The sequence below is a fragment of the Cedecea sp. P7760 genome (assembly GCF_013386425.1).
Taxonomy (GTDB): Bacteria; Pseudomonadota; Gammaproteobacteria; order Enterobacterales; family Enterobacteriaceae; genus Cedecea; species Cedecea selenatireducens.
Window position 1 is genome coordinate 11,462 of record NZ_JACARU010000050.1, and the last position, 55,654, is coordinate 67,115.

General features: G+C 55.7%; 60 protein-coding genes (1 of these 60 only partly in view). 13 read left to right on the plus strand and 47 right to left on the minus strand.

Annotation, left to right across the window (positions count from 1 at the left end):
- Positions 1–26: 26 nt before the first annotated feature.
- The 20 genes from HX778_RS16675 to HX778_RS16770 form a co-directional block, all read right to left on the minus strand.
- Positions 27–1,256 (minus strand): beta-ketoacyl-ACP synthase, encoded by a 1,230-nt coding sequence (locus tag HX778_RS16675; RefSeq protein WP_176982583.1) that lies wholly within the window; start codon positions 1,254–1,256, stop codon positions 27–29.
- Positions 1,253–1,984, minus strand: coding sequence for a 3-ketoacyl-ACP reductase FabG2 (locus HX778_RS16680; RefSeq protein ID WP_176982584.1), 732 nt, complete (start codon positions 1,982–1,984; stop codon positions 1,253–1,255). Before HX778_RS16680 ends, HX778_RS16675 begins: the two co-directional genes overlap by 4 nt.
- The gene (locus HX778_RS16685) at positions 1,981–2,457 is read right to left on the minus strand and encodes a 3-hydroxy-fatty acyl-ACP dehydratase (protein WP_176982585.1); all 477 of its coding nucleotides are present in this window, start codon (positions 2,455–2,457) and stop codon (positions 1,981–1,983) included. Before HX778_RS16685 ends, HX778_RS16680 begins: the two co-directional genes overlap by 4 nt.
- Positions 2,454–3,623 (minus strand): beta-ketoacyl-[acyl-carrier-protein] synthase family protein, encoded by a 1,170-nt coding sequence (locus tag HX778_RS16690; RefSeq protein WP_176982586.1) that lies wholly within the window; start codon positions 3,621–3,623, stop codon positions 2,454–2,456. Before HX778_RS16690 ends, HX778_RS16685 begins: the two co-directional genes overlap by 4 nt.
- 1 nt (position 3,624) lies before the next feature.
- A complete protein-coding gene (locus HX778_RS16695) occupies positions 3,625–4,209 on the minus strand; it encodes a DUF3261 domain-containing protein (protein WP_176982587.1) in 585 nt (194 codons plus the stop codon).
- Positions 4,196–6,529 carry an MMPL family transporter gene (locus HX778_RS16700; protein ID WP_176982588.1) on the minus strand — a complete coding sequence of 778 codons (2,334 nt, stop codon included), beginning with the start codon at positions 6,527–6,529 and terminating at the stop codon, positions 4,196–4,198. The genes HX778_RS16695 and HX778_RS16700 overlap by 14 nt, the downstream gene beginning before the upstream one ends.
- Positions 6,498–7,103, minus strand: a complete 606-nt coding sequence (locus HX778_RS16705; RefSeq protein WP_038474804.1) for an outer membrane lipoprotein carrier protein LolA — start codon at positions 7,101–7,103, stop codon at positions 6,498–6,500. The genes HX778_RS16700 and HX778_RS16705 overlap by 32 nt, the downstream gene beginning before the upstream one ends.
- Positions 7,100–7,522 carry a thioesterase family protein gene (locus HX778_RS16710; RefSeq protein ID WP_038474802.1) on the minus strand — a complete coding sequence of 141 codons (423 nt, stop codon included), beginning with the start codon at positions 7,520–7,522 and terminating at the stop codon, positions 7,100–7,102. The genes HX778_RS16705 and HX778_RS16710 overlap by 4 nt, the downstream gene beginning before the upstream one ends.
- 3 nt (positions 7,523–7,525) lie before the next feature.
- Positions 7,526–9,217: a glycosyltransferase gene (locus HX778_RS16715; protein WP_176982589.1), complete on the minus strand. Its 1,692-nt coding sequence runs from the start codon at positions 9,215–9,217 to the stop codon at positions 7,526–7,528.
- Positions 9,208–9,561 carry a hydroxymyristoyl-ACP dehydratase gene (locus HX778_RS16720; protein ID WP_038474798.1) on the minus strand — a complete coding sequence of 118 codons (354 nt, stop codon included), beginning with the start codon at positions 9,559–9,561 and terminating at the stop codon, positions 9,208–9,210. The genes HX778_RS16715 and HX778_RS16720 overlap by 10 nt, the downstream gene beginning before the upstream one ends.
- Entirely contained in the window at positions 9,548–10,909 is a 1,362-nt protein-coding gene (locus HX778_RS16725) for an AMP-binding protein (RefSeq protein WP_176982590.1), read from the minus strand. Before HX778_RS16725 ends, HX778_RS16720 begins: the two co-directional genes overlap by 14 nt.
- Complete coding sequence (locus tag HX778_RS16730) at positions 10,906–11,487, minus strand: hypothetical protein (protein WP_038474794.1); 582 nt, start codon at positions 11,485–11,487, stop codon at positions 10,906–10,908. The genes HX778_RS16725 and HX778_RS16730 overlap by 4 nt, the downstream gene beginning before the upstream one ends.
- Positions 11,488–11,493: 6 nt before the next feature.
- Positions 11,494–11,745 (minus strand): acyl carrier protein, encoded by a 252-nt coding sequence (locus HX778_RS16735; RefSeq protein WP_038474792.1) that lies wholly within the window; start codon positions 11,743–11,745, stop codon positions 11,494–11,496.
- A gap of 12 nt (positions 11,746–11,757) precedes the next feature.
- Positions 11,758–12,015, minus strand: coding sequence for a phosphopantetheine-binding protein (locus HX778_RS16740; protein WP_038474790.1), 258 nt, complete (start codon positions 12,013–12,015; stop codon positions 11,758–11,760).
- Positions 11,996–12,829 carry a 1-acyl-sn-glycerol-3-phosphate acyltransferase gene (locus tag HX778_RS16745; RefSeq protein ID WP_071842936.1) on the minus strand — a complete coding sequence of 278 codons (834 nt, stop codon included), beginning with the start codon at positions 12,827–12,829 and terminating at the stop codon, positions 11,996–11,998. Before HX778_RS16745 ends, HX778_RS16740 begins: the two co-directional genes overlap by 20 nt.
- The gene (locus HX778_RS16750) at positions 12,808–13,530 is read right to left on the minus strand and encodes a beta-ketoacyl synthase chain length factor (RefSeq protein ID WP_176982591.1); all 723 of its coding nucleotides are present in this window, start codon (positions 13,528–13,530) and stop codon (positions 12,808–12,810) included. Before HX778_RS16750 ends, HX778_RS16745 begins: the two co-directional genes overlap by 22 nt.
- Before the next feature lie 62 nt (positions 13,531–13,592).
- Positions 13,593–14,654, minus strand: a complete 1,062-nt coding sequence (locus HX778_RS16755) for a methyltransferase (protein WP_176982592.1) — start codon at positions 14,652–14,654, stop codon at positions 13,593–13,595.
- A gap of 71 nt (positions 14,655–14,725) precedes the next feature.
- Positions 14,726–15,112 (minus strand): lipoprotein, encoded by a 387-nt coding sequence (locus HX778_RS16760; protein ID WP_038474779.1) that lies wholly within the window; start codon positions 15,110–15,112, stop codon positions 14,726–14,728.
- Positions 15,113–15,446: 334 nt separating this feature from the next.
- Positions 15,447–15,857, minus strand: a complete 411-nt coding sequence (rnk, locus tag HX778_RS16765; RefSeq protein ID WP_176982593.1) for a nucleoside diphosphate kinase regulator — start codon at positions 15,855–15,857, stop codon at positions 15,447–15,449.
- Between the two features lie 160 nt (positions 15,858–16,017).
- Positions 16,018–17,394, minus strand: coding sequence for a GntP family permease (locus HX778_RS16770; protein ID WP_038474773.1), 1,377 nt, complete (start codon positions 17,392–17,394; stop codon positions 16,018–16,020).
- A 496-nt stretch (positions 17,395–17,890) separates the two neighbouring features.
- On the opposite strand from HX778_RS16770, the gene HX778_RS16775 reads away from it, so the two are divergent.
- Positions 17,891–18,052, plus strand: a complete 162-nt coding sequence (locus tag HX778_RS16775) for a hypothetical protein (protein ID WP_167549831.1) — start codon at positions 17,891–17,893, stop codon at positions 18,050–18,052.
- 95 nt (positions 18,053–18,147) lie between these two features.
- Here HX778_RS16775 and HX778_RS16780 read toward each other — a convergent pair whose 3' ends face one another.
- The 3 genes from HX778_RS16780 to dcuC form a co-directional block, all read right to left on the minus strand.
- Positions 18,148–18,306 carry a hypothetical protein gene (locus tag HX778_RS16780; RefSeq protein WP_158399822.1) on the minus strand — a complete coding sequence of 53 codons (159 nt, stop codon included), beginning with the start codon at positions 18,304–18,306 and terminating at the stop codon, positions 18,148–18,150.
- Between the two features lie 93 nt (positions 18,307–18,399).
- Entirely contained in the window at positions 18,400–19,203 is an 804-nt protein-coding gene (rna, locus tag HX778_RS16785) for a ribonuclease I (RefSeq protein WP_176982594.1), read from the minus strand.
- A 90-nt stretch (positions 19,204–19,293) separates the two neighbouring features.
- Entirely contained in the window at positions 19,294–20,670 is a 1,377-nt protein-coding gene (gene dcuC / locus HX778_RS16790) for an anaerobic C4-dicarboxylate transporter DcuC (RefSeq protein WP_038474767.1), read from the minus strand.
- 145 nt (positions 20,671–20,815) lie between these two features.
- Between dcuC and HX778_RS16795 the strand changes: the two genes are divergently transcribed.
- From HX778_RS16795 to cspE, 8 genes are all read left to right on the plus strand, one after another.
- The gene (locus HX778_RS16795; protein WP_176982595.1) at positions 20,816–20,986 is read left to right on the plus strand and encodes a hypothetical protein; all 171 of its coding nucleotides are present in this window, start codon (positions 20,816–20,818) and stop codon (positions 20,984–20,986) included.
- 91 nt (positions 20,987–21,077) lie between these two features.
- Positions 21,078–21,491 carry a DUF2946 domain-containing protein gene (locus tag HX778_RS16800; RefSeq protein WP_326979644.1) on the plus strand — a complete coding sequence of 138 codons (414 nt, stop codon included), beginning with the start codon at positions 21,078–21,080 and terminating at the stop codon, positions 21,489–21,491.
- 67 nt (positions 21,492–21,558) lie between these two features.
- Positions 21,559–21,936, plus strand: coding sequence for a copper-binding protein (locus HX778_RS16805; protein ID WP_176982596.1), 378 nt, complete (start codon positions 21,559–21,561; stop codon positions 21,934–21,936).
- An 11-nt stretch (positions 21,937–21,947) separates the two neighbouring features.
- Positions 21,948–23,201, plus strand: coding sequence for a TolC family protein (locus HX778_RS16810; protein WP_176982597.1), 1,254 nt, complete (start codon positions 21,948–21,950; stop codon positions 23,199–23,201).
- Complete coding sequence (locus tag HX778_RS16815; protein ID WP_176982598.1) at positions 23,201–24,667, plus strand: efflux RND transporter periplasmic adaptor subunit; 1,467 nt, start codon at positions 23,201–23,203, stop codon at positions 24,665–24,667. Before HX778_RS16810 ends, HX778_RS16815 begins: the two co-directional genes overlap by 1 nt.
- Positions 24,664–27,783, plus strand: a complete 3,120-nt coding sequence (locus HX778_RS16820; protein ID WP_176982599.1) for an efflux RND transporter permease subunit — start codon at positions 24,664–24,666, stop codon at positions 27,781–27,783. The genes HX778_RS16815 and HX778_RS16820 overlap by 4 nt, the downstream gene beginning before the upstream one ends.
- 197 nt (positions 27,784–27,980) lie before the next feature.
- Entirely contained in the window at positions 27,981–28,556 is a 576-nt protein-coding gene (gene pagP, locus HX778_RS16825) for a lipid IV(A) palmitoyltransferase PagP (protein WP_052048975.1), read from the plus strand.
- 196 nt (positions 28,557–28,752) lie between these two features.
- Positions 28,753–28,962: a transcription antiterminator/RNA stability regulator CspE gene (cspE, locus tag HX778_RS16830; RefSeq protein WP_004100146.1), complete on the plus strand. Its 210-nt coding sequence runs from the start codon at positions 28,753–28,755 to the stop codon at positions 28,960–28,962.
- Positions 28,963–29,179: 217 nt separating this feature from the next.
- Here the strand turns inward: cspE and crcB are convergent, their stop codons facing one another.
- On the minus strand, positions 29,180–29,563 hold the full coding sequence (gene crcB, locus HX778_RS16835; RefSeq protein ID WP_038474751.1) for a fluoride efflux transporter CrcB: 384 nt from the start codon (positions 29,561–29,563) through the stop codon (positions 29,180–29,182).
- Between the two features lie 103 nt (positions 29,564–29,666).
- On the opposite strand from crcB, the gene HX778_RS16840 reads away from it, so the two are divergent.
- Positions 29,667–30,455, plus strand: a complete 789-nt coding sequence (locus HX778_RS16840) for a deaminated glutathione amidase (protein WP_176982600.1) — start codon at positions 29,667–29,669, stop codon at positions 30,453–30,455.
- Between the two features lie 129 nt (positions 30,456–30,584).
- A complete protein-coding gene (tatE, locus tag HX778_RS16845) occupies positions 30,585–30,782 on the plus strand; it encodes a twin-arginine translocase subunit TatE (protein ID WP_038474744.1) in 198 nt (65 codons plus the stop codon).
- Positions 30,783–30,884: 102 nt separating this feature from the next.
- Here tatE and lipA read toward each other — a convergent pair whose 3' ends face one another.
- From lipA to leuS, 14 genes are all read right to left on the minus strand, one after another.
- A complete protein-coding gene (gene lipA, locus HX778_RS16850) occupies positions 30,885–31,850 on the minus strand; it encodes a lipoyl synthase (RefSeq protein ID WP_038474741.1) in 966 nt (321 codons plus the stop codon).
- A 239-nt stretch (positions 31,851–32,089) separates the two neighbouring features.
- The gene (locus HX778_RS16855) at positions 32,090–33,046 is read right to left on the minus strand and encodes a YbeF family transcriptional regulator (protein WP_176982601.1); all 957 of its coding nucleotides are present in this window, start codon (positions 33,044–33,046) and stop codon (positions 32,090–32,092) included.
- A 254-nt stretch (positions 33,047–33,300) separates the two neighbouring features.
- Positions 33,301–33,945, minus strand: coding sequence for a lipoyl(octanoyl) transferase LipB (gene lipB, locus HX778_RS16860; RefSeq protein WP_038474735.1), 645 nt, complete (start codon positions 33,943–33,945; stop codon positions 33,301–33,303).
- A 225-nt stretch (positions 33,946–34,170) separates the two neighbouring features.
- Positions 34,171–34,434, minus strand: coding sequence for a DUF493 family protein YbeD (ybeD, locus tag HX778_RS16865; protein WP_008456041.1), 264 nt, complete (start codon positions 34,432–34,434; stop codon positions 34,171–34,173).
- A gap of 109 nt (positions 34,435–34,543) precedes the next feature.
- Positions 34,544–35,755: a D-alanyl-D-alanine carboxypeptidase DacA gene (dacA, locus tag HX778_RS16870; RefSeq protein ID WP_038474732.1), complete on the minus strand. Its 1,212-nt coding sequence runs from the start codon at positions 35,753–35,755 to the stop codon at positions 34,544–34,546.
- A gap of 143 nt (positions 35,756–35,898) precedes the next feature.
- Positions 35,899–37,137, minus strand: a complete 1,239-nt coding sequence (gene rlpA / locus HX778_RS16875; RefSeq protein WP_176982602.1) for an endolytic peptidoglycan transglycosylase RlpA — start codon at positions 37,135–37,137, stop codon at positions 35,899–35,901.
- Between the two features lie 16 nt (positions 37,138–37,153).
- Positions 37,154–38,266, minus strand: a complete 1,113-nt coding sequence (gene mrdB / locus HX778_RS16880) for a peptidoglycan glycosyltransferase MrdB (RefSeq protein WP_038474726.1) — start codon at positions 38,264–38,266, stop codon at positions 37,154–37,156.
- A gap of 2 nt (positions 38,267–38,268) precedes the next feature.
- Entirely contained in the window at positions 38,269–40,170 is a 1,902-nt protein-coding gene (gene mrdA, locus HX778_RS16885) for a peptidoglycan DD-transpeptidase MrdA (RefSeq protein ID WP_038474723.1), read from the minus strand.
- 27 nt (positions 40,171–40,197) lie between these two features.
- The gene (gene rlmH / locus HX778_RS16890) at positions 40,198–40,668 is read right to left on the minus strand and encodes a 23S rRNA (pseudouridine(1915)-N(3))-methyltransferase RlmH (RefSeq protein WP_008456055.1); all 471 of its coding nucleotides are present in this window, start codon (positions 40,666–40,668) and stop codon (positions 40,198–40,200) included.
- Between the two features lie 3 nt (positions 40,669–40,671).
- A complete protein-coding gene (rsfS, locus tag HX778_RS16895; protein ID WP_038474720.1) occupies positions 40,672–40,989 on the minus strand; it encodes a ribosome silencing factor in 318 nt (105 codons plus the stop codon).
- A 317-nt stretch (positions 40,990–41,306) separates the two neighbouring features.
- Entirely contained in the window at positions 41,307–41,954 is a 648-nt protein-coding gene (nadD, locus tag HX778_RS16900; protein ID WP_038474717.1) for a nicotinate-nucleotide adenylyltransferase, read from the minus strand.
- A complete protein-coding gene (gene holA, locus HX778_RS16905) occupies positions 41,947–42,978 on the minus strand; it encodes a DNA polymerase III subunit delta (protein ID WP_176982603.1) in 1,032 nt (343 codons plus the stop codon). The genes nadD and holA overlap by 8 nt, the downstream gene beginning before the upstream one ends.
- On the minus strand, positions 42,975–43,592 hold the full coding sequence (gene lptE, locus HX778_RS16910) for an LPS assembly lipoprotein LptE (protein WP_176982604.1): 618 nt from the start codon (positions 43,590–43,592) through the stop codon (positions 42,975–42,977). The genes holA and lptE overlap by 4 nt, the downstream gene beginning before the upstream one ends.
- Before the next feature lie 14 nt (positions 43,593–43,606).
- On the minus strand, positions 43,607–46,189 hold the full coding sequence (gene leuS, locus HX778_RS16915) for a leucine--tRNA ligase (RefSeq protein ID WP_038474708.1): 2,583 nt from the start codon (positions 46,187–46,189) through the stop codon (positions 43,607–43,609).
- Positions 46,190–46,453: 264 nt separating this feature from the next.
- Between leuS and HX778_RS16920 the strand changes: the two genes are divergently transcribed.
- The gene (locus HX778_RS16920) at positions 46,454–46,936 is read left to right on the plus strand and encodes a zinc ribbon-containing protein (RefSeq protein ID WP_176982605.1); all 483 of its coding nucleotides are present in this window, start codon (positions 46,454–46,456) and stop codon (positions 46,934–46,936) included.
- Between the two features lie 51 nt (positions 46,937–46,987).
- Here HX778_RS16920 and HX778_RS16925 read toward each other — a convergent pair whose 3' ends face one another.
- The 4 genes from HX778_RS16925 to HX778_RS16940 form a co-directional block, all read right to left on the minus strand.
- Positions 46,988–47,713: an amino acid ABC transporter ATP-binding protein gene (locus HX778_RS16925; RefSeq protein WP_038474702.1), complete on the minus strand. Its 726-nt coding sequence runs from the start codon at positions 47,711–47,713 to the stop codon at positions 46,988–46,990.
- Complete coding sequence (gene gltK, locus HX778_RS16930; RefSeq protein WP_038474700.1) at positions 47,713–48,387, minus strand: glutamate/aspartate ABC transporter permease GltK; 675 nt, start codon at positions 48,385–48,387, stop codon at positions 47,713–47,715. The genes HX778_RS16925 and gltK overlap by 1 nt, the downstream gene beginning before the upstream one ends.
- Complete coding sequence (locus HX778_RS16935) at positions 48,387–49,127, minus strand: amino acid ABC transporter permease (RefSeq protein ID WP_038474698.1); 741 nt, start codon at positions 49,125–49,127, stop codon at positions 48,387–48,389. The genes gltK and HX778_RS16935 overlap by 1 nt, the downstream gene beginning before the upstream one ends.
- Before the next feature lie 200 nt (positions 49,128–49,327).
- On the minus strand, positions 49,328–50,233 hold the full coding sequence (locus tag HX778_RS16940; protein ID WP_038474695.1) for an amino acid ABC transporter substrate-binding protein: 906 nt from the start codon (positions 50,231–50,233) through the stop codon (positions 49,328–49,330).
- A gap of 46 nt (positions 50,234–50,279) precedes the next feature.
- Here HX778_RS16940 and HX778_RS16945 point away from each other — a divergent pair, with 46 nt between their 5' ends.
- Positions 50,280–50,531, plus strand: a complete 252-nt coding sequence (locus HX778_RS16945) for a hypothetical protein (protein WP_158399821.1) — start codon at positions 50,280–50,282, stop codon at positions 50,529–50,531.
- An 84-nt stretch (positions 50,532–50,615) separates the two neighbouring features.
- Here HX778_RS16945 and lnt read toward each other — a convergent pair whose 3' ends face one another.
- From lnt to miaB, 5 genes are all read right to left on the minus strand, one after another.
- Entirely contained in the window at positions 50,616–52,157 is a 1,542-nt protein-coding gene (gene lnt / locus HX778_RS16950) for an apolipoprotein N-acyltransferase (RefSeq protein ID WP_038474689.1), read from the minus strand.
- Between the two features lie 7 nt (positions 52,158–52,164).
- Positions 52,165–53,043: a CNNM family magnesium/cobalt transport protein CorC gene (gene corC / locus HX778_RS16955; protein WP_038474686.1), complete on the minus strand. Its 879-nt coding sequence runs from the start codon at positions 53,041–53,043 to the stop codon at positions 52,165–52,167.
- A gap of 99 nt (positions 53,044–53,142) precedes the next feature.
- The gene (gene ybeY, locus HX778_RS16960; RefSeq protein ID WP_176982606.1) at positions 53,143–53,610 is read right to left on the minus strand and encodes an rRNA maturation RNase YbeY; all 468 of its coding nucleotides are present in this window, start codon (positions 53,608–53,610) and stop codon (positions 53,143–53,145) included.
- Positions 53,607–54,668 (minus strand): PhoH family protein, encoded by a 1,062-nt coding sequence (locus HX778_RS16965; RefSeq protein ID WP_038474680.1) that lies wholly within the window; start codon positions 54,666–54,668, stop codon positions 53,607–53,609. Before HX778_RS16965 ends, ybeY begins: the two co-directional genes overlap by 4 nt.
- A gap of 210 nt (positions 54,669–54,878) precedes the next feature.
- On the minus strand, positions 54,879–55,654 hold the 3' portion of the coding sequence (gene miaB, locus HX778_RS16970; RefSeq protein ID WP_038474677.1) for a tRNA (N6-isopentenyl adenosine(37)-C2)-methylthiotransferase MiaB. The gene runs 649 nt beyond the window's last position; 776 of the gene's 1,425 nt are visible here — the last part of the coding sequence; its start codon lies beyond the right edge, outside the window — the gene reads right to left on this strand; its stop codon occupies positions 54,879–54,881.

Consider the following 55,654-nt stretch of genomic DNA (forward strand, 5'->3'; position numbering starts at 1 on the left):
GAGAGGGTTAGGGTGAGGGAAAAATATTAAGCCCAGCGCTTAATGATAATAGAGGTATTGATCCCCCCGAAGGCGAAGTTATTGCTCTGCAAATACTCGCAGTCAATCTGGCGTGCTTCACCCATGATGTAGTCCAGCGCGCCGCAGTGCTCGTCCGGTTTGCTCAGGTTGAGGGTAGGGGCGAACCAGCCTTCACGCATCATCTGCAGGCTCATCCAGGCCTCAAGCGCGCCGCAGGCACCCAGCGTGTGGCCGAAATAGCTTTTCAGCGAAGAAATCGGCACGTTGTCCCCATAGATTGCCGCCGTAGCCAGGCTCTCAGCAATATCGCCCCGGTCGGTCGCCGTGCCGTGAGCCGAGATATAACCCATATCCAGCGCGCTCAGCCCGGCCATTTTCAACGACTGTTCCATGCAGATTTGCATGGTTTCGCGCTGTGGCTGGGTGATGTGCGCGGCATCGCAGTTGGTGACAAAGCCGACGATTTCACCGTAGATGGTCGCGCCGCGTGCTTTCGCATGCTCCAGCTCTTCCAGAATCAGCGTACCCGCGCCTTCGCCGATCACCAGGCCGTCGCGCTGCTGGTCGAAAGGTGAAGGTGTGGTTTTGGGCCGATCGTTGCGCTGGCTGGTGGCAAACAGGGTATCGAATACCGCTGCCTCGGAAGGGCAAAGCTCTTCTGCCCCGCCGGCAACCATCACCGTCTGATAGCCGTGACGAATTGCTTCCCACGCGTAGCCAATGGCCTGGCTGCCGGAGGTACAGGCGCTGGAGGTCGGGATCACTCGCCCACGCAGGCCAAAGAACAGCCCGGTATTCACGGCGGTGGTATGCGGCATCATCTGCACATAGGTGGTGCCGGTAATATTATTGGTGTGTTTTTCCGTCAGCATGGTGGCGAACTCGCTCACCGGGCCGGTACTGCCCGTCGACGATCCGTAGGCGATCCCAGTTTCGCCGTTGGTCAGCACGGCTTCACCGATTAACCCCGCCTGCTCCAGCGCCAGCTCGGTCGCGCGGGTGGACATCAGCGAAACCCGGCCCATGGCGCGAATGCGCTTGCGGGTGTAGTGTTCCGGCAGCGTAAAGTTGTCGATCGGCGCGCCGAGCAACGTATGCAGCCCGTCGTAAACCTGCCACTCGGGCATTTTGCGTACCGCATTTTCGTACGCCAGCAGCCTGGCGGAGACGCTCTGCCAGTCTTCACCAAAGGCGGTAACGCCGCCCATGCCCGTAATTACGACACGACGTGTCATAGCATCCCTCCGTTGATGGAAATAACCTGTCGGGTCACGTAGCCCGCAATATCAGACAGTAAATAACTGGCCAGCCCGGCGACTTCCTCTGCCTGGCCGGTGCGCTTCATGGGGATTATAGCCATCGCCTCTTTCAGCGCGGCCTCTTCCATTTCGATCATGCCGGTATCGATAAGTCCCGGCGCGATGCAGTTGACGGTGATTTTACGTTTCGCCAGCTCAATGGCCAGCGCTTTAGTGGCACCGATAATGCCCGCTTTCGCCGCGCTGTAGTTGACCTGGCCACGGTTGCCCATCACGCCTGACACGGAAGATAGCGTGACGATTCGGCCACCTTTTCGCGCGGAGATCATCGGCATAATGCACGGCTGGATAACGTTATAGAAACTGTCCAGGTTGGTGTGGATAACCGAGTCCCAGTCTTCTTCACTGAGCGCAGGAAACGCCGCATCACGCGCGATACCCGCGTTATTCACCACGCCGTACCACGGGCCATGGGCCTCCATGTCCTGCTCCAGCACTTCGCGGCATTGCTCGCGGTTACCCACGTCAAAACAAAGCAGGCGTCCGGCTCCCCCGGCGGCGAGGATGTCGTCCAGGGTTTGCTGCGCCCCTGCGGCATCGCGATGGTAATGGACGCCGATAATAAACCCGTCGGCGGCAAGTTTGCGGGCAATGGCGCGGCCAATGCCTTTGCTGGCACCGGTAACCAGAACTGAACGGCTCATGCTGTAGATCCCTGATGAAAAAGCGTGGTTAATTCTTCTTTGGTGGGCTGGAAGGTGTTCACCCGGCCGGTTGCCAGCGTTTCCTCGCCCACGTTAATCGCGCATTCGAAGCTGCCGAAGCGCTCGTCCTGCATGAGTAGTTTGACCGTGACGATGAGTCTGGCATTGGCGGGCAGCAGGCCCGCCTGGCAGATGAGTTCACGCGCGCCTAACACCATGCCCAGGCTGATGCTGTCTTGCCCGCATTGTTTGCGGTGCCAGCCGGACCAGACACCGACGGTCTGCGCCATCAGCTCCAGCGCATACCAGCCCGGCAGGTTTCCCTGCGCATCAACAAACGGCCCCAGCACGCCGGTTTCAGTCACCGTGACTTCGCAGGCTGCGGCGTCATCCGTCACGCTGATAACCTTTTCAAGCAGCAGCATCGGCGCGTCATGCGGCAGGTATTCCGTGGGGGATAAGTAGTGGCTCATGGCATTCTCCCTAGCAGAATACTGGCGTTGTTTCCGCCAAAGGCGAAAGAGTTTGAGAGGATAACCGGGCGCTCAAGCGGCCTCGTGCTGTCAATAATGCCGCAGGGCGGCAGGGCCGGATCGCGTGGGGAACGGCTGAAATCCTGCGGAGGCAGGGGCAAATCACGCTGCAAAATCAGCATCGCAATGGCCGCTTCGGTAATGCCCGCCGCCCCTAAAGTATGTCCCGTCAGGTGCTTGGTGGAGCTGCAGGGGATCTCCTCGCCAAACAGCGTGTGCATGACTTTGGATTCAACCTGATCGTTGAGCTGCGTGGCGGTGCCGTGCAGGTTGACGTAGCCGACGTCGCCCGGCGCCATTCCCGCGTCGGCAAGCGCCTGTCGAATGGCGCGAATAGCCCCTTCACCTTCCGGATGTGGGGCCGAAATATGGTGGGCATCGCTGGACTCACCGACGCCAAGCAGCGCGATAGGCTGCGGCGCTTTGGTCAGCAGCATTAACGCGGCGCCTTCGCCAATCGTGATGCCGTGGCGATTCCTGGCAAAGGGTTCACACAGCTCGGCAGAGAGCGACTCAAGGCTGTGGAAGCCGTTAACCGGCATGCGGCTTAGCGTGTCGGCGCCGCCAACGATAGCCACATCGGCAAGCCCGGCCTCAATCAAACGGCGGCCGCTGATAATTGCCCTGGCGCTGGAGGAGCAGGCCGTAGAGAGCGTAAACGCCGGGCCGTCCAGCCCCAGCCAGTGGCTCAGGAAGCGGGAAGGATCGCCCAGCTCCTGCTGCGGGTATTGCCAGCTGTGGTTCTCTCTATCGTTAAGCGTTTGGTTGACGTAAATATCGCCTTCATCGAGCCCGGAGGTGCTGGTGCCGAGGACCACGGCCACGCGGTCGTGACCAAACTTCTCTATCGCTTCATCGACCTGCGGCTGAATTTGCGCCAGCGCGGCCAGCAGCAGCTGGTTGTTGCGGGAACGGTGGGCGGCGAAGGTCTCCGGAATGGCCGGTAGCTCGCCGTCAACGCCACCCAAAACGGCCTCTGCCTGCCCCTGCAGCCAGCCGCTGCGTGACCGCATACCGGGCGCGTAGCCCTGAGCCAGATTGGCGGCGATGTCATCGAGGTTATTGCCCAGCGCGTTTATCATCCCGACGGCGGAAATATAAATCATCTCAGTCACCCAGATATTGAATGGTGATGTGGTACTTAAAGACATGCTGCTGAATGCTTATCGGCTCGCGCTGGCCCTTACGCATCAGGTAGGTGATTTCGGTCACTAGCTTGCCGCTGGCATTGCGTAGCTCGCGCTTATCGCCTTTGTCGGTGAGCGTCCAGCCTTTCGGCAACTGCGGCTGCCAGGCGGAAATCGGCCAGTGGCTGAGCATAACGTCGGCCAGGACCTGGCTTGCCGGGGGCAGCTGCGGGACGACGATAGACTGCTCGGTATGCAACCCTTTCTCGTCGTAGGTGACAAGGAACAGGCGGATCCCTACCGAGGACAAACCGGCCAGCGTCAGCTTTTTATCGTCGGCGTTGAGCATCACCAAAAGCGATTGGGTTTTACCGTTAAAGCTGCCGGTTAGCAGCTGCTGCGAGTTCACCGTCGGAGAAATCCCCGGCGCCGGGAGCGTGACGCGGGCGCCAGGTTCCAGCCAGGCCTGTGGGCGACCTTGCTGGTCTTTTGGCGAGTGGCTACAGCCGGTCAGCACCAGCGTGGCGACAAGCGGCACGGCGTGCCAAAAGTTAAGCTTTATCATTTCTTCTTTTCCCTTTTTTAGCGGGCATAGCCAGCGGCGACAGCAGGAAGGCGGTAAAAATCCCGCTGACCAGTACGATGCCAAAACTGCTGATTGCCTGCGTGGCGCTAAAGACCAGCATGCCGAGCGTCAGTAAGGTGGTGACCATGGCCAGCGTGATGGCGAGCAGCGAGGTCAGCGGCGTGCCGCGCGGGTTGCTGAAAAACAGCGTGTAGTTAATGCCGATGCCGAGCACAAGGACCAGAGCCAGCAGCGAAAACAGGTTCACGGCGTGACCGCTCAGCGATAACACGGCCAGGCCGCAGCCCAGCGACAGAACGGATGGCACCAGGCTGATGATGCCTTTACGCCAGCCAAGACGGAGCATGGCCCCGCAGGCGATGACGGCTAATGCGACCAGCAGCAGGCCGGTCAGAATATGCCGGTAAAGCGCAAACAGTTCGTCGAAGGTGTCTTTCCGATCGACCCAGGCCACGCCCGGCTGTTGTGCCGCCAGTTCGCTCAAGGCTGCCGATTGCTTAACGCCATCAACCGGCACCAGCACGCCGCTTTCCCCTTTGTCCAGGGTTACCCACAGCAGGCGCCATCCTTCACTTGCCGGGCTTTTTAGCCAGTCGGCGACCGTAACTGACATGGGGCTAAGATCTGGCTTAACCACCTGTAGCCCGGCCTGCTGCAGAGCCAGCGCAACGGCTGGTGTAGCGCGCTGTAAAAGCGCTAAATCCTGCTGCTGACGAGCGAGCGAGTTGACGGGCAGGGTTCGATAACCGCTAATCAGGCCGCGACTTTTGGCCTGCTCCAGCGCAGGAGTAAACGCTTCAAGGCGTTCCAGCGTTTGCTGTGGCGTGCTGCCGTAGACCACAAACCATTTCTGGTCGACGCTTTGCCCGGTCAGCGCGGTAATGGTTTTCTCCTGAGCCAGCAGGTGCTGCGGCAGCGCCTGTAGCTGGGAGATATCGTCGTTGACTTTGAGCGTAGCGATACCGACGAGCGAGAAGAGCGCCAATGCAACCGGCAGCCCGACTGAGAGCTTTTTATTCCGACGCCAGGCCGCAAGCCAGCGCAGCAGCAGCACCATGGCCGGCACCGGGCGAACCGGCAGGCCACGGCAGAGCCACGGGTGCCAGAAAATGACCGTAAAGCAGGAGGCGCTTAGCCCCACGGCGGCGAAGACCGCCATCTGGCGAATGCCGGGGAACGGGGCGAGCATCATGATCAGATAGGCTGCGACGGTGGTGAGCAGCGCCAGAAGCAGCGCGTGACGCACTTTCGCCAGGCTTTGCCAGGGCGTGACTTCGCCGCCGTGCACCATGCGCTCCGTCAGGTAGTAAAGCGTATAGTCGGCGGAGATACCGATGATGCTCATGCTCATCACCAGCGTCATCAGGTGCAGTTCGCCGAAGATAAGCAGGGTGACAACGGTGCCCGCAAGCGCGCCAATAGCGATGGAAATGACGCACAGCAGAAGCGGGCGCAGGGAACGGAAGACCGCCACAATCAGCAGCACCACGCCGAGCAGGGTGGCGACGCCAAGCGTGGAGATGTCTTTCTTCGCCTGCTGGCTGGCGTAATCGCTGTAAAACACCGTGCCGCGAGAGAGGACCTGCGCCTGCGGATAACGCTCGCTCAGCTGCTGTTTAAGCGAGTCGAGCGTGGTGACCAGGCCGTGCGTTTGCTGCATGTCAAAGGAGGAGCCCGCCAGCTCACCGTGCAGCAAATACCAATAATTACCCTGCTCGTCCTGAGTGACCAGCCAGCCGTCCATCAGCCGGAGGCGTTGGCCGTTTTTGGCCATCGCCAGCTGTGAGCCGCGCATCAGCATCAGCGGATCGTTTTGCAGCTCTTTCCCGCTGACGCCGGAAAAAGCGGAATAAAGCTGGGAGAGGATCCACTGCGCCTGGGCATCACCGCCGTTTTGCAGGCGTGCCCGCGTGTCGGCGTCAAGCATGCCGTTGCGGTGTTGCCAGAAAAACGCGCCCCATTGCTGCTGGGCGGCGGCGTCCATCGGGCCTTTGACTTCGGCCAGCGCGTGCGAACCCTGGAGCAGACTGAGCCAGGCCTGTGCCACGCTCGGATCGGCTTTTTTACCCGGACTGACCAGCCAGACCAGCTGCTTGTCCAGGCGCTGCATAAAGCCGTCGTTCAGGGCTGGTGGAATTGCGCCCAGCGCCTGTTTTGGCAGCATGGCCAGCACGCTGCTGTTCATCCGTGAGCCGGGCAGCAGCGTAAGCAAAGCAGCCAGCATTATCAGGCAGACGATTCCCCACAGCACCGCGGGGGCTTTACGGTTACTGCGCGGCAAAGCGTTGGCGTTCGTCATCGGTGAGCTGAGCCGGAGTGAGTTTATGTTGAGAGAGCGCGATATCCGTGCGATCTCCCTGTTTATCATTGAGCTGGATGCTGTCCAGATACTGGCCGCCGGCCAGGTCGATGCTGGCGAAAATCTTGTCCAGCGGCGTGACGATCGGCGTCAGGCGCAGCGTCCAGCGGCCTTCGCCTTTGTCGACAAACGCCACGCGGAAGTTCTGCTCCAGCACTTTGCGGTCGGCCTGGAACAGCGCCCGCAGCAGGTGGTTAAACTGGAACATCTGCGGGTTATTTTCCGCGGTGATCGTCTGAGGCGGCTGGCCGTTAATGGCCTGAACCATGCGGGTATCGTCCAGCAGCAGCTTCATGGAGAAAGGGGTTGTCTGGTCCCACAGCAGGCCTTTATCTCTGGCAATCAGCATCTCGCCGGAGGATTTCAGCGGCTGTGGCAGATCTTTTATGGTACGCGTTTGCTCGAAGTGCGCGCGGACCACCGGCTGTTCGGTGAAGCGTTGTTGCAGGGCATCAAGCGTCAGGGCGTTGACGACGGGGCTGAGCAGCAGCGCCAGCACTGGCCAATATTTCATGGTTTGACTCCCATACGTTCAAATAAAATGTCCGGGCTGACGAAGCACAGTTCATGACTTTTTTCTTCAACCGCGACCTGAATGGTGTAGCCGCTGGTGGCGCGTTTTCCGGTTTCGGCATCGAAAATTTCATAGCCGATACGCAGGCGGTTTTCGTATTCCTCAATGCTTGCCCGAACGCGAATACGCTGCTCAAACGTCAGCGGATTACGGTACTTCACGCGGGTATCTACCACCGGCCATAAATAGCCGGACTCTTTCATCTGGCGGTAGCCGTAGTTGAACTGGTTCAGCAACGCCTCACGGGCAATTTCGAAGTAGCGAAAATAGTTGCCGTGCCAGGCGACGCCCATCATGTCGACGTCATGAAAAGGGATAGTCAGTTCGACTTCTGCGGTAAAACGGGGATCGTTATTCACCCTTTACTCCTTGTCTTTGACGTCCGGCAGTTGCCAGAAATCGAAAAAATTAAACCAGTCGAGCGGCGACCGCAGAGCGTGGTGTTCAAGGCGCTCTGCGTAGCGGTCGATGGTGCGTTGCAGTGCGGCCTGGCGCTCCGCGCGCGGCAGCAGCAGCGGGTCGGCAAAGGGCTCGCAGTGAATGCGAAGCTTGCCGTCCTCGCGCAGGGCAAAAATCAGCTCTACCGGGCAGCGCAGAATAGAAGCCAGGATAAACGGCCCCTGCGGGAACGGCGCGGGCTGGCCCATAAACTGACTCCAGCAGACGCGCCATTCGTTGCCGCGTTGAGGATTTACCGCCACGCGATCGCCGACAATGGCAATCCACTCGCCGCGATCCAGCTTCTCTTTGAGCAGCATGGCGGTATCGGGCCCGATGTCGGTGACCGGCATCAGGTTCAGCCCGGCCTGAGGCGCCATCTCCTGCATAATTTGCTTAAAGCGCTGGGCATTATCGTTAAACACCAGCGCATTGATGGTTTTACTGCCTTCCAACTGTGCCAGCGCGCGGCAGGCCTCGACGTCGCCCAAATGGGAGGCGAGCAGCAGCTTGCCCGTGGTGCCGCTGGCGTTGAGCGTTTGCTCCGCGCCGGGCGCGAACAGAACGTCACGGCCCAGCCGCAGTTCACCGCGCCAGCCGGCGATTTTATCCAGCATGGCGTCGCCAAAACGCAGGAAGTGGCGGAAGCTGGTCAGGTTGGCCGGTACTGGCATATTGCGGCCCGCAAGCTGCGTGCGTACGCGTGAAATCCAGCTTTGCGAGGCTTTACGTGCGCGGTGAGCGGTGAGCCAGTAAACGCCCACCACCGGATAAAGCAGCAGCGAAAATGCCCTTCGCCCCAACAGACGCCAGACCAGCAGCATCAGGCGCATTCCCCACAGGCCTTTAACCTCTTTCTGTTCTGCCCAGTGTTGTTTTTTACGGCGGAACAGCAGGGCAGGGATGCGCGGCAGCATGCCGAAGAACAGGCGGGTGTGCATCAGCGAGATGCGGCAGTTATCTTTCAGCGCGTCGAAGTGCGACAGGCCGTCCAGCGGATAGGTCACGCGAGTCGGCACGAAATAGCTGGTGATGCCCTGCCAGTAAAGGCGCACCATGACTTCGGTATCGAAGTCCATGCGTTTGCCCAGGGGAACCCGCCCGGCCAGCTGCAATGTAGGGGCGACCGGGTAAACCCGGAACCCGCACATGCTGTCTTTCAGCTGCAGCGACAGCGTTTCTATCCACACCCACACGTGGGTTACCCAGCGGCCATACAGGCGCGAGCGAGGAATGGAGTCGTCATAAATGGGTTGCCCGGAAATCAGCGCCTCCGGGTGCTGCTGCGCCAGCGCAAGCAGCTTCGGGATATCCTCCACGGCGTGCTGGCCGTCGGCATCCACCTGCACGGCGTGGCTATAGCCTTTTTCTGCGGCGGCCTTCAGCCCCTGAATGACGGCTTCGCCTTTTCCGGCATTCGACGGCAGGCGAATCAGCGTCAGGTTCGCGTGTTGGGCATCCAGTTGCTCAAGCACCCGGCGCGTAGTTTCATCGCTACCGTCGTCGACAACGATGCAGGCCAGGTCAAAGGGCGCAAGGCGCGTGAGAACGCCCGGCATCATGGCGCCGTGGTTATAGCAGGGGATAAGCACGCAGGGGCGGAAAGTCAGCGACATAGGCGAATCTTCCCGCTGCTGGCGGTATGGCGCTCCTCGCCGGCATGACGTTTGAAGCTAAAGCTTAAGATCTGCCTGTCTGCCTGCCATTCCAGCGCTAAGGTGACGGTGGTTTCCGGCAGCAGCGGAGCCTGGAACTTCACGTTCTGAATGCTGTGGAAACGGTAATCCGGCGCCAGGACCTCGCGGGCATACAGCATCACCCAGTCCAGCTGAGCAACGCCCGGCAGCAGAGCTTGTACGGCGAAATGGCCCTGGAACCAAAACAGGGAAGGGTCGAGATAAAGCACGACTTCCAGCCTGTCTGGCTGTGCCTGATGGCGCTCAATTTCATGAGGTTTCATGAAATAACTCCTGTAATTGCGCATAGACACGCTTGTTCATGTTATTGACCGGGATTTCGTCCACGACGCGCCAGTAGCGCGGCATAGCGACCGGTTCAAGCCACGGCTGAAGCGACCTTCGCCAGGCCATTTCCTGAGCCTTGCCGCTGCGCTGTAGCCAGCGCTGGCGTGCAGATTCATTGAGCACCAGCAGAACGCCAATCCCCTGACGCCCGCCGCGAGAAACCGGCAGCGCCGCCGCCTCGGAAATACCTTCCAGCTCCAGCAGACGCTGCTCAATTTCCGTCAGCGAAATACGTTTTTCTTCAATTTTCACCACGCGCCCGCGACGGCCCATCAGGCGAAATCTGCCGTCTTCCTCAATATGAAGGACGTCGTCAAGCAGCAGCCCTTCTTCGGCGGCAATCAGCGGCGAGCTGGCGCGGAAGGATTCACTTTCTGGAGTGATTTTTACGCCCGGGAACGGCAGCCAGGCAACGTCATCGTGCTCCCGGTAGCGCCACGCGAGCACGCCGGTTTCGGTGCTGCCATAAATCTCATCCGGCAAGACGCCCAGCCATTGCGCTGCCTGCGCCACGTCCTGCCAGGGCAGCAGGCCGCCCGCCGAGAGGATCGTTTTTACCGGCGGGGGAGAAAGCTGTAGATCCAGACGTTTCAAAAAGGCCGGGCTGCTGATAAACGCGTAGCGATGTTCATGGCTCAGCGCGGCAAGCTGTTCGGCGTAATAAAGCATGGCGGCATGAAGCGCCTGGCCTAACGTCATAGGCAAAAAGATGCGGAAGGTCAGCCCATAAAGATGCTGCGGCACGACCGAGGCGACTATCCTGCAGCCTTCCAGGCGTTCGGCAAAATGCGCCGTGAGCAGGGCGGCTTCCCGATCCAAGTGAGCAATGGATTTCACCACGCGTTTAGGCGTGCCGGTCGAGCCTGAGGTGAACAGCTCCACAAAGGCATCGGCAGCAACCTCGGGGAAAAAGACGGCTTCTTCTGCCGTTTGTTGCCCGGATCGCACAATACAAAGCGGCCCCTGCCAGGCAAGATCTTTGTCGCTCAATACGCCGTCGAACAGGCTGCGTTGCTCATTGAGCAGCGCAACCCGGCAGTGCCCTGGGATAACCGGCGTTCTCCCGGCGTGAAGCGTCGCCAGCAGCGCCACAAGAAACAGGTAGCTGTTTTCAAAGCACAGCGCCCAGCGCTGGCCGGGGCGATGGGCCATTTGCTGCATCAGCCGTGCGACGTCGTGGCGCAAATGCCCCAGCGTCCATTCCTGATTGCCAAGCCAGGCAATGAGCGTGGACGAAGAGCGTGGCGCGGTTAGCCACCCGGCCAGAGAAAGCGGTTGCTTCATTGAGATTCTCTTTTAATCACCCGGCGGCGGACCAGCCATTCTCCGGCCATTAACGTGCCCATCAGCAGATAGGCAATCATGCCGTTCCATGCCGTCCACAGCGTCATATCGCCGTACAGCGCGGTAAACAGCGCAATGCTGCCGTTAGCCACAAAAAACAGGCACCAGATCTGCGTGACGCGGCGGGTGTAACGCACCGCCGGTTCAGGAAGATCCGGTTCACGCAGGCGTGCCAGACGTTCGACAATCGGCATCGAGGACCACAGCGAACCGCCGAAGACGGCGAGCATGACGCTGTTCACCACCACCGGATAAAACAGCAGCAGCTGATGCGTTTTCAGCAGGTAGCTGGCCGCGCAGAGGATGATTCCGGCAACGGCAACAACCTGAGTGACGATTCGCAAAGGGCCCGCCTGTCGCCGGGTCTGGCGAAAGCGGAAAAACAGCAGCAGAGCCATGAGCGGCAGCAGCCAGTGCAGGCTGTTATGCGCCAGACCTAGCCAGATAATACCAGGCCAGGCCAGCAGTAGCAGACCGGTCAGCAGCTGTACACCCGGAAAAGCGCGAGCGCACCGCATAGCGCGTTACGCTTCTCGTATCAGACGTTCTACCGCATCGACCACATCTTGTATGGTGCGAACGGCCTTGAACTCTTCCGGTTTGATTTTTTTGCCGGTTTTTTTCTGCAGATGAACGATCATGTCGACAGCATCGATGCTGTCTAACTCCAGATCTTCATACAGGCGAGCCTCTGGCTTGATGTCCTGAGGATCGATTTCAAACAGCTTTACCAACAGCGCGGAGACTTCTTCATAGATAGCGTGTGGGTCGGTCATAACGGACTCTCCTCAGGCTCGTTGCGCGTGAATGAAAGATGCCAGCGTGGCAACGGAAAAGAAGTGCTGACGCATTTCTTCGCTTTCGGCAGAAAGCACCACGCCATACTGGTTTTTCACCGCCAGCCCCAGTTCCAGAGCATCGATAGAGTCCAGGCCTAAACCCTCGCCAAAAAGTGCGGCATCGGTGTCAATGTCGTCGCTCGACATTTCATCCAGATTGAGTGTGTTTATGATGAGATTTTTAATTTCAAGATAGAGCGCTTGCATCATTAATACCCGAAAGAGGTTTCGTCCCCTGTTGTAATTGAAGCAAAAGGTGCCGGTTTAACTGCCTTGCGGACAGCGCCGGTTCTTGTGAATTTGCCTGATGAAACTGGTCAATGCTTATCCGCTCGCGCACCCTGACGGTAAACAAGGGTTTCGCGGGGGGCACATTGTACCATTTGCTTTGCTTGTCCAGCAGGTTCTCACTGCAGTGGATCGTCGCAACGCGTAAGTCGCTGTTGCAGCGCACGGCGATGTTGGCCGCCCCGCGCTGAAGCGTCATTTTACCGCCGGGCTGCGTTCGCGTGCCCTCGGGAAAGATCAAAATTGTGTCACCTTGCTGTAGCCGCTGGCGGCTTGCCGGCAGCAGGGCATCGGCCTGGCTGTTCACCAGGTAGTCCGCTGCGCGAATAACGCCGCTGACAAACGGGTTTCTCAGCAGAGCATCTTTAACCAGGCAGTCGGTTTCTGGCATTACGGAGGCGAGCAGCACGTAGTCGATGAGCGTTGGGTGGTTGGCAACCACCAGGCATCCGCGCTCGGCTTGCAGAATGCTCTGGCCTTCGATGCGGTAGTCGAGCACCTTAATGGCTCTGGCAACCGTCAGGAAAAGGCGAAAGCTGGCGGCGATACTGCGGCGTGCAATGCGGCGACGCTTCGCATTATCCCGGATAAACACCAACAGTAAGTTAAACCAGACGGTAGAAAGCAGCAGGCCACCGAGGCCAAAAAGCGCAAAGCAGAAGCCCGTCATGACGAGCCGCCATAGCCAGTTTAGCCGTGCCGCAACGCCGCTCACGCGCGACTCCAGAGCCATGCAACGCGCTCGCCCTGCAGGATAAAGTCCGGGGTGTCATTTAAATAGTGCTGTAAAAACAGCAGGCTTTGCGGCAATGCGGGCTCGCCGGCGGCTTCGCTTTTTTGCGTGCTGCACCGCAGATTGTCTCCGGCCTCAATGACCAGCGCGACCGCATAGGGCCAGGTCGTCATTTCAGGCGCCAGTCGCGGGTGATAGAACGCCGGCAGCAGGCCGTCAAAATCGACCATCAGGACTTTTTTGTAACCCGCCTGTAAGAGGCAGATGACTTCACAAAGCCCCTGCTGGAAGGTGTCTTTACCTGCAGACAGCGACGCGGAGGTAATCGGCTTTTTGGCGGCAATCGTCAGGTTACCGACAGAGGAGTTATGCACCGAAAGCGCAAAATCCGTGGGGGAGAGCGGCTGCTCAGATGCCAGCGCCTGCAGGATCCTGTAGTTACGCTCCAGCTCTCCGTGACGGCTGGTATAGAGTACGGCATCAATCTCGTGGCGACGAAGCATGGCGAGGCCGCAGTCAACGGCCAGTTTGCTGCCTGAGCTCAGGCGGCGGGCCGTCATCATCGGAAGTTCGCTTAGCGCGCCCTGAGGTTGAGTCGGGTCAATAGCCTGCCCATGCTGCGACCAGTGCTGCCACTCTGCCGCGTTGCTGAGACCCGGCGCTTTCGCCTGCCAGTCAATAATGTTGAGTGCAAATTTCATCCGCGTGGTTCTGCGATCAATTCGAGCGTTATTCTAATCGCCAGCGCTGAACGTGCGCCGGGTCAGGAGGTTTTCTGGCATACCAGCAGGGTATGACCAACGCCTAAGTTGTCGTGGCGTTCCGACACCTGGAATCCGGCCATTTCCAGATAACGATAAAACTTCTCTACGCTGTAAAAACGACTGTTGCCGTTGGCCATGCAGGTAAAGTAAAGCGAAGAGGCGTTCAGGCTAAACGAAGCCGCTTCAAATTTTTGTGCGTCCCAAAACAGTTCCATCACGCAGAGCCTTGCGCCGGGTTTCATGACCCGAGCAACGTTGCTGAGGAGCTTAATGATTTGCTCCGGCGAGAAGCAGTCCAGGAACTGGCTCATCCACCAGATATCAGCCTCACCGGGCAGGGGGGAATCGCTCAGCATATCTACGCTGTGGAAATCAATACGCCCGGAAAGCCCAGCATTCTCTATATTTTCACGTGCGAGTGCAATTTGTTGTGGTAAATCCAGCAGCGTGACCGCCACTTCTGCATCATATTTACAGCAGCGTATTGCCCATTTTCCGGTATTCCCGCCAACGTCATAAAGCCGGGCAGGCTGGTGGGCAAAAACATGCGGTAAGGCTGCGTCAAAAGCCGCATCGGAATAGTAATGATCGAAGGCAAACCAGCTCTCTTTGGCGGAAGTCGGTAATTGCGAGAGCGCGGGGTAAATGGTCGGCCAGTCGCCAAACACTTTCAAGCCCGAGGGTTTACCCTCTTTTAACGCTTCTTCCAGGAAAAACAGTCCCTGATAACAAACGTCCTGGGTGAAATCCATATTCACACGCGTCATGGTGTCGTGCACCAGGAAATGGCCGATTTTCGCCAGGAAATAATGCGTATTTTGCCTGAAAATAATGCGTCCACTCAGGCCCATATCCAGTAAAACGCTGGCAGCGTATTCGTTAACGTTGCAGGATTCCGTTATTTCTTCGAGGGTTGCGCCCTGTTTCCCTTGCTTGTCGAGGTATGCGAGCACGCCGGCATTTCGTAGACAGAGCGCCGTTTGAAACAGCATGGGGGCAAAGGCAATTCGCTGGGCTTCCGTAATGGCATCCAATGCGCTAAGACTGTCCTGTTCGTACATGTGCTGCATTACCTGTCAACGTGATAATAAAAGAAGAAACGCCGAACCTTCAGATTCGGCGTTAAGCAAAATTACAGGCCGGAAGAGGCAAGGTTAACCTGGATATCTTTGTCCAGGTTACGAATCCAGCGGTTGTAGTTTTTATGAATTTTGCCGCCGGAGGCGCGCAGGTTCAGGCTATTTTCGTAATTAATAGAATAGCTGTTTGCGGTGTAGTTAATACGCACTTCTGCGGTGAATTCACGAGTCTGCTGGCGTGCTTTGATAACACCTGGGCTAACTTCGTTCATTATCCATTGACGCTGAATACCGGCTTTAAGAATGGCACTTTTAACCTGTGCTTCAGTGTGGCCAGCGCTCACGGTGGTTTGAATGTTCGCGATAGGCGCAGTACGCGCACAGCCTGCAAGAACGCCTAAAATCACAAACATACCGAATAACTTAGCAACCTTTTTCATAACGTCTCCATTTATATAAAACAATCGGAAAAATATCGGCATGGCCGCGTGCAACATTAATCGTTAATTCAAATTAATGGGCGGTAAAATAGAGGGAATACTGTCTTTATGATGGGGAAATAACCTGAAAGCGGGTGTTTTCGTTTTAGGTGAATACAACTCATCAACAAAGGGCAGCAATTTTGTCAATTTTTTTTACAAATGTAAATCTGTGCTTTTAATGCGAAATCTATAAATATTGGTAGTTGTTGATAGCAATTATAAGCTGATATGGGCGGCGGGAAGTTATGCTTTAAGGTAAATTCCCCTCCTTATATCAGAGGGGAAAACAGAATTAGCGGTGGAATTCACCGGCGGCTTCCGGCTGATATTGCAGCGCCAGCACTTCGAGATGGGTCTGGCCGCCGTTTGGCAACGTCCAGTTGATGGTATCACCCACCCGCAGGCCCAGCAGCGCGGCACCGACCGGCGCCATCACGGAAAGCTGATTGTCGCTGTCGGTCAGGTTGGCCGGGTAAACCAGCGTGCGAACGTGGACTTCCTGATTACTCAGGTCGCGGAACTCTACGCGGCTGTTCATGGAAACAACGTCCGGCGGCATCTTTTCCGGGCTGCACATCTCAGCGCGATCCAGTTCGGCGTTCAGCGCCTCTGCCAGCGGTGCTTTGGCGTACTGCGGCTGTTCCAGCAGGCGGTCAAGGCGTTCGGCGTCTAGTTCGTTAATGATGATGGCAGGTCTGGACATTTTTCTCTCCGTGTAAAAAACAGGGCACTCATGTGCTGAAATCGTACAAAGAAAAACCCTCACCGAAACCGGCGAGGGTTGTACATGTAATCCTGATGATACTGAGCTTAGCCTGCAGTTGAAAGCGAGATCGGTCACATTTTGCTTTTACCCGCAGCGCTTACAAAATCACGCTGCCCAATGCCGCCAGCAGGAAGGCGATGGTCCCGATCAGTGTTTCCATCACGGTCCAGGTTTTCAGCGTTGTTTTCTCATCCATTTCCAGGAAGCGGCCCACCAGCCAGAAGCCGGAGTCGTTCACGTGAGACAGCACGGTTGCGCCGCCCGCGATAGCGATAACGATAAAGCACAGGTCAAACTGGCTCAGGCCGGTTGTGGCTTCGACCATCGGTGAGACCAGCGCGGCGGTGGTGGTCAGCGCGACGGTGGCCGACCCCTGAGCGACGCGAAGCGCGGTTGAGATAACGAATGCGGCCACAATAACCGGCATGCCGGTGTCTGAGAGCACGCCGGCCAGCGCATCGCCGATGCCGCTTGCACGCAGTACGCCGCCGAACATACCGCCCGCGCCGGTAACCAGAATAATGCCGCAGATCGGGCCGAGGGCGCCGTCACAGACTTTTTCCAGGTGCTGACGGCCGTGCTTGCCGCTGAAGACCATCAGCGCAAAGAACACGGTGATCAGCAGCGCAATAGGCGTCTTGCCCAGCATGCGTAAGAAGTTAACCAGCGTGTTGTCCGCGCTGACCCAGCCGAGCACCGTGGCGGTATTGAGGCCGGTATCCAGGAAGATAAGCCCCAGCGGCAGCAGTAAAATTGTCATCACCATGCCGAAAGACGGCGGCTGATGATTCTCGTCTGCCTCAATTTTGCCCAGGAAGGAGCTCGGCAGCGGAATGTCGAATTTCTTCCCGGCATACAGCCCGAAGAGATAGGCCCCGATATACCAGGTCGGGATGGCGATAATCAGCCCCACGACGACCAGCAGCCCGATGTTGGCACCCAGCAGTTCACTGGCGGCAACCGGGCCAGGATGGGGAGGCAGGAGCGCATGCATCACGGCAAAGGCACCGGCCGCCGGGAGCGCATATTTCAGGGTTGAGCCGCCAAACTGCTTCGCCACGCTGAAAATAATCGGCAGCATCACCACCAGGCCTGCGTCGAAGAAGATAGGGAAGCCGAACAGCAGGGACGCGACGCCAAGCGCGAAAGGCGCCCGGTGCGAACCGAACGTGCCCACCAGGGTATCGGCCAGCACTTTCGCCCCGCCGGAGATTTCCAGCAGGCGGCCGATCATGGCCCCAAGCCCAACCAGTAAGGCGACTCCCGCCAGGGTGCTGCCAAAGCCGCCCAGAATCGTCGGCACGATTTTATCGAAAGGAACGCCGGTGACCAGCGCCACTGCGACGCTAACCAGGGTTAGCGCCAGGAAGGCATGCACGCGAAAGCGCATGATCAAAACGAGCAGGAGCACGACGGAGCAGGCTGCAATGCCCAACAGGGTTCCTGCGCCTAAACTTGTTGTTATTTCGGTCATTTTATTTCCCCAAGGCCGAATTTTTGGATGAATGCACCAGAGGCGTGCCTTCAGGTGGTGCTGATACCGGTAACATGATATCGGTAACATTGGGGCGGCTGTAAACGAACTCCGTCATGTTCGTTTACATTTTGGGATGAAGTTCAAACAATCAAAATAATCAGAGTGAAAGGTGAGCGCGGGAATTGTTTGGTCAGAAAAAATCTGACATGCACCCGTGTCGGGTTTGGCTCGCAGGCAGAGGATATGGGGGATAGAATTTACCCCAGGGGATATCCAGTTGTCGGCAGACAGTAGAACGACTGTGTTTTTATTATGTTTTTCTGGCAGTAATCCTTTATGGGTAATTTATTTCAACGGGGCGGAAAATTCTTGTGTTTATTTTCACGCTGGCTAAAATCCACGCCCGTTGAATATCATTGGGAAATGCAGTTTCTTTGTGTTTTTAATCTAGTTTGTTGATATTGTCAGTATTAATTTCATCATGGATGGTTCTATGCTTAAAGCGGTTTTTTTCTCTACGGCGCTACTGCTAACCGGCTGTACGGCCTCGGATTTTATCAGCGCGACGGGTGAAATATTAAATGCCAAAGACTCGCATGATAAAAATATGAGAAATGAAAGAATTAAGGCTGCTAATAAAGCCGCAGGTTATTAATTCAGGCTTTCAGTTCGGTAATTCCGTAGCCGAAGAGATGTATTTTCGAATTATCGAACGAGCGGGCCAGCGATTTATTCGCTGGCCCGGTGATTTTAACGAACATGGTGTTCTGCAATCGGCAGCAGAAGCTCTTTGAGGATCTCGTAGCGCTGCTGTGGCGAGAGCCAGATGCATCCCAGCAGTTTTTGCTTTTTACCTTCCTGCTCAAACTGCGCTTTTAACTGCAGTAAATACCGTTTTGTTCTGCTCATGGTGACCTCCAGTTCCGATACCTGAAGGCTATAACCAAAAAACCTGAACAAATAGTGATGCGATTAATTTTTGACTTCAGTATTTATCTTTGCTCAGTAGCCAACCGCATCCAGGCGGAAGCTTTTCCCGCAGTTACCGGGATGTTTTTGCGGTGCAAACGAGGCGCTTTGCAGCGGCTGGTTGATCTTATCTGCCAGCAGTGAGATCTGCATTTCCGTGAGAAAGGCCGGATTGCCGTCGCAGGTTAGCTTGAAGGCCTCGACGGCGTCGCTGCCCCAGGTGTTCTTCACGGCTTTGTTGAACGCCTTACGCGTTACCACCTGGCCGTAGTTCTGGGCAAGAAATTTACCAAACTCGCTCTGCTTCACTTCGCCGTTAAGCCGTACCATCGTGCCGAAGTAATCGTCCGGGTTAAAACCAAAGCAAACGCCATGTTTGGCGTATTCGTAGCGCTCAAGGCAGGACTGGCCTCCAGCGCCGGGCATCACACCCGCCAGTTTTGACGCCATTTCAACGGAAAGCCCGGTATCCGGCGCAGCGCATTTGTTTGAGGCTCTGGCTTCGGCCATATTCGGGATGGGGCGAGTCGCACAGCCGTAACGCATCCAGCGTTTTTCATCCACGCCGCGCGAGGAGATGGACTTGGGTAACCCTGGCCACAGGCCATGAACGGTAAGGTATGCGCTTTTATCCGCCTGTTCCTGCTGAGCTTTACACTCGGCGGGCTCGTTGCGGTTGCGATCGTGCATGCTCTGGCAGAAGCCGGTTTGCCAGGAAAGCGCCAGCACGTAACGGTTAAAATCCCCGTACTGGCTGGGCTGCAGCGAGTCGGCGAAAGCGAGCGGGCTGAGGAAAAGCGGGGCGCAAAGCAGTAAATGACGCGGGGTGAAATTCATCGTTATTCTCTTATCTGTCCTGGAGGCGGGCTTATTATAGGCATAAAAAAAGCGCCTTACGCAGGCGCTTTTAGCGAAGGCGAGCGCCTTTTAGTGAACGATCGCCGCAGCAGGAACCAGAATCTCCGTGGCGATAATCACCACGATGAGGCCGACGGCAACCGGAACAGATGTGCGTTTTACCACCTCAAAAGGTGAGATTTTTGCCATCCCTGCGACGGCAACCACGACGCCGGACACCGGGGAAATGGTGCGCCCAAGGTTGGAGGCCTGCAGCATCGGAATGGTCAGGTAAGCCGGATTAATGCCGGAAGAGTGGGCCAGTTTCGGGATCATTTCAACGAAGGCGTAGAACGGTGCGTTACCGGAGCCGGTGGTCATGGCCGCCAGCATGGTCAGCACGACCAGCACCAGCATCAAAATAATACTCGCCGAGCCAAACGAGGTGGCAATTGAGATCAGGCTTTGAATAAAGCCGATGGTGCTCAGCCCCTGGGCAAATACGCCGGCGGCAACCAACAGCATCACCACGTTGGCGAAAGCATCCGCCATGCCGCGGTAGCACACTTCCATACCGGAGAAGACGTGCTGGGTATTGAAGCTGCGGAAAAACTCAATCAGGGCGGCAATCAGAATACAAATCACCAGGATGGTAATGATATGCAGCTGCGGGCCCCATTTGCCGTCGAAAATCAGCACGCCGATGATCGGCGTAAACGGCAGCAGGGCGTAGAAAGAGGGCGCGGTGGTCTGAATTTCAGTCACGTCCAGCATTTCGTGGGTGATGTGCTCTTTTTTATCGAGATAGCGCTGCCAGAAGAAGTGCGCAATCGCCATGCTGATGATGGCCGCAATGGAGATAGGAATCGTTGTTTTAAACGCGAAATCGACCAGCGACATTTCTGAAGCCTGCGCCGCCAGCACGACGTCGCCGGAGGTCGGGGCCAGAATAATGGCCGCCGGAGAGGCACAGATGGCCGCCGCAGCGCCGCGGCTGATGCCGACGTTGACCATGACCGGGAACAGCGTTGCCATTAACAGTACGCCAAGGCCGGTTGCGGATGAGACCGCCAGCGACATCAGGCAGGCGACGAAGTAGGCGGCAATCATCAGTAAATAAGGCGAGTTGATGAACTTCAGGGGCTTAGACGCCAGCTTGACCACCACATCGTTGGCGCCGATGTGGGTCATGTAGGCGGCAAAACCGCAGAGCATCATGATCATCATGCCGAGGTCGCCGCCGCGGCTCATCAGCAGGATTTTGACGTATTCAAAAATGTCCGTAGCGGTGTAGCCGGTGCCTTCTGCGCTGGCTGGCAACACTTTATGCCCCATCAGCGCGCTGGCGATAAGCAGCAATAAGCCGCCGACAAACAGTACGCCGGTGGCCGAGTAGCCTTTGATGATGTAGCGGGCGACGCCCACAATCACCACCACTCCAATAATCAGTTCCAGAATTGTAAGCATGATATCCCCAGGTGCGTTAAGGCGCTCTTCGGCGTCCTTACGCTTGCCGCTAAAAAAGGTTTTCTTTCAGAAAATTAAAAAGTGTTTTTTTACAGCCGACTGTAAAGGGCTAAGAATTTGCCTCAGAACCCGTTTAGAGTTTCTGATGAACATCAATTTTGATTGCAACGGATCAACTTTAGATAAAGGTTTTGCAGGCTGCATTACGTTTATTGAAGGTGATGATGAAAAAGAGAGAATAAAAGTTGCACGAAAATTGTGGGTAAAACCGGCAATTCGTTGCGCGGAAGTAATAATTATTTTGCTGATTTGTTAGTGATGGAGTTTTTCGTAAAGCATTTAAAAAACGCTTTAAAACGCGATGTACTGCTGCTTATACTGCCGGTCACTTTCATGTCGGGGTTTTTATGCTGCACACCTCCCTCTGGTCGACAGGCCGCTGGCGCTTTATCAGAAAGCATCTTTTGATGCTGCTGTTGGCGTTGGGCTGGTTTTTTGTCAACAGTCAGGTGGCGATAGCCTCTTACGATTGTCCGGTGGATATGACCGCTGGCCCAATGGTAGCCCAACATGAAGGTTCGATGCAGATGCCTGATAAGGCGATGCAGGCGAAACTCAGCAATCCGCTGTGCGAAAAGCACTGTGTGCCTGATGCGATGCAAAAAGACAACGGGCACAGTTCCCCGGTGGCTTTACCGGTTACCGACTCGCTCGCGCTAATTGCGCCTCAGTGCTCAACGGCCGTTGAATCCACGCCTTACGCTACACCTCCAGCAACAGGACCCCCGGCAACCATTCGTTTTTGCCGTTTTAGAGAATAACTCCAGCACCGTCAATGCTTTGGGGCTTAGCCCTGTTTCCCTTTGACCGTGTTTTTGGAGATAAATTATGTTTAACGCTATTCGTTCTGCTGCGGCCTGTGCGCTGCTTGTTGTTGCCGCTTTCCCTGCTTTTTCCGCTGAAACTTCTCACGATATGTCCTCCATGAAGGGGATGTCCGATATGCCAGGCATGTCGATGTCTTCTGATGCCGTCCCTTCTGCTCAGGTCTACAAAACCGAAGGCGTAGTGAAGAAAATCACCGCCGATACGGTCTCTATTGCCCATCACCCCGTCGCCGGGCTTGGCTGGCCAGCCATGACCATGACGTTCGCTTTGCCGAAAGACGGTTCGCTGCCTGCGTTAGCCTTGGGGGAGAAGATTGCTTTCTCTTTCGCCCGGCATGCAGCCGGGTATCAGCTGGTTTCCGTAACCCCGCTTAAATAACCGAGGTTGCCATGAAACGACACACCCTGAGCCTCTGGCTTAGCGGGGTGCTGTTGACTGCGTCTGTCTCTGCCGCTCAGGCGGCAGAGTTCAGCCTGCAACAGACTCTGCTGGCCGCCGAACACTATTCTGCGGCGCTGTCCGCCAACCGTAACCAGAGCGACGCGCTAAACGCGATGGCCGACTCTGCCCGCCAGTTGCCCGACCCTAAGCTGAAGTTTGGTATTGAAAACGTGCCGGTGCAGGGCAGCAATAATCACCGCTTTAGCCGGGACGGAATGACGATGCAGCGCATCGGCATCATGCAGGATTACGTCAGCGAGGAGAAACGCGACCGCAAGGCGGACACCATTCTGGCGCAGTCGGCCAGCAGCCAGGCAAAAGCCGAAGTTATTCGCGCCAACCTTCAGCGTGATACCGCGCAGGCGTGGCTGGATCTCGCCCTGTCTGAGCGAGTGCTTACTGCCGCTCGCAAGCTGGTAAACGAAACCGAGCGGCAGGTTAGCGTCCAGAAAGCCACCGTTGCCAGCGGCAGTTCGCTTGCCTCCGGCGTGGTGGATATCCGCATGACGCTGCTCACCATGCAGGACAAGGTCACGCTTGCCGAACGTGATGTCACGCTGGCGCAAACGCGGCTGCTGCAGTTGACCGGGCAGACCGTGGACAGCGTGAACGGCGCGCTGCCTCGCTACCAGCGATTACCGGCCTCACCTGAGGTGCTTGAAGAGGGCGTGATGCAGCATCCGGAGGTGGTTGAAGCCGCTCGTGAAGCTGACGTTGCTCGCGCGAAATCAGCGCAGTCTGCGGTGGCTGCCAAACCTGACGTTGGCGTTGAGGTTTATTACGGTCGCCGCGCCGAAGGTTATGACGATATGGCGGGCGTGATGTTTACCGTCGATCTTCCGCTATTTAAGCCTCAACGGCAGGACAAAGACTACTCTGCGGATGTTTCACGGGCGATGGAAGCGAACGATCAGTTAGCACTTGCTCGCCGGGAACGTATTGCGCTGGTTCACTCGCTGGTGGCGAATTACCAGGCCGCGCAAAGCGTCTGGCAGCGTCAGCAGGACCAGGCTTTGCCGCTTCAGCGCCAGCGCCTGTCGCTGCTGGAGTCACAGTATCGCGCCGGGCAGTCTTCTCTGGCTGAACTGCTTGCCGCCCGCCGGGATCTTCTGGACAGCGAACTTACCGCCAGCAGCGCTGAAAAAGCCGTTGCCACCAACTGGGCCGCGATTCGCTACCTTACGCCTCAGGATGTTAACTAATGAAAAAATCACTCACTTTTTCCCTGCTGGCGGTGGCGGTTGTTGCCGCGCTGGCCGCAGGTTATTACGCCGAGAAGCAGCAAACCTCTCACCAACACCCAGAGTCTCAGGCCCGGCAGGAGAGCGGGCGTAAAGTGCTTTACTGGTACGATCCTATGGTGCCGGGGCAGCGGTTCGACAAGCCTGGCAAATCGCCGTTTATGGATATGGCGCTGGTGCCTCGTTATGCAGATGAAGTAGCCAGCGACGGCGGCGTGACGGTCAGTAATCGCCAGCAACAGAACCTGGGTATTAAGACGGCTGCCGTTGAACGTAGGGCGCTGAGCGTGCCGTTTGCGGCCTTCGCGACCGTTACGCTTGATGAACGCAGCGTGCAGATAATCCCGGCCAGCGCCAACGGTATTGTTGAGACGCTGTATGTCAAAGCGCCGCAGCAGTATGTGAAAGCCGGGGAGCCGCTGGCACAGCTGTGGTTCCCGGAGTGGACCGCCGCGCAGCAGGAGTATCTGGCCGTGCGCAAGTTGGGAGACAGCGCTTTAACCGCGGCGGCGAGAGAACGATTACAGCTGCAGTTTATGCCCGCAGAGGTGATTCGCCAGGTTGAACGCAGTGGTAAATCACAAACTCGCGTTACCGTTCGCGCGAAGCTCGCCGGTTATGTGAATAAGCTTGAGGCGCGGGAGGGGCAGCAGGTTACCGCGAATGCGCCGCTGTTCGAAGTAGCAAGCCTCGAGTCGGTGTGGATCGTGGTGGATTACCCTCAGTCGCAGGCTCAGGCCCTGCAGCCGGGGAGCGAGATTATGGCTACCGCCGATAGCTGGCCTGGCGAGATGTTCCATGGGCGGGTAAGCGAGCTGCTGCCGAACCTTGAAACAACCACCCGCACGCTGAAGGCTCGTATCGTCCTCGATAATCCCAAAATGAAACTTAAGCCGGGCATGTACCTTAGCGTTCGTCTGGCGAACCAGCAGCCGCGCGCCGCCGTGCTGGCCGTGCCGGAGGAGTCGCTGATTGAAACCGGGAGCCAAAGCCGCGTGCTGGTTGCCGAAGAGGGCGGCCATTTCCGCCCGGTGAACGTGGTGCCCGGCATCAGCGATAAAGGCTGGGTGGAAATTCGTTCCGGGCTGAATGAGGGGGAGAAAGTGGTCACTTCCGCCCAGTTCCTTATCGACTCAGAGGCAAGCCTGCGCAGCGCTTTGCCGGAGTCGGACGCGCGGCCCAAAGCTCAGCCAGCGGTGAAAACCTACGACGGAGAAGGTGTGGTAAAAGCGGTGAGCGCGGATGCCATTACCATTTCTCATCATCCTATTCCCGCGCTGAACTGGGGGGCGATGGTGATGCCGTTTGCGCTGCAATCGCCGACTAACCTGAAGCCGGGGGACGCGGTGATGTTCAGCTTCACGATGGATGATGAACAGGGCGCCGTGATTACTCATCTTATGCCGATGGCGGAGGCGCACAAATGATTGCCGCCGTTATCCGCTGGTCGCTTAAGAACCGCCTGCTGGTGGTGCTGGCTGCTATTATTATGGCGGCGTGGGGGCTGTGGTCGCTACAGCGTGCGCCGCTTGATGCACTCCCGGATCTCTCCGATGTGCAGGTCATTGTGCGGGTCAGCTATCCGGGCAAAGCGCCGCAAATCGTTGAGGATCAGGTCACGTACCCGCTGACCACTACCATGCTGTCCGTCCCGGGCGCTAAAACGGTGCGTGGGTTCTCGATGTTTGGCGATTCCTATGTCTACATTCTGTTCGACGACGGGACCGATCCTTACTGGGCACGATCCAGGGTACTGGAATACCTCAGTCAGGTGCAGTCGCAGCTGCCGCCTGAAGCCAAAGCCTCGCTGGGGCCGGATGCTACCGGGGTAGGCTGGGTGTATGAGTATGCGCTGGTGGACAGAACCGGGAAACACAGCCTGGCCGATCTGCGAGCCCTGCAGGACTGGACGCTGAAATTTGAGCTGAAAACCGTGCCTAACGTTTCCGAAGTGGCGAGCGTGGGCGGCATGGTGCGTCAGTACCAGATTGTGCTCGACCCGCAGCGCATGAAGGCGCTGAATATAACCCATGAGCAGGTCATCAATGCGGTAAAAAGTGCCAATCAGGAAGGGGGCGGTTCGGTGCTCGAGATGGGGGAGGCTGAGTATATGGTTCGCACCTCCGGCTATCTCAAAAGTCTGGATGATTTTAAGCAGGTGGTGATCGTCAGCCGCGACGGCGTGCCGGTGCTGCTTTCTGACGTCGCTTCCGTCAGGCTGGGGCCGGAAATCCGTCGGGGCGTCGCCGAGTTTAACGGGGAAGGCGAGGTTGCAGGCGGCATTATCGTCATGCGCTATGGCAAAAATGCCCTTGAAACCATCAATGCGGTAAAAGACAAGCTGACGCAGCTGCAGAAGAGCCTGCCCGCCGGCGTTGAAATTGTTCCGGTTTATGACCGCTCTCATCTGATTGAAAATGCGATAGAAACGCTCTCCCACAAGCTGCTGGAAGAGTTTATCGTGGTGGCCATTATTTGTTCGCTGTTCCTGTTTCACTTCCGCTCCGCGCTGGTGGCGATTATCACCTTGCCGCTCGGTATTCTCGGGGCGTTTATCGTCATGCATTACCAGGGCGTGAACGCCAATATTATGTCGCTGGGCGGGATAGCGATTGCCATTGGCGCGATGGTCGATGCGGCGATAGTGATGATTGAGAATATGCACAAGGTGCTTGAGCAGTGGCGACACGAGCATCCGGGAGAGCAGCCACGCAGTGCGGATTACTGGCAGATATCCCAGCAGGCCGCCGTCGAAGTGGGGCCGGCGCTGTTCTGTAGCCTGCTGATCATTACCCTGTCGTTTATCCCCGTGTTCTCTCTTGAGGCGCAGGAGGGCAGGATGTTTTCGCCGCTGGCTTTCACCAAGACCTATTCTATGGCGGTGGCCGCAGGGCTGGGGATAACGCTGGTGCCGGTGCTGATGGGCTGGTTTATTCGCGGCAAGATCCCTGATGAAAAAGCCAATCCCATCAACCGCTGGCTGATTGCGGCCTACGAGCCCGTGCTGGAAAAGGTGCTCGACAGGCCGAAAACCACGCTGGCGGTGGCCGGGGTGCTGCTGGTGGCAACGCTTTGGCCGCTAAGCAAGCTGGGGAGCGAGTTTATGCCGCCGCTGGACGAAGGGGATTTGCTGTATATGCCTTCAACGCTGCCGGGTATTTCCACGCGTGAGGCAGGGCGATTGCTGCAGCAGACCGATCGCCTGATAAAAACCGTGCCGGAAGTGGAAACCGTCTTTGGCAAAGCCGGGCGCGCCGAAACGGCCACCGATCCTGCGCCGTTGACGATGATTGAAACCACCATTCGCTTTAAGCCGCGTGACCAGTGGCGGCCGGGAATGACCATGGACAAGCTGGTGAACGAACTGGACAGCGTGGTCAAAGTGCCGGGAATTGCCAACGTGTGGGTGCCGCCTATTCGTAACCGCCTTGATATGCTGGCTACCGGGATCAAAAGTCCGGTCGGAATAAAGGTGAACGGCAATAATATTGCCGCCATCGAGTCAGTTGCGGAACAGATTGAGCGCGTGGTGAAGCAGGTGCCCGGCGTCACGTCGGCGCTGGCCGAACGTTTGGGCGGCGGGCGCTATGTGGACATCGACATCGATCGTCGCAAAGCGGCGCGCTACGGCGTTTCAGTGAAGGAATTGCAGTCGCTGGTGTCCACGGTTATCGGGGGCGAGAACATAGGTGAAACCATTGAGGGGCGTGAACGTTTCCCCATCAACGTGCGTTACCCGCGTGAGCTGCGTGATAACCTGCAAAAACTGCGTGATTTACCCGTTATCACCGCTAACGGCAGCCAGCTGGCGCTTTCTGAACTGGCTAATATTTCCATCACCGAAGGGCCGCCGATGCTGAAAAGCGAAAATGCTCGCCTTTCAAACTGGATCTATGTCGATCTTCGTGGGCGTGATTTGAAGTCGGCCGTGGAGGATATGCAGCGCGCAGTTGCGGAGCAGGTTAAGCTGCCTGAGGGCGTTTCGCTTTCGTGGTCAGGGCAGTTTGAATACCTTGAACGCGCGACCGCGAAATTAAAAATTGTGTTGCCCTTTACCTTATTAATCATATTCGTACTGTTATATGTCACCTTCTCGCGAGTGACCGATGCATTATTAATTATGGGGACTTTACCTTTCTCATTAATTGGCGGCGTATGGCTGCTTTATCTGCTGGGATATAACCTGTCCGTTGCCGGTGCCGTTGGCTTTATTGCCCTGGCCGGGGTTGCTGCTGAATTTGGCGTGATCATGGTGCTTTATTTAAATCAGGCGCTTATTAAACATCAGAAAACCGATGAGGTGCAGGATGGCGGCATGCTGCGACGTGCTATTCATGAAGGGGCGGTCTTGCGCGTCAGGCCAAAGGTGATGACCGTGGCCACCATCATGGCGGGTTTACTGCCGATTATGTGGGGCGATGGCACCGGGTCGGAGGTGATGAGGCGTATTGCCGCGCCGATGATTGGGGGAATGGTGACGGCGCCGCTGCTGTCGATGCTGGTTATCCCTGCGGTATATATGCTTATTAAAAAGCGGAAATAAGGTGTATGAGCCGGAGTGTTTATAATTATGCGCTCCGGCTTGCAAGTTTATTCATCATTGTCTGATAGTTATTTGGGAATTCAGCGTATTGACAGCAGATGCTGGACAATTTTCTTTACAACTCATGTGCTGATTTAGCTTTCATTGAGATATAATTCAGTAAGGTACCAGTCGAATTTTAATATGGTAATAACGACGTGACTTACACGAATAAACTGTTCTCAATTTTGATTTTTGTTTGCACACTTGGGGTGAGTACCTCTGCTGCAGCCGCTGCGGAAGGCGGCTTTTTCAGCAACGCCTGGGAGACCTTCTCCGACCAGGTATCTAAAACCTGGCACGAGCCAGAGCATTACGATCTTTACGTGCCGGCAATTACCTGGCACGCCCGCTTTGCCTATGACAAAGACAAAACGGATCGCTATAACGAGCGGCCCTGGGGCGCTGGTTTTGGCCAGTCTCGCTGGGATGAGGACGGTAACTGGAACGGCATCTATTTGATGGCGTTTAAAGATTCCTTTAACAAATGGGAACCTATCGGTGGTTATGGCTGGGAAAAAACCTGGCGACCGTTGAGTGACGATAACTTCCATATGGGGCTGGGTTATACCGTCGGCGTGACCGCGCGGGACAACTGGAAATACATCCCCGTGCCTCTGGTGCTGCCGCTGGCTTCTATCGGCTATGGCCCGGCAACTTTCCAGATGACCTATATTCCCGGCACCTATAATAACGGTAACGTCTACTTTGCCTGGCTGCGCTTCCAGTTCTGATTTTGTACGACCAAAAGCAGGCGAAAACTGAGGATTTCTATACCCCTTAAAAAACAAGGTGTAATCCGCAAGCTAGTAAAAAGTTAGCGACTTTTATCACTTTTTAGCAATTCTGGACTGGACAAAAGCCACCACAATTGTTGTACTGATGCCCGACACAGCATTTGTGTCGTTTTTTCATGTAAAGGTAATTTTGATGTCTAAGATTAAAGGTAACGTTAAGTGGTTTAATGAATCCAAAGGCTTCGGCTTCATTACTCCGGAAGATGGCAGCAAAGACGTGTTCGTACACTTCTCTGCAATCCAGAGCAATGGTTTCAAAACCCTGGCCGAAGGCCAGCGCGTTGAGTTTGAAATCACTAACGGTGCCAAAGGCCCTTCTGCTGCAAACGTAATGCCTATCTAAGTCATTACCAGTGGAATATAAAAACCCGCCAAGGCGGGTTTTTTTTTGCCTGTCATTGCTCAGGCAAACAGATACGATTTCAAAAACAGTCCCACAATCGCCACGCTTATCAGCACGCTCGCCCAGCCGGTAATTTGCTCTTTCATCGCCTTCTCCCCCAAAGACATGGCCGGGATAGTGACAGAGAAAAATTAAGCTAACATTAACGCCGTGGGGCTTATTGGCTGACGAAGAGAGAAACCAGCCAAAATGCGAGCGCGGTCATAATAAAAGAGCCTGCAAGGTTGAGCAGAACGTTCATACCCGCCCAGGCAAGCCGCCCGTCCTGCAGCAGCAAAACCACTTCCGCAGAAAACGTCGAGAACGTCGTCAGACCGCCGCAGAAGCCGGTGGTAATCAGCAGTTTCCACATCGGGTCGACGTGGCTAAAGCGGCTGAACAGCGCCAGCCCAAGACCGATAATAAATGCCCCGGTCAGGTTGGCGATTAACGTCCCGATGGGGATCCCCATGTGTATGGGATTAAACTTCATACTAAGAAACCAGCGTGCTACGCTGCCTGTCCCGCCGCCGATAAAGACGGCGAATAGCATCTGAATCACGATTAATCCTTATTAAACATCAGCAATCTGAAAAGTGTAGCGTTCAGGCCGGGAGATTTATACCCAATGTGCTGTAATTAATCCTTTGAGCGGCGAGGCGAATATGAAGGTTGCGGTAGGGCAGTTTGTGGTGGGGCCCGTCTGGCAGGAAAATGCGGCAACCTGCGTACGGCTGATGGCGCAAGCGGCACAGAAGGGGGCCGATTTACTGGTGCTGCCGGAGGCGGTGATGGCCAGAGATGACAACGACCCGGATATGTCGGTAAAGTCAGCGCAGCCGCTGGACGGTGGCTATGTACAGCTGCTGCGGGCTGAAAGCCGGAAGAGTGGCATGACAACGGTGCTAACGCTGCATGTGCCTACCCACGACGGGCGGGCGGCGAACACCTTGCTGGCCATCCGCGGCGGTGAGGTTGCGGCGAGCTATCAAAAAGTTCATCTGTATGACGCTTTCAGCGTGCAGGAATCCCGGCTGGTGGATGCCGGAGAGCGCGTCGCCCCCCTGATTAAGGTGGCCGGAATGAACGTCGGGCTGATGACCTGCTATGACCTGCGTTTTCCTGAGATGGCGCTGAGCCTTGCGCTAAACGGAGCCGAGGTTTTGGTGTTACCTGCGGCGTGGCTCAAAGGCCCTCATAAAGAGGCTCACTGGGCGACTCTGCTGGCCGCCAGAGCGCTGGATGCAACCTGCTATGTTGTCGCCTCCGGGGAGTGCGGGGCTAAAAATATCGGCCAGAGTAGGATAGTCGATCCGCTGGGCGTAACCGTTGCCGCCGCAGCCGAGGTACCAGAGCTGATTTTTGCCGAGATTGCCCCAGAACGGGTGGCGGCGGTAAGGCAAATGCTGCCTGTGCTGAGCAACCGACGCTTTGCGGTACCTCAAATGTTATGATGTTTTTTTAAGCAAAACTTGATTCACCTTGTTACAGATTGCTATTGTGTCGCGCGGGCAAATGTCCGTTAATGCAATCAGGTCTTTTATTCGCCGTTGCCACGGCACGCATCACAAAAGAAGGTAGGTATGGGAGAGATTAGTATTACTAAGCTGCTGGTTGTCGGCGCGCTGATCGTATTGCTGTTTGGTACCAAGAAGCTGCGCACGCTGGGCGGCGATCTCGGTTCTGCCATTAAAGGTTTTAAGAAAGCGATGGCTGAAGACGACAACGGCAAGAAGTCCGATACCGAAGCACCTGCAGAACGCATCGTCCACAAAGACTGACCGACGGCTGCAAAATAAAAAACCGGCTCAAGATGGCCGGTTTTTTTATGGACGTCAGTTTAAACGTAACAATGTGTGACGGTTGTTACCGTGTGACGACTGTTACTTCACTTCCATTCCTTTTGCCTGCAGGTCGGCATGGTAAGAGGAACGAACAAACGGACCACAGGCCGCGTGGGTAAAGCCCATCGCCAGCGCTTCCGCTTTCATCTCTTCAAACTCATCAGGGCTGACGTAACGCTGCACCGGCAGGTGGTGACGGCTAGGCTGCAGATACTGGCCCAGCGTCAGCATGGTCACGCCGTGACGACGCAGGTCGCGCATCACCTCAATGATTTCTTCGTTGGTTTCACCGAGGCCCACCATCAGGCCGGACTTGGTTGGGATATCCGGATGCGCTTCTTTGAAGCGCTCAAGCAGCTTCAGCGACCAGTTATAGTCCGCACCCGGACGCACGTTGCGGTAGACGCGCGGCACGTTTTCCAGGTTGTGGTTGAACACGTCTGGCGGCGTCGCTGTCAGGATATCCAGCGCGCGATCCATACGGCCACGGAAGTCCGGAACCAGCGTTTCGATTTTGATGGTTGGGTTTTTTTCGCGAATAGCACGAATACAGTCTGCAAAGTGCTGGGCACCGCCGTCGCGCAGATCGTCGCGATCCACGGAGGTGATAACCACATAGCGCAGGCCCATGTCGGCAATCGTTTGGGCCAGTTTTTCAGGCTCGTTGGCGTCTGGTGCCACCGGGCGGCCATGCGCCACGTCGCAGAATGGGCAACGGCGCGTACAAATGGCGCCCAGAATCATAAAGGTCGCGGTGCCGTGGTTAAAACATTCAGCGAGGTTAGGGCAGGAAGCTTCTTCGCAAACGGAGTGCAGCCCATTTTTGCGCATCGCCGCTTTAATGCCCTGGATACGGGTTGAGTCAGACGGAAGTTTGATTTTCATCCATTCTGGCTTTCTCAACAGCTCCTGGCGCTCTGTTACCACGTTTTTAACCGGGATCAGAGCCATTTTATCGGCGTCGCGGTATTTAACGCCGCGTTCCATCACAATGGGTTTGCTCATAGGGTGCGTATTCCAGTTGCGGATAATGAAATCAGGCTAATTCAAGCTAAGTTAGGATCTATCAACTATTTTTGAATTAATGGCCGGGAGTATATCATCACGGCCAGGGAGAATCAGTATACCCCAACATGAAATGGAGAAAGAATTGTAAATGGGTTGTTGTTTTGTGCTAAATACCAGGTTAACGGGGATGGTGTTCACCTCTGAAACATCCTGCAAGAGGTGAAAACCACTGGTGCTCAGGCAAACTCGTGGTGGATGGCCTTGATTATCTCCTGCAAAACCGTATCCCGAATGCTGAGTTTGTTAAAATGCATGCTGGTTTCCATCGTCTTATCGGCAAACAGGTCGCAGTCGACCGCACGCAGATTCCAGGTTTCTTTGAACATTTCGTACAGCCGCCAGGGCATGAAGCCTAGCAGATCGCTGCTGCCCAGCAGCGAGGACAGCGTGACATAGTTGTAGCTGCTGAACGCTATCTGCCGGTTAGGCAGGCGCTCGCTAATCTGCTGGCGCAAATCGCGCAGCAGGTCATCCTGCATGATCAGGAAGGTGTGCTCCATGTTTTGCAGATCTTCGAGGGTCAGGCGCTGCTCAAGGCACGGGTGGCCTTCCCGACACACCACGGCGATACTTTCCTGGTACAGCGGCACGCTGGTTATCGTGCGGGCGTAATGGCGGCTGGTATCAATAATCAGATCGGTCTGAAACTGGCTTAGCTGGGACTCACCGTCGTTAATCGGCACGTTACGAATAAGCAGGTTTGGGTTAACTTTGCGGATCGCAGAATAGACTTTAGGAATAACTAAAGCCCCAATGGACGGCTGGGTCGCAATTGTGATGGTGCGCTGCTGGTCGTTGCTGCTGTTAAAATCCAGCGCGCCAAGAATGGATTCCAGACCCTGGCTGATATATTCGTGCAGGTGCGCCGCATAGGCCGTGGGCGTGACGCCCTGACCTTTTCGAATGAATAAGGGATCGGGAAAAATATAGCGCAACTTTTGGATAGACTGGCTGATAGCCGAGGGCGTGAGGTTAAGCACTCTGGCTGCATTGACGATGCCTTTATGAATGTAGACGGCCTCAAAAATAGTCAGCAAGTTTAAATCTATGTTACGTAACGTCTTGAATACGGGATAGTTATTTTCGCCATCGCGATCCGCGATTTTTTTCTCAGACAGTGGGTTTTGCCCCATGCCAGGTCTCCGCTAAAAAATAAAGAATATTATATTTATAGATACAAATAGCGCGTTTGGGGGAATTAACGTAGCTATTTTGCCAACCCAAGCACGAATAAAAAAAATTAAGCGACAGAAAAGGTTTCGGGGCTGTCATATTATTTAAATAATGACGTTTCTAAATTATCCAACGAGTGATTATAACTGATGGGCGGTCGGGCTTTTGCGAAGGGTATTATCAGGCCAGCAAAGGAAACCTGCTGGCCAGTTGATTAATCAGCGGACTGATATTCGTAAGGCGGGTGGTTTAGCAGAGCGATAAAGTTTTCTACCAGCCGTGGTTGAACGTCGGCCACGGTAATGCCTTCGACAAAATGGCTGACCTGCGTCATTTCCAGCCCCGCATAGCCGCACGGATTAATACGCAGGAAGGGGGAGAGATCCATATTGATGTTCAGCGCCAGGCCATGGAAAGAGCAGCCCTTGCGAATCCGTAGCCCCAGAGAGCAAATTTTTCGCCCGTCGACATAAACACCAGGCGCGTCCGCACGCGGATAAGCTTCAATGCCGATTTCTGCCAGCGTGTTGACCACGGTTTGTTCCAGCACGGTCACCAGTTCACGAACGCCTAGCTTGCGTCGTTTTAAATTCAGCAGCAGGTACATTACCTGTTGGCCTGGGCCATGAAATGTCACCTGGCCGCCGCGATCGCTTTGGACGACAGGGATATCACCCGGCATCAGCACGTGCTCGGCTTTACCTGCCTGACCCTGTGTGAAGACCTGCGGGTGTTCAACCAGCCAGATTTCGTCGGCCGTGGTTTCATCGCGGGTATCGGTAAAGTCGTGCATTGCCTGCGAGACGGGTTCATAAGGCTGCAGGCCGAGGGGGCGGATCAGGATAGTGTCTTGAGACAAAACTGTGTCTCCAGGAGAAAAAGGTGGTTGGAAGTATATCACAGTAAAAACCCGGCCTGAGCCGGGTCAGAGACGGCAAACAAAGTTAATTGATGTAAATAATCTCGTGCTTTGATCTAATAAAAACAATGAATGCTGCACTCTGGTTTGCCCCAAACGGTCGAAAACCACGTTTTTCGGCTGTTTGTCATCGAGCTAAGACCCGGCCTGAGCCGGGCCGTCGGATTACAGCACCATACGAACGATTTCGATGTTGCCTAATTCTTCGTAAAGGGTTTCAACCTGCTCAATGTGCGTTGCATTGATGGTAATGGAAACGGAGTGGTAGTTTCCTTTGCTGCTTGGTTTAACCTGCGGCGTGTAGTCACCAGGGGCATGGCGCTGCACTACCTCAACGACCAGATCAACCAGCTCCGGTTTCGCCAGGCCCATTACTTTGTAAGTAAAAGAGGTTGGGAATTCGAGCAGTTCGTTCAGTTTGGTTTTCATGGTAGCTCCAGCGTTACGGCAATAAAAATGGTAACTCCCGCCAACGGGCGGGAGTTGCTTTGATACTAAGTATATGGGGTCAACTTCGACACTTTCAAGCGTTCAATAATTAACCGAACCAGTGGTGGAACATCAGTTTGATGTAATCAATGATTCGGCTGAAGAAATTCCCTTCCGGCATCTCTTGCAGCACAACCAGCGGACGCTGCTCGATAGTTTTGCCGTCAAGCTGGAAGTTAATGGTGCCAACAACCTGATTTTTCTGCAGCGGCGCGTGCAGCTCGGAGGTGGTCAGCACGTAGCTGGCTTTCAGATCTTTCATGCGGCCACGAGGAATGGTCAGATAAACGTCTTTATCCACGCCCAGGGACGCGCGATCGTTATCACCAAACCAGGCTGGCTCTGAGGCGAACTCTTTCCCGGCCTTCAGCGGAGAAACGGTTTCAAAGAAGCGAAAGCCCCAGGTCAGCAGCTTTTTGCTCTCGGTTTCACGCCCTTTGTAGGTGTGGCCGCCGAGCACCGCAGAGATCAGGCGCATCTGTCCTTCGGTTGCGGAGGCAACGAGGTTATACCCTGCAGCATCCGTGTGGCCGGTTTTAATGCCGTCTACGTTGAGGCTGGTATCCCACAGCAGGCCGTTACGGTTGGTCTGGCGGATATTGTTGAAGGTGAACTCTTTCTCTTTGTAGATAGAGTATTCGTTCGGAACGTCACGGATCAGCGCCTGGCCGATCAGCGCCATATCACGCGCGGAGCTGTACTGACCTTCTGCATCCAGCCCATGCACGGTCTGGAAGTGGGTGTTTTTCAGGCCCAGGGCAGAAACGTAGCTGTTCATCAGGCTAACGAATGCATCCTGGCTGCCGGCGACGAAGTCGGCCATCGCCACACAGGCATCGTTACCGGACTGCAGGTTAATGCCGCGTACCAGCTTGTTAACCGGCACCTGCATACCCGGCTGCAGGAACATCAGGGAAGAGCCTTTAAACACCGGGTTGCCGGTCGCCCAGGCATCTTTCCCGATGGTGACCATCGCGTTGTCATCGAACTTGCCGGCTTTCATCGCCTGACCGATAACGTAGCTGGTCATCATTTTGGTGAGGCTTGCCGGATCGCGACGCGCGTCGGCGTTGGATTCGGCCAGCACTTTGCCTGAGTTGTAGTCAATCAGGATATACGCTTCTGCATCAATCTGCGGGACGCCCGGGATCATGGTTTTAATATTGAGGTCGTCAGCTTGAGCAGAGGCCATGGCCGCGAAGGCGAGAGCCGAGGTGAGCGCCAGGCGCTTAACAAAACGTGCAGAAAGAGCTGTATTCATGATGAAACTACGACGTCCGTGATGGAATTAAAAAAAGTGCCTTACTATAGCAAAAGCATTTTTGACTGGCATCTGACTTTGCACGTGAGTTTGTTAATGGTCTTTACACAAATTTACGGGCAAGAAACATGCCAGTCACAGCTTTACATAGACGGAGCGTTGGTCACAAAGGATTGCTGTTGCGCTTCCGACATCAGGCGCTGCTGCAGAGCTGTGGCTTCATTTCGGCTGCTGAACGGGCCAAGCTGAACGCGATAAACCGCGCCGTTATGGGACACCGCGCCCGGAACGCCAAACTGCTGGCTCAACTTCTGCTGCCACTGGCTGGCGCGTGCTCCATCGCTGACGGCGCCAACCTGAACAACATAACGCCCGCTGCTGGCAGGGGCGCTGGTTGCCGCCGCGCTACGTTGCACGTGGCCTTGCACAGAACCCGGTGCCGTGACTGGTGCGGCAACGGCGGGGGCAGGTTGTTCAACGATAGGGCCTGGCTGTGGGGCTACCGGCGGAGTGGCCGTCGTCGCTGGCGTAACTGCCGTTGCGGCTGGCTGCTGGGCAGTCGGAGTTGTCGCAGCTGCTGTCGCTGTTGCAGCAGTGTCAGGTGTTTCTATCACCCCCGCCGCAAGCGGCGTTGGTGCACCCAGGAAACCGCTGCTTTGAACCGGTGCACCGGTAGCATCCGCGCTTTGCAGCGTGGAGTTACTGATAGCGCGTACGTCACCTTGTGGGGCTGCTGGCTGTACAGGGGAGGACACGCTCCCCATACCGCCGCTAAGGTCAGGACGGGCCGGCAGCGCATAGGTCTGTTTAGCGATTGTCGTACAGGCGGTGCCCGGGCCGGACATTGTACCGTCCTGCGCGACGATAATTGGGTCGATGCGAACTTTGGTGTTATTCGAGGTATTCAGCCTGTCCGCCGCCGCGCGAGAAAGTGAGATAGCGCGGTCGTTGCCATAAGGGCCACGATCGTTGATGCGTACCACAATCATGCGGCCATTCGCGAGGTTGGTGATTCGCGCGTAGCTTGGGATTGGCAGCGTTGGGTGCGCGGCGGTGAGCGCATTGGCATCAAACGCTTCACCGGAGGCCGTCAGGTTGCTACCCGGCTCGGCGTCATAGATTGCCGCAAAGCCAGACTGGCTGAAGTTGGCCGGATTCTGAACAATTTTGTAGCTTTTGCCGTTGTTCTGGTAATCCTGATTGACCGACGGATTCAGCGGTTCGTAGCGTGGCTCTGCGCCGCTGATTTCGACGACTGGGCCGTTGCACACTACCGGCTGCTGCGGCTGATTAACCGGCTGCTGGCTATCATCATTTGACGAACATGCCGCCAGTAACGCTGCAGCGATGCAGACGCCAGCCCACCGTTTTTGCTTACCCATTGCGCACCTCATCCAGTTACACGCTTTTTGATAACATTTTTCTGTGTGTGTGTATCGACATGACGATACCGAACCCGGCCATCAGAACGATGAGCGCCGACCCCCCGTAACTGACGAGCGGTAACGGCACGCCGACCACCGGTAAGATACCACTAACCATGCCAATATTTACAAATACATAGACGAACAGAATGAGCATCAGTCCGCCGGCCATCACGCGCCCGAAGGTAGTTTGCGCCCGAGCGGCAATAAACAGGCCACGCATGATAAGCAGCAGATAAAGCGCCAGCAGCACCAGAATACCCACTAATCCTAGCTCTTCAGCCAGCACCGCGAAGATAAAGTCCGTGTGGCGTTCGGGCAGGAATTCAAGCTGAGACTGCGTGCCGTGCAGCCAGCCCTTGCCGCGAAGGCCACCGGAGCCGATAGCGATTTTGGACTGAATAATATGATAGCCCGCGCCCAGCGGATCGCTTTCCGGATCCAGCAGCATCATCACGCGAGCGCGCTGGTAGTCGTGCATCAGGAAGAACCACAGGATAGGCACGAAGGCCGCAACCAGCAGCACGGCAACCAGAATAAGCCGCCAGCTCATGCCGGAGAGGAACAGCACGAACAGACCCGAAGCGGCGACCAGAATAGAGGTGCCGAGGTCAGGCTGCGCGGCAACCAGCAGGGTAGGCATGAAGATCAGGATAAGCGCGATGCCGGTGTTTTTCAGCGTGGGCGGGCAAACGTCGCGGTTAATAAAACGGGCGACCATCAGCGGGACGGCAATTTTAGCGATTTCCGAAGGCTGAAAACGGACAAAGCCTAAGTCCAGCCAGCGCTGTGCCCCTTTTGAAATAGCCCCGAAGGCGTCAACCGCAACCAGCAAAATAATACAGAAAATGTAGAGATAGGGCGCCCAGCCTTCATACACGCGGGGCGGGATCTGCGCCATAACGACCATGATAACCAGCCCCATCAGGATCTGGCCGACTTTACGCTCCATCATGCCCATATCCTGACCGCTGGCGCTCCACACCACCAGGGCGCTGAAGACCAACAGGGCGAGGATAGTCACCAGGAAAGTCGGGTCGAGGTGGATCTTATCCCAAATCGTCTTTTTATTAGGATTGTCAGTCATGCTTATTGATCCTCTGCGGCCGAGGTGGCCGGTGCTTCAGACGGCAGTACCGTGTTGTTATCCCCCAACATGACGTGGTCGAGGATCTGGCGCATGATAGTCCCGACGGCCGGACCTGCGCCGCCGTTCTCCAGAATCATGGTCACGGTGAACTGTGGGTTGTCGTACGGTGCGAACGCCGTCATCAGCTTGTGGTCGCGCAGACGCTCAGCAATTTTGTGTGCGTTATATGTTTCGTTGGCCTTCAGGCCGAAGACCTGCGCGGTACCGGATTTCGCCGCCACTTTGTAAGGCGCATTGGCGAAGTATTTGTGCGCGGTGCCGTTAGGCCGGTTGGCTACGCCATACATCCCGTCTTTAGCGATTTCCCAATAGCCTGAGTGAATGTCGCCCACGGGGGCTTCTGTCGGCTGCTGCCACGGAACCTGTTTGCCGTTTTCCGTGGTGCTCATCAGCAGATGCGGCACGCGAACGATACCGTCGTTAATCAGGATCATCATCGCCTTGCTCATCTGGATTGGCGTTGCTGTCCAGTAGCCCTGGCCGATGCCTACCGGAATGGTGTCACCCTGATACCACGGCTTTTTAAAGCGTTTCAGCTTCCACTCGCGCGTTGGCATGTTACCCGCACGTTCTTCGGAGAGGTCGATTCCCGTGAGGTGACCATAGCCGAATTTGCTCATCCATTCACCTATGCGGTCGATCCCCATGTCGTAGGCGACCTGGTAGAAGAAGGTATCGGCGGATTCTTCCAGCGATTTGGTCACGTTCAGGCGGCCGTGGCCCCATTTTTTCCAGTCGCGGTAGCGTTTTTCCGAGCCTGGCAGCTGCCACCAGCCTGGGTCAAACAGCGAAGTGTTACGCGTAATGACGCCCGCGCTCAGCGCCGAAACCGCCATGTAAGGCTTCACGGTAGAGGCCGGAGGGTAAACGCCCTGGGTCGCACGGTTAATCAGCGGGGTATTCGGGTCGCTCAGCAGGCCGGAATAGTCCTTGCTTGAGATCCCATCCACAAACAGGTTCGGGTTGTAGCTTGGCATTGAAACCAGCGCCAGAATGCCGCCGGTGCGCGGGTCTGTGACCACTACCGCAGCACGGCTGCCCGCCAGCAGGGTTTCGATATACGTTTGAAGCTTGAGGTCCAGCGTCAGATAAATATCGTGCCCTGCCTGGGGCGGCACTTCTTTAAGCTGGCGGATAACGCGGCCACGGTTGTTAACTTCAACCTCTTCGTAGCCCGTCTGGCCGTGCAGGACATCTTCGTAATAGCGTTCGATGCCGAGCTTGCCGATGTCGTGGGTCGAAGCGTAGTTGGCCAGCTTGCCTTCTTTATCCAGGCGCTCAACGTCTTTATCGTTGATTTTAGAGACGTAGCCGATGACGTGGGTCAGTGCGGAGCCATAAGGATAGTAGCGGCGCTTGTAGCCTTTAACTTCCACGCCGGGGAAGCGGTACTGGTTTACCGCAAAGCGAGCAACCTGAACTTCGGTCAGGTTGGTTTTTACCGCTATGGAGGTAAAACGGTGCGAGCGTGAACGCTCTTTTTTGAAGTTGGCGATGTCGTCATCGGTCAGGTCAACGACCGGGCGGAGCGCCTCCAGCGTGTCCTGAACGTTATCGACCTTCTCCGGCATCATCTCAATTTGGTAGATGGTGCGGTTCAGCGCCAGCGGCGTGCCGTTGCGATCGTAGATAATGCCGCGGCTCGGCGGAATAGGAACCAGCTTGATGCGGTTTTCATTGGACCGCGTCTGGTAGTCGTTGAAGCGGACGATCTGCAGATTATAAAGGTTGGCGATCAGCACGCCGGTAAGCAGCAAAATGCCGATAAAAGCGACCAGCGCCCGGCGCACAAAGAGCGCAGACTCAGCAGTGTAGTCGCGAAAAGAATTCTGTAATTTCATTCGCTGCTTAGTTTTACCCGCTCAGGTTTACTCACGATGGTAAGGGTGGTTGGTGGTAATGCTCCACGCCCGATAGAGGCTTTCCGCTACCAGCACCCTGACCAGTGGATGAGGCATGGTTAGCGTGGAGAGCGACCAGCTTTGCTCGGCCGCGGCCTTGCAGGCTGGTGCTAAGCCTTCCGGGCCACCGATCAACAGGCTGACGTCGCGGCCATCCTGTTTCCAGCGTTCCAACTGCGTGGCAAGCTGCGGGGTGTCCCACGGTTGACCGGGGATATCCAGCGTCACTATCCGGTTACCTTTGCCCGCGGCGGCCAGCATCATTTCGCCCTCTTTTTCGAGGATGCGTTTGATATCGGCATTTTTGCCGCGTTTTCCAGCCGGAATTTCTACCAGCTCAAAAGGCATGTCTTTCGGGAATCGACGCAGGTACTCGGTAAAGCCGGTCTGCACCCAGTCAGGCATTTTGGTTCCAACGGCCACCAGTTGCAGCTTCACCCGTTAGCTCCAGAGTTTTTCCAGTTCGTACAGCTGGCGGCTCTCTTCCTGCATGACGTGAACGATAATTTCGCCCAGATCGACAACAACCCAGTCGGAAGCGTTAATGCCTTTCACGCCCATCGGCGACAGGCCAACTTCGCGGGAGGACTGTACAACGTGTTCAGCAATAGACATGACGTGGCGGTTAGACGTCCCGGTGCAGATGACCATGCAGTCGGTGATGCTGGATTTGCCTTTAACATCAATCGCGATGATGTCCTGGCCTTTGAGGTCGTCGATTTTATCGACGATGAAATCCTGAAGTGCTTTACCCTGCAAGTGTTCCCCCTGAGAGAATAAGAGTGTGTGGTTTGGCCCGTAAATAACCCTATACCCAACAGGGCAGGCGGCTTTGGCTGAAAAATTGGCCGGCCAGCGCGAATCGCGGGGTATCATCCCATTGCACGCCGGAGTTTGCATCGCCATTTTTGTAAAACTATTTCAGAAAAGCCGGATTTACGGGCAGGAAATTATGGCAGCGGAGCATAACAGCCTGAGGGGTGGTGTCAATGGCTGGCACTCCCGGTAAAACATAATAGCGTAAACCAGTACACTTCACTGTCGTTCTCCCCGGTAATTCAGACCAGCCCTGACGCTTAGCGATAAAGCCCGTGCTGGAGAATAAAAGCCAGTACGTCAGGCGGGAGCAGGTCATCACAGGGCTGATTATTCTCAAGGCGATGGCGAATAGTGGTCGCTGAGATGTCGTAGAGTGGGGTTTGCGCGAGGAAGACTTTTCCTGCCGGCTGCTGATGTAATGTTTCGACCGAATCCGTTACGTTTTGTGCGAGCCACGCCTGCTGCTCGGGTGTTTCCATGGTTAACGGATAGCCTGGCCGCTGGGTGACCAGCAGATGGCAAAGCGTGAGCAGCGTTTCCCAACGGTGCCAGCGGTGCAGGCTGAGTAAAGAGTCCTGACCGATAATAAAGGCCAGCGGCTGCTTCGGCCCCAGTTCAGCCCGGAGCAGTTCCAGAGTTTCCACGGTCCAGGATGGCGTAGTGCGAGTCAGCTCACGGTCATCAAGGATAAACAACGGATTACCGGCTATCGCCAGCTCAATCATCTCTTTGCGCTGCTCGCTGCTGGCTTTCGGCTGTGGACGATGAGGTGGCACATTATTCGGCATGATGGTGACGCTTTTCAGCTTCACCAGGCGTGCCAGGGCTTCAACCGATTTCAGGTGGCCGTAATGGATAGGATCAAAGGTCCCGCCGTACAGCGCCAGAAGAGAAGTGTCAGGCATCAATAAAGATTTCCGGTAAAGCTTTATGGCAGATCAACAAGGAAAGGCCTTCGAGATCGTCCCAGACAGACTGCCCGTAGTCTTTCTTCAGCGTCAGCTCGATGCGCGTCAGTAAACGAACGGCCTGGTAAAGCTGCTCGGCCGATACGCGGTTCAGCGCCTCGGTAACGAGCTGGCGACGGTTTTGCCACACGCGTTGCTGATCGAACAACGTACGCAGCGGCGTCGTTGCAGACTGGCGTTTGAGATTGACCAGTTGCAGGAGTTCGCGCTGTAACGTCCGCAGCAGAATGACCGGCTCGCTGGCCTCCAGCCGAAGCTGTTGCAATATATGCAGCGCTCGTTTGCTCTTACCGGCGAGCAGGGCATCTACCCAGTGAAAAGGCGTGAAGTGGGCGGCATCATTCACCGCCTGTTCGACGCGCGGCAGCGTGAGTTTGCCGTCTGTCCAGATAAGAGAAAGCCTTTCCAGCGCCTGAGAAAGTGCCAGCAGATTGCCCTCATAGCAGTAGCAGAGCAGCTGATTAGCCGCGTCGTCCAGCGTCAGGTTCATCTGTTTTGCGCGCTGGGACACCCAGCGGGGCAAGTTTGCCTGTTCAGGCGTCTGGCAGGTGACGAGCACGGAGCGGTTTGCCAGTTGGGTAAACCAGGCAGCATTCTCCTGCGCTTTCGTCAGCTTATTTCCACGAACCAGCAGCAGGATGTCGTCATGAAGCAGGCTCACCAGCGTTTCCAGCTGCGCGTTAATCGCCGCATTCGGGCCGTTTTCCGGCAGCAGCAGGAGCAGCGTCTGGCGGCTGGCGAAAAGGCTCAGGGCCTGACAAATGGAAAATAACGCCTGCCAGTCTGTGGAGGCGTCAATCTGAACGGTGTGATGTTCTTCAAAGCCCTGTAGCTGCGCGCTTTTGCGGACAGCATCCTGGCTTTCCTGCAGTAAGAGAGGATCGTCACCTGACAGCAGATACGCCGCGCGCAGCCCTTCATTGAGCTGCGCGTGGAGTTGTTCCGGATACACTCGGATCATTTGCTAACAGGGGTTGCCGGCAGAGTGGTGGATACCCGGCCAGCAGGAGCCGGAGCGACCGATTTTTGTGCACTAACCGGTTTTTCCTCATCCTTTGTTGCTTCAAGGTCTGCGGCGTGAACGGCCAGCAGTTTGCGGATCAGCTGTTGGGCAACGTTGGTGTACATCTCTTTGATAATCAAATCCTGCTCGGCGTCTTTCGCCAGCGCAGTCAGCGGGTTATCAAAGAACGAACGGTAGGTCTTCGCGCTGATCGGATAAATGTCATGGCCCGGGATCAGGACCTGAGCATTAACAATCATCACCATCTGGTATTCCGCGGTCTGACCGTTCTGGAACACCGAAGCGGTATCCTGGCTGAGGCCTAAAGCACCCACGCGCAGGGACGGAATATCCTTGCGGACGCCAGTACCGGTATCGTCCACAATCGTGACGCCGTTTAAGCGTAGTTGCTTACGGATTTCACGCGTTAACGGGCCGTTAGGATCGCCAGAGTTGAGGATCAGCGTCTTCATCTCTGAGGGAACCTGCGTGTTGCCACGCAGGTGAAAACCACATCCGGCGGTGACCAGCACCGCCAGGGTTACTAACAGGGTGACAAAGGGATGTCGCACGCTTCCTCCTGCGCTTAGCCCACAACCAGGTTGAGCAGTTTACCCGGGACGTAAATCACTTTACGCACGGTTACACCCTCAAGATATTTCGCGACCAGGTGTTCCTGACCGGCGCGCTCGCGCACCTGTGCTTCGGTGGCATCAGCAGGCACGGTCACTTTACCGCGCACTTTGCCGTTAACCTGAACCACGACCAGACGAGAGTCTTCAACCATTGCCTGCTCGTCAGCCTGTGGCCACGGCGCGTTGTCCACATCGCCTTCACCGCCCAGCGACTGCCACATGTCGAAGCAAACGTGCGGGGTGAACGGATACAGCATGCGCACAACGGCCAGCAGCGCTTCGTTCAGCAGAGCACGATCCTGCTCGCCGTCCTGCGGCGCTTTTGCCAGCTTGTTCATCAGCTCCATGATGGCTGCGATGGCGGTGTTAAAGGTCTGGCGGCGGCCGATATCGTCGGTCACTTTGGCAATTGTTTTATGCACGTCGCGGCGCAGTGCTTTCTGATCTTCGCTCAGGGCGGCGATGTCCAGCGCAGGCGCGGCGCCACGGTTCGTGTGTTCGTAGACCAGTTTCCAGACGCGTTTCAGGAAGCGGTTTGCGCCTTCTACGCCGGACTCTTGCCACTCAAGCGTCATATCCGCCGGTGAAGCAAACATCATAAACAGACGAACGGTATCCGCGCCGTAGCGTTCAACCATCACCTGCGGGTCGATGCCGTTGTTTTTCGACTTCGACATTTTGCTCATGCCAGCATAGACCAGTTCACGGCCTTCTGCGTCACGGGCTTTTATGATGCGGCCTTTCTCGTCGCGTTCAACGATGGCGTCTACCGGGGAAACCCAGTTACGCTCGCCGTTAACACCGGTGTAGTAGAAGGCATCCGCCAGCACCATACCCTGGCACAGCAGCTGTTTAGCCGGTTCGTTAGAGGTCACCATGCCCGCGTCGCGCATCAGCTTGTGGAAGAAGCGGAAGTAGAGCAGGTGCATGATGGCGTGTTCGATACCGCCGATGTAGATATCGACCGGCAGCCAGTAGTTGGCCGCTTTGGAGTCCAGCATGCCTTTATCGTACTGTGGGCAGGTATAGCGCGCGTAGTACCAGGAAGACTCCATAAAGGTGTCGAAGGTATCGGTTTCGCGCAGTGCAGGCATGCCGTTGACGGTGGTTTTGGCCCACTCAGGATCGGCTTTAATTGGGCTGGTGATACCGTCCATAACCACGTCTTCCGGCAGAATAACCGGCAGCTGGTCTTCAGGCGTTGGCATCACGGTGCCGTCTTCCAGGGTCACCATCGGGATTGGTGCGCCCCAGTACCGCTGACGGGAAACGCCCCAGTCGCGCAGGCGGAAGTTCACTTTACGTTCGCCTACGCCTTTGGCTGCCAGCTTATCGGCAATCGCGTTAAACGCCTGCTGGAAGTCCAGACCGTCGAATTCGCCGGAGTTAAACAGTGCGCCTTTCTCGGTCATTGCGGAGGCGGAAAGATCCGGCTCGCTGCCGTCGGCATTCAGAATAACCGGCTTGATTGACAGGCTGTATTTAGTGGCGAATTCCCAGTCGCGCTGATCGTGACCCGGAACGGCCATCACTGCGCCGGTGCCGTATTCCATCAGCACGAAGTTGGCCACCCAGACCGGAACGCTTTCGCCGGTCAGCGGATGAATGGCGTTGATGCCGGTAGCGACGCCTTTCTTCTCCATGGTCGCCATGTCGGCTTCGGCCACTTTGGTGTTCCGGCACTCTTCAATAAATTCGGCAAGCGCTGGGTTATTTACCGCAGCCTGCTGAGCCAGAGGGTGACCGGCGGCAACGGCCAGATAGGTCACACCCATGAAGGTATCAGGACGCGTGGTGTAAACGGTCAGCTTCTCGGCGCTATTTTCAACGTCGAAAGTGATTTCCACGCCTTCGGAGCGGCCAATCCAGTTGCGCTGCATGGTTTTGACCTGATCTGGCCAGTGGTCCAGCGTATCCAGGTCGTTCAGCAATTCGTCGGCGTAGGCGGTGATTTTAATGAACCACTGCGGGATCTCTTTACGCTCAACCTTGGTGTCGCAGCGCCAGCAGCAGCCGTCGATAACCTGCTCGTTCGCCAGCACGGTCTGGTCGTTCGGGCACCAGTTAACCGCGGAGGTTTTTTTATAAACCAGACCTTTGTTGTACAGCTGAGTGAAGAACTGCTGTTCCCAGCGGTAGTACTCAGGCGTACAGGTGGCCAGTTCACGGCTCCAGTCATAGCCAAAGCCCAGCGTTTTCAGCTGGTTCTTCATGTAATTAATGTTGTCGTAGGTCCACGGGGCTGGCGCAGTATTGTTTTTAACCGCAGCACCTTCAGCCGGCAGGCCGAACGCATCCCAGCCAATCGGCTGCAGGACGTTTTTACCCAGCATGCGCTGGTAGCGCGCGATAACGTCGCCGATGGTGTAGTTACGGACGTGGCCCATATGTAGTCGGCCGGAAGGATAGGGCAGCATTGAGAGGCAGTAGTATTTCTCTTTGCCTTCGTCTTCGGTCACTTCAAAAGTACGGTTCTCTTGCCAGTGTTGCTGGACGTTGGATTCTATCTCTTCCGGGCGGTATTGCTCTTGCATGGCAGCCAGTAGTCCTGTTAATGAAAGACGGCTACGAAAAGTAGCCTTTAATGAATTCGAGTTCAGATCGCCATAGCATAGCCGATTAGACAGCGGCAAAACAGCCTTTCAACGCCCTCAGTGACCATTTCGCCGTTACGGGATGCTTGCAGTTTTTTACCCAGGGTGTGGCTAAACTAACAAAGCGTTGCCGGATTAAGGTCTACTATTAGAGTCAGTTACCACACCGCGAATGCAGGAATCCTTCAAGGAGGCAGGCTAACGATGAACAAGGTTGCTCAATTTTACCGGGAACTGATTGAATCGCTGAGCGAACGGTTGCGCAAGGGCGAGCGTGATATCGACGCGCTGGTTGCAAGCGCTCGCAAGCAGATGAATGACACCGGCGAACTGACCCGAACGGAAATAGAAGAGGTGACGCGAGCGGTACGGCGCGACCTCGAAGAGTTCGCGCGTAGCTACGGTGAAAGCCAGGATGAATTTACCGACAGCGTTTTTATGCGGGTGATTAAAGAGAGCCTGTGGCAGGAGCTTGCGGACATTACCGATAAAACCCAGCTGGAGTGGCGGGAAGTGTTTAAAGACCTTAGCCACCACGGCGTGTATCACAGCGGTGAAGTGGTAGGGCTTGGAAACCTGGTGTGTGAAAACTGCCATCATCAGATCGCGATTTATACCCCGGACGTGCTGCCAGTTTGCCCAAAATGTGGGCACAATCAGTTTCACCGTCGCCCGTTTGAACCTTAAAAAAAAGCCTTCCCGTTTGGGAAGGCCTTTTACCTGGATTAGGCAATTTGCTTAGTGCAGGATCTTCGCCAGGAAGTCTTTGGCCCGCTCTGACTGCGGATTATTGAAGAAATCGTCTTTGTTCGAATCTTCGACAATTTTCCCCTCATCCATGAAGATAACGCGGTTAGCCACTTTGCGGGCAAAGCCCATTTCGTGGGTCACAACCATCATCGTCATGCCTTCGTTTGCCAGCTCAACCATCACGTCCAGCACTTCGTTGATCATTTCCGGATCGAGCGCGGAGGTGGGTTCGTCGAACAGCATTGCAATAGGATCCATGCACAGGGCACGAGCAATGGCGACGCGCTGCTGCTGGCCGCCGGAGAGCTGGGCCGGATATTTATCGGCATGTGCGGAAAGCCCTACACGCTCCAGCAGCTTTAACCCTTTGGCGCGAGACGCGGCTTTATCACGCTTCAGCACTTTGACCTGGGCAAGCGTCAGGTTTTCGATAATCGACAGGTGCGGGAACAGCTCGAAGTGTTGGAACACCATGCCGACGTGCGAACGCAGCTGCGCCAGATTGGTTTTCTTGTCGTTAACCTGAGTACCGTTAACCAGAATCTCGCCTTTTTGCACCGGCTCCAGGCCGTTGACGGTTTTGATAAGCGTGGATTTGCCGGAGCCGGAAGGCCCGCAAACCACCACCACTTCGCCTTTTTTCACTTCGGTGGAGCACTCGGTCAGCACCTGAAAGTGACCATACCATTTAGAAACATTTTTCAGGGTAATCATTACACAGTCCTTTTCTTCAAGTAGCTGACCAACAGCGATGCACTGAGGCTAATCACAAAATAGACCAGGCCGGCAAACAGGATCATTTCGACCTGAGTTCCGTCACGCTCGCCGATAGTGGAGGCGGTACGGAAGAAGTCGGCCAGGCTTAAAACGTACACCAGAGAGGTGTCCTGGAACAGCACGATCCCCTGGGTTAACAGCAGTGGCACCATGGCGCGGAAAGCCTGCGGCAGGATGATGAGCTTCATCGACTGCCAGTGGGTCATGCCCAACGCCAGCGCGGCGTTTGACTGCCCTCTGGAAATACTCTGAATGCCGGCACGGATGATTTCCGAGTAGTAGGCGGCTTCAAACATTGAGAAGGCAACCATCGCGGAAATCAGGCGAATATCGGTCTTTGGCGACAGGCCGAGCACCGATTGCAGGAAGCCCGGGACCACCAGATAGAACCAGAGCAGCACCATGACCAGCGGCACGGAGCGGAAAACGTTCACGTAGACGGTAGCGAACCATGCGATCGGCTTGAAGCTCGACAGGCGCATGACCGCCAGCAGCGTGCCCCAGACAATACCAATCACCACCGCCGTAACGGTGATTTTGAGGGTAATGACCAGGCCCTGCATCAGGAAAGGCAGGGCAGGCAGAATAGAACTCCAGTCAAAATCGTGCATTATTTGCCCCCCATATTGCCAGGCAGGCGAATTTTACGTTCGACTACATACATCACGCCCATGATGACGGCGTTGATCAGTACATAGGCAAGGGTAATCGCCGTAAAGGATTCATAGGCGTGTGCCGAGTAATCCAGCAGTTTGCCCGCCTGTGCCGCCATGTCTACCAGGCCAATGGTTGAAGCGATGGCCGAGTTTTTCACCAGGTTCATCATTTCGGAAGTCATTGGCGGAACGATGACGCGGTAGGCGTTAGGCAGCAGCACGTAGCGGTAGGCCTGTGGCAGGGTTAATCCCATCGCCAGCGCGGCGTTCTTTTGCCCGCGAGGCAAAGATTGGATAGCCGCACGAACCTGTTCGCAAACGCGAGCGGCGGTAAACAGCCCCAGGCAAATCATTGACGAGAGGAAGAACTGAATATTGGGATCCAGCTCGGACTTAAACCACATGCCGAGGTTTTCCGGCAGCAGTTCAGGCACGACCAGATACCAGGTAAAGAATTGCACTATCAGGGGAACGTTGCGAAAGAGTTCAACGTATAGCGTACCGAGCCCGGACAGGAATTTGTTAGGGACCGTACGCAAAATACCAAACAGAGACCCTACCAGAAAAGCAATGATCCATGCGGTAATTGACAGGGCGACGGTGACCTGGAAGCCATTCCAAATCCAGCCCAGATAGGTTGTGTTGCCGAACGGGGCGGGTTGTAAAAAGATTCCCCAGTTCCAGTCTATAGACATAACTTACTCCGAGAGAAAAAAAAGAGGGTAGCTCAGGCTACCCTCGAAGATTGATGAGAAGCCGGCGCCTTTAAGCAGATCTTTGCCTGCGTTTTTGGGCACCTTCACGCTGGTGGGGGAACGACCCACCAACGTATAGTCTGTCCAGGCTTCAGTTCGTCAATCGGGAGGGCGGATTTTTCCGGCCCCTGTGTTTCTAATTAGTTGAGAGCTTTGTCGTTTGGTTCCTTGAACAGCGCTTTCATTTCGTTAGAAAGATCGAAGTTCATGTTGAGGTTCTTCGGCGGAATTGGCTGTTTAAACCACTTATCAAACCATTTGGCGGCTTCACCGGAGGTTTGCGCCTTCGCGATGGTGTCATCCATCAGCTTTTTAAACGCTGGGTCGTCTTTACGCAGCATGCAGCCGTAAGCTTCCTCGGACTGCGGCTTGCCGAGGATCTCCCAGTTATCCGGCTGTTTTGCTTTCGCACGTTCACCGGCCAGCAGGGCGTCATCCATCATAAAGGCAACGGCACGACCGCTTTCCAGCGTACGGAAGGAGTCACCGTGGTCTTTGGCGCTGATAATGCGCATGTCCATTTTCTGCTCGTCGTTCAGCTTGTTGAGCAGAATTTCGGAAGTGGTGCCTGAGGTGACGACAACGGTTTTACCTTTCAGGTCCGGGAAGTCTTTAATTGCACCGCCTTTTTTCACCAGCAGGCGGGTACCGACCACGAAAATAGTGTCGGAGAACGCGGCTTGTTTTTGACGCTCCAGGTTGTTGGTAGTGGAACCGCATTCAAAATCGAAGGTGCCGTTTTGCAGCAGCGGGATACGGTTTTGAGAGGTAATTGGAATCAGCTTCACCTGCAGGTCAGGTTTATTTAGCTGCTTCTTCACCGCTTCCACGATGGCGTTAGAGTAATCCTGAGAGTAGCCAACCACTTTTTGTTGGTTGTCGTAGTAAGAGAAAGGTACAGATGATTCACGGTGGCCGACCACGATAACGCCGTTGGCTTTGATTTTATCCAGCGTTGACTGCTGAGGCTTAGCGTCTTCTGCATGAACCATCGTGGCGCTCATGCCCATCACCAGCATTGCCGTGGCCAGTTTACGTAATTGCATATCCAACTCCTTAATCTTAGTGCCAGAGGAGGCACCGGTATCCGATGTGAGTGTTGTGTTTTGTTGTTTTTTCATGTTGCTAAAAGCGTCATGCAATGCTCTTTTGTTAACATCTAACCTAGCTGAATGTAAAGAAATTGCTAAGAAGATGTTTATTTTTGCGAAGCGCGCCGCACCCTTTAAAGGCAAAGATATGCCGATGCACTATAACGGTGCTTGCGATGTCGCTTTTTGGTGCATGAGCTTTTCATTGCCCGATACGGCCAGGCCACAGGGCGTCTTTGCGCCAGTTATTTGATTTCTACAGCTAAAATCTAGCAAAGCTCGTGCCAGAAATGAAAAAGGCCAGCAAATTTGCCGGCCTGTTTATCAGAAGGGGGCGTTACTTTTTATTACGGCTACGCAGGCTCATCACCAGGGCACCAAAGCCAAACAGGGCGGTAATGACCCAAAGAGGCCAGAAGCCGAAACGTGCATAAGGCGTCAGGCCAGTGGTTGGCGTGACTTTTGCTTCCAGCACTTCGCGGGTGAACTGCGGGATGATATGGGTGATATCACCTTCGGCGTTGACCACCGCGGTCACACCGTTATTGGTGCTGCGCAGCAGAGGCCGCCCGAGCTCCAGCGAACGCATGCGCGCCATCTGCAGGTGCTGCCACGGCCCGATAGATTTACCGAACCAGGCATCGTTGGAGATGGTCAGCAGGAAGTCGGTATCCGGCCGGAAGTTATCGCGTACCTGTTCACCCAGGATAATCTCGTAGCAGATAGCCGCCGTTAGCCGGACGCCGTTTGAGAGCAGCTGCGGCTGAACGTAGGGGCCACGGCTGAACGAAGACATCGGCAGATCGAAGAACGGTGCCAGCGGGCGCAGAATCGATTCAAGCGGGACAAACTCACCAAAGGGAACCAGGTGGTTTTTATTGTAGCGATTGCTGCTGGTATAGCTGTAAGGGCTACCTTCACCGAGGGTAATAATGGTGTTGTAGGTGTCGTACCTGTTCTGCTTGTTAAGGCGGGCGTCGACGATGCCGGTAATTAACGAGCTGTGCTTCGAGCGCAGCAGGTCATCCATCATGGTCAGGAACTGCTGCTGATTGATTTCCAGATCGGAGATAGCCGATTCCGGCCAGATAATCAGCTGCGCCTTGCCCATCTCCGGCTGGGTTTTATCCAGATAGATTTTCAGCGTGTCCAGCAGCTGGCTTTCATTCCATTTCAGCGACTGAGGAATGTTGCCCTGCACCATCGCCACGTCGACGGAGCGTTCCGCCTGTGGCTGAAACCACTGAATACTGCGCAGCGGCCAGGGCAGGAGGAGCAATGCGGCTGAGACCACGGCGGGAACCCACTTACGCGCCTGGAGGGCATAAACCAGAAGGCCGCTGATGATCATCAGCAGGAACGTAATGGTGTCGACCCCAAAAATCGGCGCGATGCCTTTTAACGGGCCGTCTATCTGGCTATAGCCAAACTGCAGCCACGGGAAGCCGGTGAGTACCCAGCCGCGCAGGAATTCGGTAATTTGCCAGACGACCGGGGCGGCAATGGCCACGCGCCACCACGTTGTTTTCGGCCATAGCTTGCTGAGAACGCCGGCGAACAGGCCAGTGTATAGCGACAGGTAGGCGGCCAGAAGCACCACCAGGAATACGTTCACCGGGCCCGGCATACCGCCGAACTGGGCAATGCTCACGTACACCCAGTTAACGCCGCTGCCGAACAGCCCCAGCCCCCAGAAGAAGCCAATTGAGGCGCTTTGCACCGGGCGACGATTTAGCGTTAATCCCTGTAAACCGGCAAGCGAGACAATGGCCGCTGGCCAGACATCATAGGGAGAAAAAGCCAGCGTTCCGCAGGCACCAAACAAAAGCGCCAGCAGCAGGCGAATGCGCTGGCGTTGAAGAAGTTGAGCTATAGCCATAGCGGCGTTATTCGTCCAGTTTAGGTTGCGGCGAGTCGTCCGGAATTCTGACATGAACCTGAATAATACGACGGCTATCGGCCATCGCGACTTTGAACTGGTAACCATCTATTTCAATGGTTTCGCCACGGGCAGGCAGATGGCCAAAGGCTTGCATCACCAGGCCGCCGATGGTGTCGACTTCTTCGTCGCTAAAGTGCGTGTCGAAGGTATCGTTGAAGTCTTCAATAGAGGCGAGGGCGCGCACCGTCCAAGTATGGCGACTCAGCTGGCGGAAATCGCCGTCTTCTTCGTCGTCGTACTCGTCTTCGATTTCGCCGACAATCAGCTCAAGAATATCTTCGATGGTCACGAGGCCTGAAACGCCGCCGAATTCATCAATGACAATCGCCATGTGGTAGCGCTGCTGACGAAACTCTTTCAGCATGCGGTCAACCCGCTTACTTTCAGGCACGACAACGACCTGACGTAATACTTTTTCCATGCTAAACGGCTCAGAATCGCTGCGCATAAACGGCAGCAGATCTTTCGCCATCAGAATCCCTTCGATGTGATCTTTGTCTTCGCTGATAACCGGGAAGCGGGAGTGAGCGGATTCGATAATGACATCGAGGCACTCGTCCAGCGTCTGGTTGTGCTTAAGCGTCACCATCTGCGAACGCGGGATCATGATGTCGCGGACGCGCTGGTCGGCGATATCCATCACCCCTTCGAGCATGTCGCGGGTGTCCTGGTCTATCAGAGAGTTTTGCTCAGAATCACGAATAAGCGTTAGCAGATCGTCACGGTTTTTAGGTTCACCGTGAAACAGCTGGTTGAGGATGAGGGAGAAGAATCCCTTTTTGGCTTCCGGCGTGTCACTATTCTGTGAATTGTCGTCGCTCATGGCGTTAGGTTTAAGGCCTCATATTAATCAAATACTAACAGGCAGCCTGATGGTGCGCTGCCTGCGCGTTACTGCGGCAAAGGGAAAACCCTGAGCCGACTACTCTTTCTCGGCAATGTACGGATCGGCATACCCAAGAGCAAGCATTATCTCTGTTTCCAGCGCTTCCATCTCTTCGGCCTCATCGTCTTCAATGTGGTCGTAGCCGAGCAGATGCAGGCTACCGTGCACAACCATATGCGCCCAGTGAGCTTCCAGCGGCTTCTCCTGCTCTTTAGCCTCCTGCTCAACCACCTGGCGACAGATGATCAGGTCGCCAAGCAGCGGCAGTTCGATGCCCGGAGGTGCTTCAAACGGGAAAGAAAGCACGTTGGTTGGCTTATCCTTGCCGCGATAGGTCAGGTTCAGATCGTGACTTTCTTCTGTATCAACCAGACGAACGGTTACCTCTGACTCTGCCTGAAACTGCGGGATAACCGCATCCAGCCAGCGCTGGATCTGTGCTTCGTCCGGCAGGCTACTTTCTTCTTCGCAGGCAACCTGTAAATCTAAAATAACCTGACTCATTTGCTCTCCTGAGCAGAGGCCTGCAGGGCCAGCGCTTCACGTTTGCGCTCTGCGGCGAGCTCGTCTTTACGCTTTTGATCGGCGGTTTCCCAGGCTTCATAGGCGTTAACGATGCGGGCCACAACCGGGTGACGCACCACGTCTTCACTATTAAGGAAGTTAAAGCTGATCTCATCCACCCCGGACAACACGTCGATAGCATGACGTAAACCGGACTTCAGGTTGCGCGGCAGGTCTATCTGCGTCACGTCACCGGTAATAACCGCTTTGGAGTTGAAGCCAATGCGGGTCAGGAACATTTTCATCTGTTCGGTGGTGGTGTTCTGGCTTTCGTCGAGAATGACAAAGGCATCGTTCAGAGTGCGGCCACGCATATAGGCCAACGGAGCCACCTCGATAACGTTACGTTCAATCAGCTTTTCGACTTTCTCGAAGCCCAGCATTTCAAACAGCGCGTCGTACAGCGGGCGCAGGTACGGGTCCACTTTCTGGCTCAAATCCCCAGGCAGGAAGCCCAGCTTCTCACCCGCTTCAACGGCAGGACGGGTCAGCAGAATACGGCGAATCTCCTGGCGCTCCAGCGCATCAACGGCGGCGGCGACGGCGAGGTAGGTTTTCCCTGTCCCCGCAGGCCCAATGCCGAAGGTAATGTCATGATCGAGAATGTTCGCGATGTACTGCGCCTGGTTAGGCGTACGTGGTTTGATAACCCCACGCTTGGTCTTAATATTGATGGCCTTGCCGTAATCCGGCACGCTGTCTGCCGTTTGCTCCAGCACCCGACTCTCTTTAATGGCCAGGTGGATTTGTTCCGGGTCGATATCCTGGCTTTGGCCGCGCATTGGCGCAGTGTCTACGTAGAGATGGCGCAGAATATCCGCAGCGGCGTTAACGGAGAGCTCACGGCCGGTGAGCCTGAAATGATTGTCACGGCGGTTGATTTCAATCCCCAGTCGGCGCTCCAGCTGTTTGATGTTGTCATCAAAAGGGCCGCACAGACTAAGCAGACGGGCGTTATCCGCCGGTTCCAGCGTTAATTCACGTGTTTCGATATTCAAACTTATCCTCTGGGTCACTCGGGGCCAGTTAGAGTAAAACGGTCTCGCGTAGCCGAAATATAATCCCGGCTACAGGGAAATTATTTATCCCGCAGCGTGATGGCGCAAGCGTCACAATTGATATTTGGGTGATGTCTTCAGAATGCAAGTGCAAACAATGAGGCAGCCTGCCGGAACCATGACTCGCTTTCCGGCAGGCCACTGAAAGGGTTAAGGCTGGTAAATCCCTACCCCAATATCATTCTCTTTACGGGTACGGGCGATGACGGATGCCGGTGTTTCAGCAATGCGCAGGCCCATCTCGTCTTCGGTGCGTACCAGCTTCGCGCGCAGGGAGTTGGTCAGGACTTCGGTGATTTCAACATCCACGAACTTCCCGACCATGTCAGGCGTTCCTTCGAAGTTAACCACGCGGTTATTTTCGGTGCGGCCGGACAGCTGCATAATGCTTTTACGCGAAGTGCCTTCAACCAGAATACGCTGCACGGTGCCCAACATTTTACGGCTCCAGTTCATCACCTGCTGGTTGATGCGATCCTGCAGGATATAAAGGCGCTGTTTCTTCTCTTCTTCCGGCACGTCATCAACCATATCTGCGGCCGGGGTGCCCGGACGCGCGGAGAAGATAAAGCTGAAGCTGGTATCAAAGTTGACGTCGGCAATCAGCTTCATGGTCTGCTCGAAGTCCTGGCTGGTTTCGCCCGGGAAGCCAACGATGAAGTCTGAGCTAATCTGAATATCCGGGCGCGCGGCGCGCAGCTTACGGATAGTGGATTTATACTCCAGCGCGGTGTGCGTACGTCCCATCAGGTTCAGCACGCGGTCTGCACCACTCTGGATAGGCAGGTGCAGGAAGCTCACCAGCTCAGGAGTATCGCGATACACTTCGATGATGTCATCGGTGAACTCGATAGGGTGGCTGGTGGTGAAACGAATGCGGTCGATGCCGTCAATTGCCGCAACCAGGCGCAGAAGTTCGGCAAACG

Excerpts from the sequence above, each read along its gene's own strand:
- HX778_RS16820 (WP_176982599.1), top strand. The coding sequence starts at position 24,664 with ATGATTGCCGCCGTTATCCGCTGGTCGCTTAAGAACCGCCTGCTGGTG.
- HX778_RS16715 (WP_176982589.1), bottom strand. The coding sequence starts at position 9,217 with ATGTCGCTGACTTTCCGCCCCTGCGTGCTTATCCCCTGCTATAACCAC.
- HX778_RS16730 (WP_038474794.1), bottom strand. The coding sequence starts at position 11,487 with ATGCGGTGCGCTCGCGCTTTTCCGGGTGTACAGCTGCTGACCGGTCTG.
- HX778_RS16685 (WP_176982585.1), bottom strand. The coding sequence starts at position 2,457 with ATGAGCCACTACTTATCCCCCACGGAATACCTGCCGCATGACGCGCCG.
- leuS (WP_038474708.1), bottom strand. The coding sequence starts at position 46,189 with ATGCAAGAGCAATACCGCCCGGAAGAGATAGAATCCAACGTCCAGCAA.
- HX778_RS16735 (WP_038474792.1), bottom strand. The coding sequence starts at position 11,745 with ATGACCGACCCACACGCTATCTATGAAGAAGTCTCCGCGCTGTTGGTA.
- HX778_RS16755 (WP_176982592.1), bottom strand. The coding sequence starts at position 14,654 with ATGTACGAACAGGACAGTCTTAGCGCATTGGATGCCATTACGGAAGCC.
- HX778_RS16740 (WP_038474790.1), bottom strand. The coding sequence starts at position 12,015 with ATGCAAGCGCTCTATCTTGAAATTAAAAATCTCATCATAAACACACTC.
- HX778_RS16805 (WP_176982596.1), top strand. The coding sequence starts at position 21,559 with ATGTTTAACGCTATTCGTTCTGCTGCGGCCTGTGCGCTGCTTGTTGTT.
- lipA (WP_038474741.1), bottom strand. The coding sequence starts at position 31,850 with ATGAGCAAACCCATTGTGATGGAACGCGGCGTTAAATACCGCGACGCC.
- HX778_RS16680 (WP_176982584.1), bottom strand. The coding sequence starts at position 1,984 with ATGAGCCGTTCAGTTCTGGTTACCGGTGCCAGCAAAGGCATTGGCCGC.
- HX778_RS16925 (WP_038474702.1), bottom strand. The coding sequence starts at position 47,713 with ATGATTACCCTGAAAAATGTTTCTAAATGGTATGGTCACTTTCAGGTG.
- HX778_RS16840 (WP_176982600.1), top strand. The coding sequence starts at position 29,667 with ATGAAGGTTGCGGTAGGGCAGTTTGTGGTGGGGCCCGTCTGGCAGGAA.
- HX778_RS16725 (WP_176982590.1), bottom strand. The coding sequence starts at position 10,909 with ATGAAGCAACCGCTTTCTCTGGCCGGGTGGCTAACCGCGCCACGCTCT.
- rna (WP_176982594.1), bottom strand. The coding sequence starts at position 19,203 with ATGAATTTCACCCCGCGTCATTTACTGCTTTGCGCCCCGCTTTTCCTC.
- cspE (WP_004100146.1), top strand. The coding sequence starts at position 28,753 with ATGTCTAAGATTAAAGGTAACGTTAAGTGGTTTAATGAATCCAAAGGC.
- HX778_RS16760 (WP_038474779.1), bottom strand. The coding sequence starts at position 15,112 with ATGAAAAAGGTTGCTAAGTTATTCGGTATGTTTGTGATTTTAGGCGTT.
- nadD (WP_038474717.1), bottom strand. The coding sequence starts at position 41,954 with ATGCCTGACACTTCTCTTCTGGCGCTGTACGGCGGGACCTTTGATCCT.
- tatE (WP_038474744.1), top strand. The coding sequence starts at position 30,585 with ATGGGAGAGATTAGTATTACTAAGCTGCTGGTTGTCGGCGCGCTGATC.
- ybeY (WP_176982606.1), bottom strand. The coding sequence starts at position 53,610 with ATGAGTCAGGTTATTTTAGATTTACAGGTTGCCTGCGAAGAAGAAAGT.
- HX778_RS16800 (WP_326979644.1), top strand. The coding sequence starts at position 21,078 with ATGCTGCACACCTCCCTCTGGTCGACAGGCCGCTGGCGCTTTATCAGA.
- HX778_RS16940 (WP_038474695.1), bottom strand. The coding sequence starts at position 50,233 with ATGCAATTACGTAAACTGGCCACGGCAATGCTGGTGATGGGCATGAGC.
- mrdA (WP_038474723.1), bottom strand. The coding sequence starts at position 40,170 with ATGAAATTACAGAATTCTTTTCGCGACTACACTGCTGAGTCTGCGCTC.
- lnt (WP_038474689.1), bottom strand. The coding sequence starts at position 52,157 with ATGGCTATAGCTCAACTTCTTCAACGCCAGCGCATTCGCCTGCTGCTG.
- ybeD (WP_008456041.1), bottom strand. The coding sequence starts at position 34,434 with ATGAAAACCAAACTGAACGAACTGCTCGAATTCCCAACCTCTTTTACT.
- HX778_RS16775 (WP_167549831.1), top strand. The coding sequence starts at position 17,891 with ATGCTTAAAGCGGTTTTTTTCTCTACGGCGCTACTGCTAACCGGCTGT.
- HX778_RS16920 (WP_176982605.1), top strand. The coding sequence starts at position 46,454 with ATGAACAAGGTTGCTCAATTTTACCGGGAACTGATTGAATCGCTGAGC.
- HX778_RS16770 (WP_038474773.1), bottom strand. The coding sequence starts at position 17,394 with ATGACCGAAATAACAACAAGTTTAGGCGCAGGAACCCTGTTGGGCATT.
- HX778_RS16675 (WP_176982583.1), bottom strand. The coding sequence starts at position 1,256 with ATGACACGTCGTGTCGTAATTACGGGCATGGGCGGCGTTACCGCCTTT.
- HX778_RS16750 (WP_176982591.1), bottom strand. The coding sequence starts at position 13,530 with ATGAAATTTGCACTCAACATTATTGACTGGCAGGCGAAAGCGCCGGGT.
- gltK (WP_038474700.1), bottom strand. The coding sequence starts at position 48,387 with ATGCACGATTTTGACTGGAGTTCTATTCTGCCTGCCCTGCCTTTCCTG.
- rlpA (WP_176982602.1), bottom strand. The coding sequence starts at position 37,137 with ATGGGTAAGCAAAAACGGTGGGCTGGCGTCTGCATCGCTGCAGCGTTA.
- corC (WP_038474686.1), bottom strand. The coding sequence starts at position 53,043 with ATGAGCGACGACAATTCACAGAATAGTGACACGCCGGAAGCCAAAAAG.
- HX778_RS16795 (WP_176982595.1), top strand. The coding sequence starts at position 20,816 with ATGAACATCAATTTTGATTGCAACGGATCAACTTTAGATAAAGGTTTT.
- dcuC (WP_038474767.1), bottom strand. The coding sequence starts at position 20,670 with ATGCTTACAATTCTGGAACTGATTATTGGAGTGGTGGTGATTGTGGGC.
- rnk (WP_176982593.1), bottom strand. The coding sequence starts at position 15,857 with ATGTCCAGACCTGCCATCATCATTAACGAACTAGACGCCGAACGCCTT.
- HX778_RS16690 (WP_176982586.1), bottom strand. The coding sequence starts at position 3,623 with ATGATTTATATTTCCGCCGTCGGGATGATAAACGCGCTGGGCAATAAC.
- dacA (WP_038474732.1), bottom strand. The coding sequence starts at position 35,755 with ATGAATACAGCTCTTTCTGCACGTTTTGTTAAGCGCCTGGCGCTCACC.
- HX778_RS16780 (WP_158399822.1), bottom strand. The coding sequence starts at position 18,306 with ATGAGCAGAACAAAACGGTATTTACTGCAGTTAAAAGCGCAGTTTGAG.
- HX778_RS16745 (WP_071842936.1), bottom strand. The coding sequence starts at position 12,829 with ATGGCTCTGGAGTCGCGCGTGAGCGGCGTTGCGGCACGGCTAAACTGG.
- HX778_RS16705 (WP_038474804.1), bottom strand. The coding sequence starts at position 7,103 with ATGAAATATTGGCCAGTGCTGGCGCTGCTGCTCAGCCCCGTCGTCAAC.
- HX778_RS16810 (WP_176982597.1), top strand. The coding sequence starts at position 21,948 with ATGAAACGACACACCCTGAGCCTCTGGCTTAGCGGGGTGCTGTTGACT.
- mrdB (WP_038474726.1), bottom strand. The coding sequence starts at position 38,266 with ATGACTGACAATCCTAATAAAAAGACGATTTGGGATAAGATCCACCTC.
- HX778_RS16935 (WP_038474698.1), bottom strand. The coding sequence starts at position 49,127 with ATGTCTATAGACTGGAACTGGGGAATCTTTTTACAACCCGCCCCGTTC.
- HX778_RS16815 (WP_176982598.1), top strand. The coding sequence starts at position 23,201 with ATGAAAAAATCACTCACTTTTTCCCTGCTGGCGGTGGCGGTTGTTGCC.
- holA (WP_176982603.1), bottom strand. The coding sequence starts at position 42,978 with ATGATCCGAGTGTATCCGGAACAACTCCACGCGCAGCTCAATGAAGGG.
- HX778_RS16855 (WP_176982601.1), bottom strand. The coding sequence starts at position 33,046 with ATGGGGCAAAACCCACTGTCTGAGAAAAAAATCGCGGATCGCGATGGC.
- HX778_RS16700 (WP_176982588.1), bottom strand. The coding sequence starts at position 6,529 with ATGACGAACGCCAACGCTTTGCCGCGCAGTAACCGTAAAGCCCCCGCG.
- HX778_RS16695 (WP_176982587.1), bottom strand. The coding sequence starts at position 4,209 with ATGATAAAGCTTAACTTTTGGCACGCCGTGCCGCTTGTCGCCACGCTG.
- HX778_RS16720 (WP_038474798.1), bottom strand. The coding sequence starts at position 9,561 with ATGAAACCTCATGAAATTGAGCGCCATCAGGCACAGCCAGACAGGCTG.